Source organism: Pantoea sp. Aalb (assembly GCF_009829985.1).
Lineage (GTDB): Bacteria > Pseudomonadota > Gammaproteobacteria > Enterobacterales > Enterobacteriaceae > SZZU01.
In genome coordinates this window covers 576,716-620,588 of sequence record NZ_SZZU01000001.1, presented here as the reverse complement: position 1 = coordinate 620,588, position 43,873 = coordinate 576,716, and the positions used below count along the sequence as shown (strand labels likewise).

Here is a 43,873-nt window from a genome sequence, read left to right as displayed (position 1 = left end):
CGTTTTATGAAAGTTTCAGCTTATTTTATAAAATACTTCATGCATTTTGTGCATGAATCAACAGAATTCGCCTGGCGGCAATAACGCGGTGGTACCACCTGATACCATGCCGAACTCAGAAGTGAAATGCCGTAGTGCCGATGGTAGTATGGGGATTCCCCATGCAAGAGTAGGGAACTGCCAGGCAACATATATTGAAAATACACTTTCTTTACTAAGTAAGAATGGAGCGGTAGTTCAGTTGGTTAGAATACCTGCCTGTCACGCAGGGGGTCGCGGGTTCAAATCCCGTCCGTTCCGTTATCATTACCCCGTTAATATATAAATATTATTAAAATTTAAAAGATACTTATAATTTATTAAGTATAAAGTTTTATATTGTTTAGTATTTAATACTATATTATTATTGAGTTAGATATATAGGTAATAGCATAAAATTATATAATTTGATATTCTACAGAACAGCCTATTAAGAGCATTTTTCCTAAATAACAAAAAGAACCAAAAGCTACCTTTGAACTAATTTGATTTGTTACTAAAAAATATATTATTTAAGTGTAATAACTTTACTTTTAGTACATCTTGTTATTGGTATTTATTTCTTAAACTAAAACTTTTATTAAGATTAGCAAAATTAGCATTAATTACAGCTGATCCTTTACTTAATCTTGTATTTAATGATTTTTAAATTATGGTAATTAACATGCATATAATAAATTTTATTTTTTAATATTAGTGTTTATAAAAGTATATTAACTAACATATTGTCATTAGATACTAAATTTAAAATTATGGCTAGAAATTTTAATACCTAGAATAGTAAGTATATGAATGTAACTTATTATTTTGTACGTGAAATGGTTTTACATTAAGTTAATTTTCATAATGATTATCGCCGTAAAGCATTTGATCGACCTTTGAATTTTGGTTTTTACCGAAATATGATGGTTAGTTTATCCATGATTACATATGATTACATATGATTACAAAAGATTCATTAGCTAACATTTAAAATTAAAAAATTATATATAATATAGTTAATAACTATGATAATATTATTAAAAAATATATTTAAGATGCTTTTGTATCTATTTTTTTATATGCGTCAGTATAATAGTAAAAAAAATACATTTTAATATTTTTATTAAAATTATAGTATATATTAATGAGTTGGATAAAAAATTTAAAAAATTTAAAAAATATTTTTATTTGTATGTCAGTTGCATATATTTTAAAATCTTTTAATTTTAATCAAAAAACAACTATAAAAAATGAAACCTGCTAAAACACAGCAAATGCTTATTGCACCACGGTCTTGGAGCGATATACCATGGGGTAACCATTTTTGCGAAGCTCTGACACAACAATTAAAGCCATTTCTAGTTAAGTTATATGGATTTCATATGCTTAAAATTGGTTTACTAAGTGCAGAAATAAATACAAGTCAATGTAATATATCGCATCAAATTAATATAGGGAATGAAGGTGATGTATTGCAAGTTATTGCTAACACTACACAATTACCATTCGATTCTAAATCAATTGATGTTTGTCTTTTAGCCCATACTTTAGCTTGGAGTCAAGATCCACATATGGTACTACGTGAAGTAGATCGTGTACTAATCGATGATGGATGGATCATTATAAGTGGATTTAATCCTTTTAGTTTATTAGGACTTAGTAAAGGAATTCCAGGTTTTTATCAACGTATACCATGGAATGGAAGAATGTTTAGTCAATTACGTCTTCTTGACTGGCTTAGTCTTCTTAATTATGAAATAACACACTGTATGTGCTGTCAAGTATTACCATGGTATAAGCAAGAAAGAAGGAAAATAATGAATAAACATTTACTATCAGTTTTCGGTTGTTTAAATATTGTAGTAGGTCGTAAACGTACGTTCCCATTAATACCTCTTAGAAATAAAAAAAATCTAAATACAACAACAAAAATGCATGCACCTATTAATGCTACTAGTCAATGAATATAATCATTAAGACAATGTATAAAAAGACAATGTATAAACTTTAAATAAGTTAAAAAAAATTATCGTTTGCGATATCCTATATCATCTAAAGATGGATTATTTGCAGCACTGCGTGCCATTGCATCGCATCTTTCATTTTCTAAATTACCATCATGACCTTTTATCCATTTCCATTGAATTTTATGAATACCAAGCATAAAATCAAGTCTTTTCCATAAATCAATATTTTTAACTAATTTATTATTAGCTGTCTTCCAGTTATATTTTTTCCAATTTAAAATCCAATGTGTGATTCCTTGACGTAAATATTGGCTATCTGTATTGATAATAATATTACATGGATTTATTAATGATTCTAGTGCTATTATAGCTGCCATTAATTCCATTCTATTGTTAGTAGTGAGATAATAACCAGTACTAAACATTTTTTCATAATGACTATAACGTACAATAGCTCCATAGCCACCAGGACCAGGATTACCAAGACAAGAGCCATCAGTAAATATTAATATGTTTCGTAACATTATTAGTATACTTATTGTTAAATAATTTAATATATAGTTAATCGTATGAAGAAAATAAATAACAGGCAAATTGTTTTAGATACTGAAACTACAGGTCTAAATACTGTAGATTCCGAAGTTCATCATCGTATTATTGAAATTGGTGCTGTTGAAATTATAAATAGGCATCTAACTGGTAATAATTTTCATGTTTATCTCAAACCTAATCGTTTAGTAGATCCAGAAGCTTTCATAATTCATGGTATTTCTGATGAATTTCTTTTTGATAAACCTCAGTTTTTTAACGTGGTCGATGAATTTTTAGATTATATAAGAGGTGCTGAGTTAGTAATGCATAATGCTGCATTTGACATTGATTTTATTAATTATGAAGTTAGTTTATTAAAACGTAATATAAATAAAATAGAAACATTTTGCCAAATTACAGATAGTTTAGCTATAGCTCGAAAAATATTTCCTGGTAAGCGTAATAGTCTTGATGCATTGTGTATTCGTTATGAAATAGATAATAGTAAACGTACTCTTCATGGTGCATTACTTGATGCGGAAATTCTTGCTGAAGTATATCTAGCAATGACAGGTGGTCAAACATTGCTAGCTTTTTCATTAGAAGACGAATCTTTAACTTTTCAAGTAAATAATTATATCAAACCTATTAAGAGACCAAAATCGGATTTATGTATAGTGAATGCTAATAAGCAAGAAATAATTGAACATGAAAATCTATTAGATATAGTACAAAAAAATAACGGTAAATGTATTTGGCGTAATTTTAAATATTAATATATGTAAGGTATAATTATGTTATTTAATATTTATCAGAACATTTTATATTGGTTTCTTCTTTAGTAGCTAACCAATAATAAAATGTTATACTTATTATAACACCGATAAACCAACTAAAATTAGCTACTATCTGTAATAATGGGATAAAATTAATTAATAAACAAACACCAACTGATGGGATCAATGTAGCAATTGCTTTTAAATTAAAACCTTCATAATACCAATATTGTCCTTTAGGAGTAGCATTAAATAGATCATCTATAATAACTTTACCGTGTTTAATAAAATAAAAATCAGCAACTAAAATACCAAATAATGGACCAATAAAAGAACTAAGTATATCTAATGTATAATGAATTAATTCTGCTGACTGGAATAAATTCCAAGGTGTTAGTATTACAGAACCTACAGCAGAAATCATACCACCAGTACGAAAACTAATTTTTTGTGGAAAACAATTAGAAAAATCAAATGCTGAAGATACAAAATTTGCCACAATATTAATTCCAATAGTTGCAGTAATTATTGTTAATAGGGCAAGTGTTATTGTTAGATCATTACCTATTAAGCTTACTGTTTCAATTGGATCCGTAATCATACGACCAAATAATGACTGTGTACCTGATACTATAATTACTGTAATAATGGAAAAAAAAAGAAAATTAAATGGTAGGCCCCAGTAATTACCACGATTAATTTCACGCATACTTTTCCCATAACGGGAAAAGTCACCAAAATTAAGTATTGGTCCAGAAAAATATGAAACAATTAATGCTATTGCAGTAATCATTTGCCAAAATTGTTCATAAATACTTAAGTTCTTACTAGCAAGAAAAAAAGATATTCTATTAAAGCCAGTTTTATATAAAATCCAGCATGCTAATATTAGCATTACTAAATAAACTGCAGGACCAGACACGTCAATAAAATTTTTAATAACATTTATACCATGCCAAAAAACTATAAATTGTAAAAACCAAATTATACCAAAACAAAACCAACCAAATATTGATAAACCTAACCAACTACTTTGTGTCATGCTATTAAATGAAGGAAAAAACTTTAATAAAACTAACATAAGAGCATTAGATGCTAAATATGTTTGAATTCCATACCAAGTAAAAGCAATTAAACCACGAATTATTGCAGGGATATTTGCACCAAATACACCAAATGCTTGGCGCGAGATTACTGCGTATGGTACTCCCGATATATAACTTGGTTTAGCAATCAGGTTAGCACAGATTTGTACAATATAAATTCCCAATATTAGACAAATAATTACTTGCCAACTAGTTAAACCAAGTGTAAATAAACTGGCAGCTACTACATAACCACCCATACTATGTACATCAGACATCCAAAAAGAAAAAATATTATACCAAGACCAATTTTGCTCACGTGTTGGTGCAAGATCTTTATTATATAAGCGTGGACTATACTTTGATAAGCTATTAGAAGCCTGTTCTGTGGAAGATATTTTAATACTATTTAGCATAAATTCTGCTCTTCTCTATATTATAATCATTAGATTAATACTGCAGGATCTAGGCCAAGGTTATTTTTGTATACATTAAAGCAATGCTAGATATAATAAATAATATTTAAATAGATTTAATCAAAAGTATTAATTCATTGATATTAATATGAATTAATTTTATAAAAATAGATAACATATATCAGCATAAAAATATTTGATTTAAATTATTATAAATTAATACATTGAATCCATATTTGTTAATTTCGTCAATATTTAATATTGAAATTAAATTTCATATAATATTGTATGATTATAGTGCATATTCTGCACTTATTTTTCAATAATAGTGCAATTATGTTAAATATTACATAAAAATAATTAATACTTTTTTCCTATTTTAGAACATTTAATTTTTAATTAAGAAGAAACAATATAATTTTATTATGTAAATATTATAAATGTTTTATTACTATATTAAAGATTTAGTCTATATCTTTAATAATTTATTTATTCCTTATGACTAGACTACTTATTAGTGTACATAATTATTACTATAAATATTATTCAATCTATTTATAAATAGAAAATTCTTCAATACTAATAAAAGATTTATAATCTGATTTTTATCATATTTTGAAATTCAATTATAAAAATAAATATTCTTAATTCTTCTTGTCTTTTATTAAAGGAATTATACTATTATGAAGATAATTCAAGTAATAAACCCTAATACTAACTTAGAAATGACATCAACTATAAGACAAGTAGTATCATCGATTGTAGAACCGAATACTAAAGTGTTAGTAGTATGTTCAGAGTATGGTGTTGCCTCAATAGAAGGTCACTTTGATGAAGCTATAGCTACGTTTGGTATTTTAGAACAAGTAAAAATTGGAATAAAACAAGGAGTGCAAGGTCATATTATAGCTTGCTTTGGTGATCCTGGATTATTAGCAGCCCGTGAAATAGCAAAAGGCCCTGTTATTGGGATTGCTGAAGCAGCAATGCACATTGCTACTATTATAGCAACACGATTTTCAATCGTTACTACTTTGCCTCGTACTTTCATTATTATTCGTCATCTTTTACAGCAGTATGGTTTCACACAGCATTGTGCAAGATTGCATTCTATAGACCTGCCTGTTTTAGACTTACAAAATGGTAATGGACTAGCACAAGAACAAGTACGTCGTTGTTGTATTAAAGCAAAGCGTAAAGATGGTATTGGTGCAATTATTTTAGGGTGTAGTGGCATGGCTCCGTTATCTCAAACTCTAACTAAAGAATTAGATATTCCAGTTATCGATGGCATAAGTACAGCGGTAAAAATATTAGAAGGATTAATAACATTAGGTTTGGGTACTAGCAAATATGGTGATCTAAACTTTCCTTTAAAAAAAACAATTACAGGAATCTTTCATCATTTTAATTAATTATTCAATAATTTTTCATTAGGTAATTATAATGAATCTTTTTATTAAAAATAAAGAATTTTTTAATAAAAAATATCCTCGAGATCTTATAGGATATTCAGATTATCCTCCTCATGCGCAATGGCCAAATAATGCACAAATAGCGATACAATTTGTTCTTAACTACGAAGAAGGAGCAGAAAGTAATGTATTGCATGGAGATATTAAATCTGAAAAATTTCTTTCCGATATAATTAATGCTAATAGCTACGCTAATAGTCGTCATATGTCAATGGATTCATTATATGAATATGGTGCGCGAGCAGGTTTTTGGCGTATTCATAAAGAGTTTAAAATACGAAAATTACCATTAACTATATTTGGTGTAGGAATGGCATTAGTTCGTAATCCTGAAATTGTTGAGACAATTAAGTCAGCTGATTATGATATAGTCAGTCATGGTTGGCGTTGGCTCGATTACCAAAATGTAAATGTAAATATTGAACGTCAACATATACAACAAGCTGTCAATACTTTACTTAGCTTGTTTGGCAAAAAACCTACTGGTTGGTATACTGGACGAGATAGTCCAAATACACGTCGATTAGTAGTAGAACATGGAGGTTTTATTTATGATAGTGATTATTATGGAGACGATCTACCATTTTGGACAAAGGTAGTATGCGAAGATAGTACACTAAAAACACATTTAATTATTCCTTATACGTTGGAATGTAATGATATGAGATTCGTTATGTTTCAAGGTTTTAATACTGCAAATCAATTTTATAATTATTTATGTGATACATTCGATGTTTTATATAAAGAAGGAGAAATTGCACCTAAAATGATGTCGATTGGTATGCATTGTCGAATATTAGGTCGACCAGGTAGATTTATTGCTTTACAGCGTTTTTTAGATTATATCCAAAAATATGATAAGGTATGGATCTGTACGAGACAACAGATAGCTGAACACTGGATGAAAAAATTTCCTATTCTAAATAAAAAATAATATCATCTTTTTATTATTGCAGTTATATCAAGAAAATAAATCTTTTAGATCACTTATAATGTTATTTCATAAAACTTATTTGAGCAGCTACAATACGCCAACCACATAGCATTCTAACCCAAGTTTGTTGTTGCCTGCCTATTTTACCAATTCCCTTACGTGTAAACTCTGTACTACAAACTGCGTAATTATCACCAAAAGTATTAATAATAGTATTGTGTAAAGTACGTTCTAATTCTTTTAAAGATCGCCTCTTACGAAAAGTTCTTATTTGTTGAATTCCATATAAATTCTCTGTTAAACCTAGCCGTACAGTACGTTTATCGTGCCAAAATAATTCGTCTAGTACTTTAATATTATTATTTTTTAATGCCTGCTCGTAACGATAGAAAACATCAGTTACTTCAGCGATAATCGTTGGATTATTAATTTGTTCAAATGTAATTTGAAGCATTATATTAATATACTTTATGAAAAGTAAGATTACTTTTTTCTAATATATATGCAGCACGTAATACTACATCTTCTCTAAAAGGAGCTCCAATTAATTGTAAACCAATAGGTAAACCACTATTTGTTAGTATAGGAACAGTACATACAGGTAGTCCTATTAAAGATATCGGTTGTGTTAACATACCCATGTTGATACGTATAGATAAATCTTGACCATTAATATGAATGTTTTTTTGTCCAATAAAAGGGGCACAACATGGTGTAGCCGGAGCAATTAATAAATCAAAATTCTTAAATAAGGATAGAGCTCGCTGATGAAAATAACGACGGAAACGTTGTGCTTGTATGTACCAAGTAGATGGAATCATAGCACCTGCTAGCAATCGTTCACGAGCATGTGGCTCGAAACGAGTTGAAGGTGTATTCTGTAATGCTGGTAAATATTGATTACCACTTTCTGCTGCCGTAATAATAAAGGCTGCTGTACGCGCTAATTCAGCATCATCTAATATTGTTTCTTCTTTTATATCTAATACTTTTGATGCTGTAGATACAGCAGAATACGTTTCATTTGTACACCAAGTAGAAAAAAAACCCCCCAGTATAGTACTACGTATTGCTTTAAGCTTGATCTTTAATAAATTACTTATAAAAGAAGGGTTTTTAGCTATTTGAAATGGATCATTAACATCCGTACCTTGTAATCTGTCATATACTAGTGTTAAATCTTCTACTGAACGAGCAAATATGCCAATGTGATCAAGACTAGAAACAAATGGATGAGTTCCACTACGTGATAAGCGACCAAAAGTTGGTTTTAAACCGAAAATGCCACATAATGATGCAGGTACTCGAATTGAACCATTGGTATCAGTACCCAATGAAAAATGTACTAGCCCAGATGCTACTGCAGCAGCTGATCCACCAGATGATCCTCCAGTAATTCGTGATAGATCACATGGATTACATGTTGCACCATAATAACTGTTTTCATTTGTAAATCCATAAGCATAGGCATCCATATTCAACATACCTGTAAGTAATGCTCCAGATTTATTTAATTTATTAACTACCCAAGCATCTTTACATGCCTCTGGACGATCGCTAAATAAATGTGAACCAACTAATGTGGTATACCCTATTACATCAAAAAGGTTTTTGACAGCGTAAGGGATAGCAGCTAATGGAGGTAATTTATCACCTATTTGAATTTGTCGATCAATTATTTTTGCTTCGTTTAACATCCGTTGATGAGTTATTTCTGTCCAAGCATTAATTGATGGATTATATTTTTCAATACTTAATAAAGTATGTTGTGCTATTTCATATGCACTAATTTCTTTTATTGCTAATAATTTTTGTAAGTCGTTAATAGATAAGGTTGTAAGTTTCATGGATGAAAAACTCCTGCTACTTCAATTCGCTCATCTAACTTCATAGACATGAGTGGTTCTACTATAGAAGCAATATAATTAAATTGAATCAACAACTCAGCACGTTGTATATCATCTAACTTTAACATTAGAATCTTTTCCATTTGATTAATATAAATCATCCAATCAATTTGTGAATGCATGAAATTCTCCGATTAAAAACCAACGGCACTACCATTACTACGTACATCAAAAGCTCCTTCTAACATACCATTTTTATGTCTTATGATTGCACCTGCATGTCCAACTATTTCACTAAAATTTTTAAGTAATTCAATTTTATGTCCACAATTACATAAATGTTGTATTGTTTTTAATGTAATACGATCTTCTACTTTAAGGGAATCTGATGATTGTCCCCAATGACGCCCTAATAACCAACGAGGAGCACTTATTGTTTGTTGAAGTGGTAAACTTTGAATAATATGCCTAGTAAAGATTGCTGCTTGTGTTTGTGGCTGTCCATCTCCTCCCATTGCTCCATATATCATAGTACGACCATCTTTAAGTCTAGCACCAGCTGCATTAAGTGTATGAAATGGTTGTTTTCTTGGTTCAAGTGCTAACAAATCTCCTTCTTGTAATGTAAATGTAGCACCACGATTTTGCCAAGTTATGCCAATATTAGGTAATACAATACCACTACCAAATTCATGATAAAGACTTTGAATAAAAGAAACCGCTAAATTGCTATTATCTATTATTCCCATCCATACTGTATCTCCTCCTGGTCTAGATATCGCTTTCCAAGGTTCTGCATTCGTATCATTGATCTCTGATGCTAGTACATCAAGTTCGGATTTATTAAGTAAAGATTGGATATTAATATCAATATGATGGGGATCAGTTATATATACATCACGTAATAAAAAAGCTTTTTTCGTTGCTTCAACTATACGATGGATCGTTTCAGCTTCATTTGCATCCTGCATATTAAGGCGATCAGTAATACCTAAAATCGCTAAAGATACCAATCCTTGAGTTGGAAGATTCATGTTCCAAATATCACCTTTGCTATGTAATAGATGTAGTGGCTTACAGCGACTAGCACGTTGACTTTGTAAATCTTCTAATATAATCGGCATACCTAGTACTTTCATCTCATTAGCTATACTATTTGCTAGTTTACCTCGATAAAAACTATCTAAACCGTGTTTAGTAAGCAAGTATAGTGTATTTGCTAGCATTGGTTGAACAAAACAACTACCAGTTTTAGGTATATAACCATTTGGCAAAAAAGTTGAAGCAAAGCCAGGTTGATATTGTAACTGATGTATTTTCATAGCAGTTGCAGCCTCTTGGGATGCAGTAACTGGCATACCATGTGCAGCATAACGAATCGCATCTCTTAGTAAACGTGATATTGATAATGGTGGTGTATTGTTTATTTCATATGATAACGTTAATGCTTCATGCCAACTACTTACAGTACCAGCTACAGTAAGAGCAGCTTTTGGTCCATAATATGGAATATGTCTTTCATCTTTATAAAAATTACGATCTGCTAATGAACCTGCTGCACCAGTACCGTGAATTGATATAGGATCATCATGAGGCGGTATTATGAGCCAAAATCCATCACCACCTAATCCGTTCATATGTGGATAAACTACAGCGATAGTAGCTGCTGCAGCAACCATTGCTTCAATTGCATTTCCACCTTCACGTAGTACTGTAAGAGCACTTTCACTAGCAAGATGATGTGGAGTAACTACCATAGCTAATGGAGCCATATTACTATGTATCATAAATCACTCTTTTTTTTTAAGCATTAATATTACATAAAGAAGAGTCGTTCTATGTAGATAAAAATCTATTTAAATAATTTTAATTAAATTACTCATCTAATAAAAATAAAAATAAAAATAAAAATAAAAATAAAAATAAAAATAAGTAAGTTACTTAATATAAAAAATATTAATTTTTAACTTAATAAGATTAATATTATAGTTAAAAAATATTTTAGTTTTCATTTACTATTCAATAATAAATTGCAGTAATAATAATAAATTATTAACTTATATTAACAACTATTCTTATTATTTATATATAATATTTGATTAATTAATATTATATATATTTCTAATAAAAAGCGTATATTAATGACCCTATATAATAGGATAATAGTCTTATCTAAATATTTAAAAATAATTAATAATACAATATATATTTTTTATTATTATATAATAAATTCTTGAATATAAATATTGTTTTTATATTTCATTATGTAATTTACAAACTAGTATAATTAAATACATTGATACTTATTATACTAATATTATTTTTAGTATCTTATTAAAATAATAATGGGATATTTAAATTCAATAGTATATTTGAGGAAGAAATAAATTCTAATTTTATACCTGTACCAGGTACTAGAGTTAAGGTATTTTTCTTTCATAAAGATTGTATTAATTGATTAAATAAAAAATATAAAATTCAATTATGAGATTTAATCAATTAAAATCATTAAAAATAAAATTTTTCATCTAAAAATAAATAGTAGTTACTCAAATATTTTAATTTTTTACTATGCATAACATTATTCTGTATAAGATTTTATCTTTAGTACTGCTCTATATATTAAAGTCTATTAAAGATAAATATTATAATTCTATAAAGTTTAATTTATTTAAAATACAATAACTTAAAAAATAAAATAGATAAAAAGTAAATATATACTGCTATTCATTAGTATGTTTCATAGTATTGTGTACCTCATCATATGTAGTAATTATCAAATTATTATAGATAATAGTTTTATAATCAAAATATTTCTTTAATAAAACAAAAATCTACAGATTTAGTATTTAACTTATTAAAGTAAATCATAGTAGTAACTAGAGTAATTATTTCGATTTAAATAGTATTAATTCTTGTTGCTCATGAAATTCATTTCCTTTATCTAAGGTAATATATACTTTTAAAGTGTATATAGTGAATTCCTATACGAATAAAATGATATTAATTTTTTAATTGCATATTATTAATAGAAAAATTTATTTTAATGATTTATGTCTAATAAATGGTCTATAAGGAATAATTATGGAGATTAGGAATTTTTTCCAAATAAATCCACCGCAGCGTTTACTAATGGGTCCAGGTCCTATTAATGCAGATCCACGAGTATTACGAGCTATGTCAACTCAACTTATTGGACAATATGATCCGGCTATGACTAATTATATGCATGAAGTAATGGAATTATTTCGTACTGTATTTTGTACAAAAAATCGCTGGACTATATTAATTAATGGCACTTCTCGTGCAGGAATTGAAGCTATACTTTTATCATCTATACGTCCAGGTAATAAGGTATTAGTTCCGATATTTGGACGATTTGGTCATTTATTGTGTGAAATTGCTCGTCGTTGTCGTGCAAAGGTATATACTATTGAAGTACCATGGGGTGAGGTATTTACTCCAGATCAAATTGAAGATTCTATTAAGCGCATAAAACCAAATATGCTATTAACAGTACAAGGTGATACCTCAACTACTATGTTACAACCATTAGCTGATTTGGGTGCAATATGCCAAAAATATGGAGTTCTTTTTTATACTGATGCTACTGCATCTATAGGTGGAAATATTTTAGAAACTGATATCTGGAAGCTTGATGCAGTTTCAGCTGGTATGCAAAAATGTCTTGGTGGTCCTTCTGGTACATCTCCTATTACTATTAGCTCTCAAATGGAATCTATAATTCGTAAACGGACTTGTGTAGAAGCTGGTATTCGTACTGATAAACATATAGATGGTAAGGATGAAATAATTTATTCTAATTACTTTGATCTTAATATGATTATGGATTATTGGGGACCCGAACGGCTTAATCATCATACAGAAGCTACTACTGCATTATTTGGTGCTCGTGAGTGCGCTCGTATACTTATTCAAGAAGGATTAGATGAAAGTATTACACGACATAAATTAAATGGAGATGCACTAATGGAAGGTATTAAACATATGAATCTTAGTATTTTTGGTGATTTATCTCATAAAATGAATAATATTATTGGTGTTATTATTCCCAATGGTATTAATGGGGATAAAGTGCGTCAATTAATGTTAGAAGATTTCGGGATTGAAATTGGTACTTCTTTTGGATCATTACACGGTAAAGTATGGCGTATTGGTACTATGGGTTATAATGCTCGTAAGGAATGTGTAATGCAAACTCTTTCTGCTTTAGAAGCAGTGCTAAATTACTTAGGGTTTCATACAACTCAAGGTGCAGCTTTACAAGCAGCTTGGAATCATTATGAAAAGAGAAGCTACATATGCAACATCTAATGTTTATGAGCAATAAAGAAGCTTATTCTTCTGCTGTACGTACCATATCTCGTTGTAATTATTTAGCTAAAATTAGTGAAAGTGATACAGATGGATTAACTAGACTTTATTTATCGCAAGAACATCTACTTGTTAATAAATGTGTTGGAAAGTGGATGCAAGAAGCAGGTATGAAAGTATGGCAAGATGCAGTAGGTAATATTTGTGGACGTTATGAATCAGTAAAATCAGGTGCTCCTATATTATTGCTTGGATCGCATTTAGATACAGTACGTAATGCTGGCCGTTACGATGGTGTATTGGGTGTTATAAGTGCTATCGAGATTATACAATGGTTACAAGATCATAAACAACGTTTACCATTAGCTATTGAAGTTATTGGTTTTGGTGATGAAGAAGGTACTCGTTTTGGTATTACATTGCTTGGTAGTAAAGCTCTAACTGGAAAATGGTCAGAAAAATGGATTCATTGTTCCGATATGAATGGTATTACTTTAATGGATGCAATGAAAAACTTTGGATTAAATATACAAAATATTGATAAAGCAAAGCGTAATACAAACGATATTATTGCTTACCTAGAGTTACACATTGAACAAGGACCTTGCCTAGAGCAAGAAGAACTAGCACTTGGAGTAGTTACAGCGATAAACGGTGCACGTCGATTGAATTGCTATTTCATAGGAGAATCTGGTCATGCAGGTACTGTTCCAATGCTTCATCGTAAAGATGCTTTAGTAGCAGCTGCTGAATGGATCTCTTATATAGAGAAGTGTACAAAAGAAATAGATTCACATTTAGTAGCTACTGTAGGTATGCTTGACTGTTTACCCGGGGCAGTAAACGTTATTCCTGGAAAAATAACATTAAAACTTGATATACGTGGTCCACAAGATAATAAAATTGAACAATTATTATCTATGATTTTAAATCAGGCTCAAGCAATTGCTTTATATCGTAGTTTACAGTTTAATTTTACTGAATATTATCGTATAGATTCAACTAAGTGTGATGCTAGGTTAACACAAACTTTAATTAAGTCAGTAGAAAGTATTCAAGGTCGTAGTATACAACTACCAAGTGGTGCAGGTCATGATGCGATTGCTATTGCTGAACAATGGCCAGTTGGTATGTTATTTATAAGAAATTATAAAGGTATTAGTCATCATCCAAAAGAATCGGTAAAAATTGAAGATATTGCACTTGGATTACAAGCATATTTACTAGCAATAGATCAAGTCTCTAGATCTTTATCTTAAGGTAATAAGAATTAAATTTACTTTATTAAAAATAATATTAAACGTATATTTGATTTTATTAATATAAAAATAACTCAATAATCAATTGATAATTATAAAATATTTTTATTTTAAACTAAAATTAATTAATACTTAGTTTTATATTAGAAAATATCTAAGAAAATCAACCAATAAAATTTAGAAAAAATATTTAAAAAATAATTACTGATTTTTTTTGAATGAATGACATTCATATCATATATAATAAATGTTTAATATGTTAATTATTATATATATTATAATAATAATTTAAAATAAGATATTTTATTGAAGAAGGTTCTTGGATTATGTATTAAATATAGAGTATTAATGTAATTTATTTATATTTTGATTATATCAAAAATATCTTATTAAGAAAACTATAGATAAAGTAATAAATTATTATTTTCCCTTAATTATTAACTTATCGTACTTTAATATATAATATATATAAATTATTTAATTTTAGTATCATTTATATAACTAATTCTTTTATAAAAAATATAATTTTTACTTTTTTTATAGGATTTATTTATGTATCACGATATTATCAGTTCAGAATTAAATGAAGCAGCTGATCTTTTAAATACTTTTCTCAGCAATGAATTATATATTGATAATATTAATCGTGCAGCAATTGTATTAGCAAATAGCTTCAAAGTAGGAGCTAAAGTATTTTCTTGTGGTAATGGCGGTTCACACTGTGATGCCATACACTTCGCAGAAGAATTGACTGGGCGTTATCGTAAAAATCGTCCTGGATATCCAGCAATTGCTATATCTGATGTATGTCATTTGTCTTGTGTCAGCAATGATTTTGGTTATGATTATATCTTTTCACGTTATATTGAAGCATTAGGATGTAAAGGTGATGTACTTTTAGGTCTATCAACTTCAGGAAATTCAAATAATATTATTGAAGCAATTAAAGCAGCTCGTTTAAAAGATATGAAAGTGATTATTCTTAGTGGAAAAAATGGAGGTAAGATTGCAGGTAGTGCAGATATTGAAATTTGTGTTCCTTATTTTGGTTATGCAGATCGTATTCAAGAAATTCATATTAAAATCATCCATATTTTAATACTATTAATTGAGAAACAAATGGAAAGATATAAAGTAATTTAATTATTGGTTAATAAATTTAATTTATTAATTAAAATAAATTAAATTTAAAATCAAATATTAAATTTTAAATCAAATAAAGAAACCAAAATATTTGTCGATTAAATTAAACTAATTTAAAAGTGTATTTTAATGTTGATCACATTCCGATACGTATAATATAAATTAAATTTACATAAATGAACAATATCTTTATTATGCGTTTAAAATTATCAACGCATAAAGTAAATTAAAATTACTTAAAATAATCTAATTTTTTTATTAAATTAAAATATTTTATAATTGTTAATTAATATAAATATTCATAATTTATTATATAAATAATATTATATTTAAATAAAATAAATAAATATCTGTAGCTAAAGACGTCCATCGATCTATGGTAAAGGAAATTTATATGATATTATCAAATGATCACTTTCGTAGTTATCTGCTGAAACGGTTGATTGAATTAGGACCATATCTACGTGAAGGAAAATGTGCTGAAAGTTTATTTTTCTTTGACTGTTTAGCTGCTTGTGTTAATGTAAAACCGAAACCAGAAAGACGTGAGTTTTGGGGTTGGTGGATGGAATTAAAAACACATAAAGATTATTGTACTTATGAGTATCATTTAGGTTTATTTAATAAAGATGGTGAATGGAATGTTGTTGACATTAAAGGAAAAGACAATCATGAAAATGTTAAAAGAACTTTAAATAATTTTCATGAACGTTTAAAGGATACATTACAAGAATTAAAACTAGATCTTAAACCTATCAAAAATAAATAAATAGATAATATACTAATCATTTCTTTCTTTATGAAAGAAATGATGAATGCTTATATGTAACATGAGATATTTATCTCATAAATATCTTCTATAATAATAAAAATTATTTTTTTATCTAATTTTGACGATTATAAATTATATTTATTATTAATAATAATTTTTATTATATAACTTAATTTTATTAATAATCATTAATAAAAATTAAATCAATTTGTTTTTAAGTTTAATCAAAAAATTTATTGATCATTTAATATGAATTTAATTGATTTTAATTGTTAATTATAAATTAATTAAATTATAAAGCCGGTATAGCTTAGTTGGTAAAGCAACGTATTCGTAATGCGAAGATCATAGGTTCGATTCCTATTACCGGCATTTATTTATTATCTTTTAGTTGTTTAATTAACTTTAAAAATATTTGAACTATTTAATATACTTTTAATTTAATAACATATTAATTAATTTTATTAAATTATTAAATTTTACTTAAATCAATAGTTAAAATAATAAATAAATAGTTCATATTATAAAAATACTGTTAGTATTAAGCACTTATTAAATAAGTGTATATAGAATAATATAGAAAGCAACATTAAAAAATATTAGTTTCTTAATGAACATACTGGGCATTCATAATAGTAAATATAAAAGAAGTACGAGAATATAAATGAATGGTTTTTTAATATTTAAAGTAAATACACTTGTAATAAAAATTCACAAAACAATACTTCCTTCAATAACAATATTGACAAAGTTTCAGAGATAAATAGAAAAGATATGAAGAGATAATGATGATATATGTTTTTAACTAACTAAATTTACATTTTTTAAAAAATAATTTTTATTACTATTAATATAAATAATTAAATTTATTTTAAGTATAAATATCCTATGATAATATCATCTTTGATTCCACAAAAATATTAACTAATAAATTTTTATTTAGTACTTTATAGTGTATTAATAATATATTTTATATTTTATATTTTTAAAAATATAAAATATAAAATATACCAATATAGAATAACGTTAATCTAAAGTTATTTTAATAAATAAACATAAATTTAATTAATCAAAATATATATATTATAAATAACTATAGTAGTTTTAGTTGATTCACTTACAATATAATCATATTTTTTAATTTATAATTATAAAAATTTGATTTACTGTTATTATCTAAAAGGATATAAGATAAATAAAATATGTAGTTATAACTTCTAATTATTAATGGAAATTAAAATATTTGTACTATTTATTTAAAATATTTCTATTTTTATATTAAATTATCTGATGAAAAATTATAACATAATATAGAATAATTGCTAAATTTAATTATTAATATGTACTATAGATTATGATGAATATATTTAATTAAAATTAAATTAATTTATTTTTTATTTTCATTTTCATATTGTTCTTTTGCATTTTTTGCTTCATTTTCAGTTTTATGTTCACTAATCAATGTATTAGGATGTGGATAATCACTTCTTAATTGATACCAAATAAAAGTATTTACACTTCCTATTGGTCCTTTTTTCAAAGCAACAATTCTCGCTTCTCTAGGATAAGGTGGTCTATTTGCCATAATACTTAATTCCTTAAATTACATTGAATAATAACTTTATATATATAAGTATATATATAAATATATTTTTCTTTTATTTTTAATTTATTACTTGTGATTAAATTTTTTTTCTTTTAAATTCCATTAATAATGTAAATTATTAATGGATAAAATTAACTATGTTCAAAAAAAAAGTTGGATTTCTTGGTTGTGGAAATATAGCACAAGCTATAATTAATGGATTGATAAATAGTAAATATATTCATCCAACTAACTTATTAGTTTATGATCATAAAATAAATATAAATCAAGAAATATCACAAAAATATGGTTTAAAAACAATAAATAATGTAGAAAATTTATTAAGTGAAATTGATGTTCTATTTATAGCAATAAAACCAAATATATTTTTAAAAGTATTAAAAAACTTAGTTGATTACATAAAAAAAGATACAATGATAATATCAGTTGCAGCTGGCATAACACTTAATGCTTTATCTGAAGTATTAGGTAATAATCGTAAAATTATTCGTGTAATGCCTAATATATCATCATTAGTTAATGAAGGTATGACTTCGATAACACCTAACTCTTTCATAAAAAATGAAGAATTATTTGAAATAATAGAACTTTTAAAAAGTTTTAGTAAAATTGAAATTGTAACTGAAAACCTTATTCATTCGGTGATTAGTGTAAGTAGTTCATCAATGGCATATGTATTTATGTTAATTGAAGCTATGGCTGATGGTGCAGTACTTGGTGGAATGCCACGTGCTCAAGCTTATCAATTTGCTGCCCAAGCTGTAAAGGGCGCAGCACATATGGTACTAAAAACTGGTAAGCATCCAGGAGAACTAAAAGATATGGTATGTTCACCTGGAGGTACAACTATTGAAGCGGTAAAAGAATTAGAAGAGAGAGGTTTTCGATCTTCAGTAATAAAAGCAGTTCAGCAATGTATGCTTAAATCTAAAAGACTAAGTGGTGAATAAATATATAATAAATAAATTTATATCTTAGTTTTGAGATTTTATTTTTATTTTGTTTTTATATAATAAACATTATTAGCTTCTAATATATTAGAATCAATTACTATAATTGAAAAATTATTTATTTTATTATTTTTACTTAAAAATTCACAATTAACTTATATACATTAATATTTAAGATTTAAAAGAAAATTTCTTAATGTAAGATTATTTACTGTATAAAATAACTAGATATATAATATTACTAGTTAGTATAATAATTAAATTATTTAATACTTTTTTTAGTTAGTAAAAATTAAATAATTGATTTTATTTTATTTTTAATATTTAAGATATTAACTATTATATAGTTTTATTATATAAAAAATTTTAACTTAATAAAAATTAATAATTTGTATTATTGATGAATATTTGGTATAAACAATTAAATAATTTTATAAGTTATAATTTTTATATAATAAATAATTATAATTAATATTATATTTAATACTGCATTATTCTTTAAATAAACATATAAAATTAAATAAAAAATTAATGATAATAATTATTATTAAAAACAGTGCATGTTCAAAAAAAGCTTGATATTGCATAATTGGTTATATTGTTTACTACTAAATTAATAATCTAAATTTAATTTTCATCTGTATATAACTCATTAATAACATTTAGCTATAGGCATTATAAAAATTTATGATATATCGTCGGTTACCTTTCAAAGATATTCTTGCACTAGGATTTATGACATTTGCTCTATTTGTTGGTGCAGGTAATATTATTTTTCCACCTATGGTTGGTATTCAATCTGGCGAACATGTTTGGATGGCTGCATTTGGCTTTTTAGTCAGCGCTGTCGGTTTACCAGTTATTACAGTTATAGCTTTAGCACGTGTAGGTGGAGGGATCGATGCATTGAGTTTACCTATTGGTAAATTTGCAGGATTAGTACTCGCAACAGTATGTTATATAGCAGTAGGTCCATTATTTGCAATTCCGCGTACTGCTACAGTATCTTTTGAAGTAGGTACAGCTCCATTAATAGGTAATGGCATATTACAGCTTTTTATATATAGCTTTATTTATTTTGTATTAGTAACTATAATATCTCTTCATCCTGGTAAATTACTAGATACTATTGGACACGTTTTAGCTCCACTAAAAATTATAGCATTAACTATTTTAGGGAGTGCAGTATTTTTATTCCCTGTTGAAAGTATTGCTCCAGCAACAAATCACTATCCTCAATCTGCTTTTTCTAATGGATTCATCAATGGCTACTTAACTATGGATACGCTTGGTGCATTAGTATTTGGGATAGTTATTGTTAATGCAGCTCGTTCTCGTGGTGTAAGAGAAACTAATTTATTAATGCGCTATACTATTTTATCTGGAGTAATTACTGGCATCGGATTAACTTTAGTATATCTTAGCTTATTTAAGCTTGGTGCTGATAGTAGGATGATAATAAATCAAAATGCTAATGGTGCAGAAATTTTACATGCTTATGTACAACAGACTTTTGGAAGTATGGGTAGTTTTTTCTTAGCAGCATTAATCTTTATAGCTTGTATAGTTACTGCTGTAGGTTTAACTTGTGCATGTGCTGAGTTCTTTGCCCATCAATTATCGGTTTCTTATAACATTATGGTTTTTATTTTAACTTTATTCTCTATGATTGTATCAAATTTAGGTTTAAGCCACTTAATTAAACTTTCGATACCTGTGCTAACAGCTATATATCCACCATGTATAGTATTAGTCATTTTAAGTTTTACTATAAATTGGTGGAATAATAGTAAACATATTATAGTTCCCACCATGATTGTCAGTTTAATATTTGGTATTTTTGATTCTATTAAAGCTACAGAGTTTAAAAATGTATTTCAATATTTTTTTTCATTATTTAATAAATATATCCCATTATCTGACCAAGGACTCTGTTGGTTGTTACCTTCATTAAGTATGTTACTTATAGTTATAATAATAGATCGACTTAAAGTAATTAAGTCAACAATAAATATAGAATAAGAGTTATTACGTTTCATTAAAATTAAAACATAAATTAATATTATTTAAGTAAGTCATTTACTTCTATATATTTTATATGTTCCTAGTCCACCTGAATGATGAATTATTTTTCATTTAATTAACTAGGAAGGTAGTATATAATGATATTTTTACTACTTTTTATACTTTTTACTAATTAATTAAAGATGATTAATTTAAAGTTTTTTATATATTATATAAATAAATGATGCGTGTAATAGATTATTCATTTGAATTGCCCAAACATTTAATTGCTCAATATCCTCCTAGGAAACGTAGTTATTGTCGATTATTATCATTAGATGGTCCTAGCGGTAAATTAAGTCATAATATGTTTACTGATGTATTGCATAAACTTAATTCAGGTGATTTATTAGTTTTAAATAATACACGTGTTATCCCTGCTCGTATTTATGGACGTAAACCTAGTGGTGGAAAAGTAGAGATACTAATAGAACGCATGCTAGATGATAGTAGAGTATTAGCACATGTAAGATCCTCTAAGGTTTTGCAAGCTGGTACGAAACTATTACTTGGTGATGATAAAAATGAAAAAAAAGTAAAATCAACTATAATAACTAGTTACAATAATTTATTTGAAATAATATTTGAAGATGATCGTACTCTACTAAACATTTTAGACAGTATAGGTCATATACCATTACCTCCATATATACGTCGTTTAGAAGAAAAAATAGATTACAAGTTATATCAAACTGTATATGGGACTCACCTTGGATCTATAGCAGCTCCTACTGCTGGTCTTCATTTTGATAGGTGGCTCTTAGATGCATTAAAAGCAAAAGGTGTAAATATTGTATTTATTACATTACATATAGGTGCAGGAACTTTTTATCCAGTACGTGTACAAACTATTGAAGAACATATAATGCATTCTGAATATGCCGAAGTATCGCAAGAGGTAGTAGATGCTATTATCTCATGTAAAGAACGTGGTAATAAAGTTGTTGCTGTAGGAACAACATCAGTTCGTTCATTAGAAAGTGCTGCTAATGCATGTAAAAATACTCTTATTGCACCATTTTTTGATAATACTCAAATTTTTATTTATTTGGGATATAAATATCGTATAGTTGATGCACTTATTACTAATTTTCATTTACCGAAATCAACTTTGCTCATGTTAGTATCAGCTTTTGCTGGTTATAAACATACTATGGAAGCATATCATAGTGCAATTTTAGAACAATATCGTTTTTTTAGTTATGGAGATGCAATGTATATAACCCATAATCCTAAAGCATCTAATTAAAAATATTGGAATCTCAGTAAGTAATTTTTATTTATCTATCTACTAAATGAGACAAATGTGAATTTTGAATTATATACTATCGACGGTCATGCACGTCGTGGGCGTTTAGTGTTTGATTGTGGAATTGTAGAAACCCCCACATTTATGCCGGTAGGAACATATGGTGTAGTTAAAAGTATGAGCCCTGAAGAAATATTAAATACTGGCACACAAATTATTTTAGGTAATGCTTTTCATTTATGGTTGCGTCCTGGTGAAAAAATCATTAAATTACACGGTGGATTGCATAATTTTATGCAATGGAAAAAACCTATTCTTACTGATTCAGGTGGTTTTCAGGTTTTTAGCTTAAGTAAAATTCGTAATATTACAGAAGCTGGAGTACATTTTCGTAATCCAATTAATGGAGATTCTATTTTTCTTAATCCAGAAAAATCAATGGCCATTCAATATGATCTTGATGCTAATATAGTAATGAGTTTTGATGAATGTACGCCATATCCTATTAATTGGTCTTTAGCTAAAAATTCTATGGAAATGTCACTACGTTGGGCAAAACGTAGTCGTGATTATTTTAATTTTTTAGGTAATAAAAATGCTTTATTTGGTATTATTCAAGGTAGTTTTTTTAAAGACTTACGAGATTTATCATTAAAAGGTTTAATAGAAATTGGTTTTGATGGATATGCCATAGGTGGTTTATCAGTTGGCGAACCAAAAGAAGTAATGTACCGCATACTAGATCAAATATGTCCTCAACTTCCATATAATAAACCTCGTTATGTTATGGGAGTAGGGAAAGCAGAAGATCTTGTAGAGGGTGTACGTCGTGGCATTGATATGTTTGACTGTGTTATCCCGACACGTAATGCACGTAATGGACAGCTTTTTATTAATGATGGTATTTTAAAAATTCGTAATTCTAGATATAAAAGTGATACTTTACCTATTGAATACGGATGTAATTGTTATACTTGTCGTCATTATAGCCGTGCTTATTTACATCATCTTGATCATTGTAATGAAATACTAGGTGCACGTTTAAATACTATTCATAACTTACATTATTATCAAAATTTAATGACTAGATTACGCAATGCTATTGAAGAAAAAAAATTAGAGCATTTTGTTTCCAATTTTTATCAACGTATTGATAAAGCTATGCCGCCGTTAAGCAGCATATAATCTAGCTCATTTACTTACTGATGTGTCAATAATTATTATATAAATGATAATGATAATGAAGGAAATTTAATGAACTTTTTTATTGGTACCGCCTTAGCATCAGGAACAAATACTCCTTTACAAGAGAATCCCTATTCTTTAATTATGATGCTTGTATTTTTAGGTCTTATTTTTTATTTTATGATTTTACGACCACAACAAAAAAGAGCAAAAGATCATAAAAAATTAATGGATTCTATTTCCAAAGGTGATGAAGTATTGACTACGGGTGGTTTGATTGGTCGTGTTACTAAAATAATTGAAAATTATTATATTATAATAGCTTTAAACGATACTACTGAAGTAATGATTAAAAGAGACTTTGTAGCTTCAATTTTACCAAAAGGTACAATTAAAGCATTATAATTTTTATTCTTAACAGGAACTTTGTGTTTGTGTTAAATCGTTATCCTTTATGGAAGTACATCATGCTGATTATTGTTATTATAGTCGGCTTGCTTTATGCTCTTCCTAATTTTTATGGAGAATATCCAGCTATTCAAATTACTGGAGTGCACGGTGTTAGCGTTAATCAACAAACATTAGATAAAACCAAGAAAATATTGAAAAACAATAATATTGAAGGTAAGTCTATCATTCTAAAAAATAGAATGATAATTATTTGTTTTACTAATACTGATATACAGTTACATGCTCGTGAATTAATAGCTAATATACTTGGTATAAATTACGTAGTAACTCTTAATTTAACTCCAATTACACCTAATTGGTTGAAAATGATATCTGCAGAACCAATGAAACTAGGTCTTGATTTACGTGGTGGAGTTTATTTTTTAATGGCAGTAAATATGAAAGCCGTATTAGAAAAATTGCAGAATCAATATATTGATACTCTTAGTGAAAATTTACGAAATGAAAATATTCATTATACTAAGTTTAAAAAAATCACTAATTATGGTATAGAAATATTCTTCAAAAACGTTGATAGTCGTAATATAGCTATTACATATCTAACGCTACATAATCATAATTTAGATATCTTAAAAAGAGATACGAATAAATTACAAGTTATGCTAACTCATTCATATATCAATCAAGAATATGAATATGCAATACAGCAAAATATTAATATTTTACGTAGTCGTGTAAATCAGTTAGGAATAGCTGAACCATTGGTACAACGTTATGGTTATGACCGTATCATAGTAGAGCTACCTGGAATTCAAGATACTGCACTTGCTAAAGAAATTATTGGAGCGACAGCTACGTTAGAATTTCGTTTATTAAATACTGACATATCATCAATTACATCTGTTAATGGTAATTTACCAATAGATTCTGAAGTGAAGCAGACAAGTGATGGTAAATCAGTTATACTATATAAACGTATTATTTTAAGTGGAAGCCATATTATTGATTCTACATATAGCATGGATGAATATAACCAACCACAAGTAAATATTTCACTAGATAATATTGGTAGTAATATTATGTTCAATTTTACTAAAAACAATATTGGAAAAGTGATGGCTACTTTATTTAAGGAATATAAAGGTAGTGGAAAGAAAGATATAAATAATCGTGAAATTTTAATACAACAAGAAAAAATCATTAATATAGCAAAAATTCAATCTCGTATTAGTAAAAATTTTCGGATAACAGGTATTAATAATATAAATGAAGCTCGTCATTTATCTTTATTATTACGTTTTGGCGCATTAACTGCACCGATTCAAATTTTAGAAGAACGTACTATTGGTCCAACTATGGGGCAACAAAATATTATACAAGGTTTTAAAGCATGTTTATGTGGATTAATTGTATGTATTATTTTTATGATATTTTTTTATAAAAAGTTTGGTTTTATAGCTACTAGTGCACTTCTATGCAATCTAATACTAATTGTTGGTATTATGTCATTATTACCTGGTGCAACTCTTACTATGCCTGGACTTGCTGGTATATTATTAACATTAGCAGTAGCAGTCGATGCTAATGTTCTAATTAATGAACGTATAAAAGAAGAATTACGCAATGGCCGAACTGTCCAACAGGCTATTAATGAGGGTTATAAAGGAGCCTTTTCTAGCATCTTTGATGCTAACATCACTACTTTAATAAAAACTATAATTCTATATACTGTTGGTAATGGTGTAATCAAAGGTTTTGCTATAACTACTGCTATCGGTATTATTACTTCTATGTTTACAGCTATCGTTGGTACTCGTGCTATTGTAAATTTAATATATGGTGGAAAACGTATCGATAAGCTATCTATTTGAGGTTAATATTTATTGTGTTACAAACATATAGTGTTAAAAAACTTAGATATGATAGTAAAATCATAAATTTTATGTCTTGGAATAAGATAGCATTAATCACTTCTATATTATTTCTTTTAATCTCAGGTACTATTATTTGCACAAAAGGATTTAATTGGGGTATTGATTTTACTGGCGGAAAAGTTATTGAGATTAGTTTAGAAAAACCAATTAATTTAGATTTTTTACGTAAAGGTTTGATTGAACTAGGATTTCAAAAGCCAATAGTACAACATTTTGGTAGTAATCTTGATGTAATCATAAGAATCACATCCTATAATAAATTATCGAGTCAAGAAATAAGAAAAAAAGTTATTGTATTTATAAATAATAATTTACATCAAAAAGTTATTATAAAAAGAATAGAAATTGTAGGTCCAAGTGTAGGTAACGATTTAGCACAGACTGGTATTATAGCTATTTCATTAGCGTTTATTGCTATTCTTGTTTATATAGGTTTTCGGTTTGAGTGGCGTTTATCATTAGGTACTATTTTAGCCTTGATTCATGATATTATTATTACATGTGGCATTTTATCATTCTTTTATATTGAACTTGATCTCACAATTATCGCATCGTTAATGTCTGTAATTAGCTATTCATTAAATGATAAAATTGTTGTTTTTGATCGTATCCGTGAAAATTTTCGCAAAATAAATAATAGTTCTTCTTATGAAATAACAAATTTATCATTAAATCAAACAATGAGTCGAACTATAATTACTTCTCTTATTACATTAACTATGATATTAATTTTATTTATATTTGGCGGTTCAATGCTAAAAAGTTTTTCATTAACTATGTTAATTGGTGTCATTATAGGTATTTTTTCATCTATATATATTTCTTCTGCACTTGCTTTAAAACTAGGAATGAAACGTGAACACATGTTAATACATCAAATTGAAAAAGAAGGTGATGATCATTCTTCTATTTTACCATAATGTTTTTGATATCTGGAATACATGCATTATTTTGTCAGTACATTAGGTTATGAATATTTTATATATTATTATTAATAATAATTTTTTTTATTAATAATAATAAGTAAGATAGTTGAAGCTAGTGCTATATCAAAAAATATTAGCCTTTGTATTATAGTTTTATATTATATCTACATTTATTTTAAATATTGAAATACTATAAACATTATTTTGAATTAAATATATCTTTTCTTTTAAACAAAGAAAATCTCTAATCAATTGAAAATTATTTCATTATAAAAATACAATTAAAGTGTAGTATATTTACTATTTTTTGAAAATTTAGCAAAAAAAATTATTTTATAATCTTATAGGATGGATGAATGTTCGATGAACGCTATATGTCATTAGCATTAAAGTTAGCACATCGCGGACAATTTACTACTACACCTAATCCTAATGTGGGCTGTTTAATTGTGCGCGATGGTAATATCATCGGAGAAGGTTGGCACCATCGTGCTGGTGGACCACATGCTGAAATATGTGCGTTACTGATGGCCGGTAGTAGAGCTAAAGGTTCAACTGTATATGTTACACTTGAACCTTGTAATCATTATGGGTATACACCTCCTTGTTGTGATTCATTAATAGCAGCAGGTGTGCGTCGTATCGTGGTAGCCATGCAAGATCCAAATCCATTAGTATCTGGAAGAGGATTACGTCGTTTACAAAATGCAGGCATTGATGTTAACTGCGGTTTAATGATGCAAGAAGCAGAAAAACTTAATCGTGGATTTTTAAAACGTATGCGAACAGGATTGCCTTGGATTCAAGTAAAATTAGCTATATCGCTTGACGGAAAAATCGCAATGGCTAATGGAGAAAGTAAGTGGATTACTTCTCAAGCATCAAGAAGTGATGTACAACGTTTGAGAGCTCAGAGTTCAGCAATTCTTACTTCTAGTAGTACAGTATTAGTTGATAATCCATCTCTTACAGTACGTTGGGAAGAATTAAACATAAATATTCGTCATCAAATAGATAGATATCAACTTCGACAACCAATACGTATAGTAATCGATAATCAACATCGTTTAACAACAAAATATAAGCTCTTTAATCAACCTAATGACATTTGGCTGATACGAAGTCAAATAATAGATTTTAGATGGCCAGAATACGTTAGTCAAATAATAGTATCTCAACTTGGCAAATATTTAAATTTAAAAGAAATGATGTGCTTGCTTGGCCAACGTCAAGTTAACAATCTTTTAGTAGAAGCTGGTCCACAATTAACTAGTGCTTTATTAAAAATAGGATTAGTAGATGAATTAATTATTTATTTGGCACCTAAAATTTTAGGGCATAATGCGCGTAATATGTGTATTTTACCAGACTTAAAAAATTTAGTTGATGCTTATAAATTATATTTTAGTAATGTATATAGAGTAGATAAAGATTTGTGCCTTACTTTGATTCCTTGTAACCATTAATAATAAACCTCAATTTATTAATAAATATATTAAAGAATTATTTAATAATAAAAGTTAAGAATAACTAAAGGATATATATGAATCTTATAGAAGCTGGTGTTGCTGCACCTGATGCAAATATCGCTATTATTGTAACTCGTTTTAATAAATTTATTAACGTTAGTTTGTTAGATGGTGCTTTGGATGTTTTAAAGCGTATAGGACAAGTAAAATCAGAAAATATTACCGTTATTTGGGTTCCTGGTGCATATGAATTACCATTAATAACACGTGCTTTAGTAAAGTCTAGTAAATATGATGCTATTGTAGTAATAGGAACTGTTATTCGTGGTCATACGATGCATTTTAAATATGTTGCTAGTGAAGCAAGTTCTGGTATTTCTAGTATAGCAATAAATAGTGATATTCCTGTAGCTTTTAGTATATTGACAACAAAAAACATTGAACAATCAATTGAACGTGCTGGTACTAAAATAGGTAATAAAGGGGCAGAAGCAGCTTTAACTGCACTTGAAATGATTAATTTATTAAAAATGATTAAAAATCATTGAAAATAGATTTTGTAAGGATAATGTTGTGAATCCTGTTTTTCGTCGTCGTGCTCGTGAATGTGCAGTTCAAGCCTTATATTCTTGGCAATTATCTAATAACAATATTTTTGATGTTGAATGTCAATTTATTAAAGAACAAAATATCAAAAATGTTGACATTAGATACTTTCGAGAGTTATTACTAGGTGTAGTTAATAATAGTATATATCTAGATTATTTAATTAAGCCTTATCTATCACGTACATTAGAATCACTCGATCCAATAGAAAAGGTTATCTTGCGGATTGCAGTATATGAATTAAGTAAACGTTATGATATCCCTTATAAAGTAGCTATAAATGAAAGCATTGAGTTAGCAAAAATTTTTGGTGCAGAAGAGAGTCATAAATTTATTAACGGTGTGCTAGATAAATTAGCTCCAAATATTCGACCTTATAGAAAATAAAGAGACAATAAATGACTAATCAATAGCATTTTAATGAGAGTTTATTCATGTCTTGTAGTGAATTTCAAATTATTGAACGTTATTTTCATCGTACTACTAATACTAATAACAATTTTAAATACAATATAGAAACAGGAATTGGTGATGACTGTGCTTTATTGAATATACCAGAAAACAACACTCTTGTTATTAGCACTGATACTATGGTAGAAGGAACTCACTTTTTTCAGGATATTAATCCTGCTGATTTAAGCTATAAAGCATTAGCAGTGAACTTAAGTGATTTAGCAGCAATGGGAGCTGAGCCAGTATGGATAACATTATCGCTTACTTTGCCTGAAGTTAATGAACATTGGTTAGCATCTTTTAGCAATAGTTTATTTAATTTACTTGATTATTATAAAATTCAATTGATTGGTGGTGATACTACATGTGGTCCGCTCAGTATAACTATTAGTATATATGGTCTTATCCCAGTTGGCCATGCTATTAAACGTTCTGGTGCTAAGTTAGGAGATTGGATTTTTGTTACCGGAACACTTGGTGATAGTGCAGCTGGCTTATCACTCTTACAACAAAAAAATAATTTTAAAAATCAATCTATACGTAAAATATTAATTAATCGCCATTTACGGCCTACGCCACGTATTTTACAAGGTCAAGCTTTACGTAATATAGCAAATTCCGCTATTGATATATCAGATGGTTTACTTTCTAATATTAGGCATATTCTAAATGCTAGTCATGTTGGTGCACGTATTAATTTAGAATCACTACCACTTTCATCAATTTTACAAAATAATTTTGATTTACAACATATATTAAATTGGGCACTGAGCGGAGGAGAAGATTACGAGTTATGTTTTACTGTACCGAAAATTAATCGTAAAAAATTAGATCTATCTATGAGTAATTTTACAATTCCTTATACTTGTATTGGATATATTACATCTAAATCGAATGGATTGACAATTTTTAATAATGGTAAATTAGTTAATTCTAACTATAAGGAATTTGATCACTTTTATAGCAAATAGATCAATTTTCACTAAATAAACTTGTTTATGTTAATTTTTAATTAATTTTTTAATTTATTAAGATTATATTTATTATGATAGCCAATCAATTATTTGTTGTTCAATACCAATAGCATCAAGCTTATAGTCATGTCGTATTTCTTCTTGTGTACCTTGAGGAATAAATTCGTCTGGTAGACCAAGATTAAGTACTGATATACGTAAACGTTTAGACATAATAAATTCATTAACACCACTTCCAGCACCACCTTTAATAGCTCCTTCTTCTATAGTAATTAATTCATTATGACTATTAGATATTTGTGTAATCAGTATTTCATCTAATGGTTTAACAAAACGCATATCTACTAATGTAGCATTAAGTATTTCTGCTACTATAGACGCTTCAGACAACAGTGTTCCAAAGTTAAGAATTGCTAATTTTTTACCATAACGTTTTATAATACCTTTACCAATTGGCAATTTTTTTAAAGGTTCCTGTACTACTCCAGTACCACAACCACGTGGATAACGTACTGCACTTGGTCCATCTTGATAATGATATCCTGTATATAGCATTTGACGAAGTTCATTTTCATTACTTGGACTCATAATCACCATACCTGGTATACATCGTAGATAAACAAGGTCAAATACTCCTTGATGTGTTGGTCCATCTGCTCCAACTATGCCACATCTATCAATAGCAAATAATACTGATAGTTTCTGCATTGCTACATCGTGAATAACTTGATCATATGCACGTTGTAAGAAAGTAGAATAGATAGCTACAATTGGTTTATATCCACCAATTACCATTCCAGCAGCAAATGTTACAGCATGTTGTTCGGCAATTGCTACATCGAAGTATTGTGTCGGATAAGAACGGGAAAAAGTTAACATGCCAGATCCTTCACGCATTGCTGGAGTTATTGCTATTAAATATGGATCTTTAGCAGCCATCTCACTCAACCAGTTTCCAAAAATTTGTGAATAACTAGATATTTCTGGTGTATTTATTGGGAATATACCACTAGCTGGATCAAATTTTGGTACTGAATGCCAAGTTATTGGATCTTTTTCTGCTGGAGCATAACCTTTACCTTTTTTAGTTATTATATGTAAAAATTGTGGACCTTTTAAATTACGCATATTCTTTAAAGTACTTACTAATGATAGTACATCATGTCCATCAATTGGACCAATATAATTAAAACCAAGCTCTTCAAATAATTTACATGGTACTACAATTCCTTTTAAATGTTCTTTAGTTCTTTTAAGGAGCTTTTTAATAGGTGGAATTCCATTTAAAACTCTCTTACTACTTTCTCGTAAAAAAGAATAAGTTTTTCCAGAAAGGATTTGAGCTAATCTATTATTTAATGCACCAACATTTTCGGATATAGACATTTCATTGTCATTCAGTATAACCAAAAGATCAGTTCTAATATCACCTGCATGATTCATTGCCTCAAATGCCATCCCAGCTGTGATTGCACCATCTCCAATAATACAAGCTATTCGACGTTTTTTTCCTTCTCTTTCAGCGGCAACGGCCATACCTAGTCCTGCACTTATAGAAGTTGAAGAGTGGCCAACACTCAATACGTCATATTCACTTTCATCTCGCCATGGAAATGGATGCAATCCGTTCTTTTTACGTATAGTATCAATATAGTCTCGACGTCCTGTAAGAATTTTATGTGGATAAGCTTGATGACCTACATCCCATATTATGTAGTCAAATGGAGTGTTATATACATAATGTAGAGCTACTGTTAATTCTACTACACCAAGACCTGAAGCAAAGTGACCTGAAGATTTACTGACACTATCTAACAAATATTGACGTAAATCATCACATAATAATGTGAGTTTTCTTTTTGGCAATAAACGTAATTCTTGAACTGTACCTGCTAACGCTAGCATAGGATATTTTGAAATATCAAAACTCATCAAAAACTCATTATCAAATTATTTATCGCGTTTAATTATAAAGCTAGTTAAAGCTTGCAATGCATTGGTGTTATAAGATTGTAATTCTAAAGTTTTTAGAGCTTTTATTGCTTCATCATATAAGCTACAAACTTTACCATATGCTCTCTCTAAGCCCATTAATGTTGGGTATGTATTTTTTTCTAGTATTCTATCTGTTCCTTGAGTTTTTCCTAATATAGTAGTATTACCTATAACATTGAGAATATCATCTTGAACTTGAAATGCCAATCCAATAGCATTAGCGTATATGTCTAGTACTGGTAATACAGCGTGGCTACGATTACCAGCGGCTAATGCTCCTAATCGTACCGAAGCACGAATTAAAGCTCCTGTCTTATGATTATGAATTTGTTCTAATTGTATTAAATCAATACTTTGTCCTTCTGTTATCAAATCTAATGCCTGTCCCCCACACATACCGCTTATTCCACTAGCATGTGCTAATTCAGAAATCATTGCAACACGTGTATTTACACTTACATTCAACATTGGTTTATCAGCCAAAACAGAAAATGCTAGCGTTTGTAATGCATCACCTGCAAGAATTGCCATATCTTCTCCATATTTAACATGACATGTTGGTTGACCTCGTCTTAAAGTATCATTATCCATTGCTGGTAGATCATCATGAATTAACGAATAGGCATGAATACATTCAACTGCTGCAGCTGGCGCATCTAAACTTATTAAGTCAACATGAAACATTTCACCAGTAGCATAAACTAAAAATGGACGTAGACGTTTACCTCCTAGTATTGTTCCATATCGCATAACATTAATAAGAGAAGAATTTTGAAAAGGAAGTGAATCTATTAATTGCTTCAATACTAGATTTATATGCTCATAGTAATCGCTTAGGGATTTATCGAAATTCATTAGTTATTTTCCGATAAAGAAAAAACATTAAATATTGATTCTCATTTAAGAAACAAAGTTCATATAATACTTTATTTACTATAAAGTAAATAGTACTAACCATTATTTACTTTCAATCTTGAATGTAGAATATGTTTTTTATATTTAATTATAAAAAATATAATTTAGATATTATCTATAATTTATTTTAAAAGATTTTTTTATATAAATTTTAAGTTATAAAATTTAATTGAATTACTATTCATCAGCGCTATTGAACTATAAAATAAAAATATTTTTAAAATAAACTTAAATAATATTAATTAATATTGATATGATAGTATCATTTAATAATAAATTAAATAACATTTGAATAAAGTAAATATAATTTACTATATATTTATACATAAAATATGTTTATTTTGATATATGATATTCAACTAATGATATAATATATTTTATTATTTTAATAAAAATTAATTATGGACTTTAATTTTTTTAAAAAAAAGAATAAAAAAATAATTTTTTATCTTCAATATATAAATTATATTGCTATAATTTACAATTATTTCACATAAAGTTTTTAGCTTATTTTAAATAATATGATTTACTATCTATATAGTGTTAAATTATATATTTTAAATATTAATACTATTAAATGAATATAATTATTTTTTTATATATAATACATACTATCTTTATAATATATTTTAATATTAATATATATCAGTTTACTTTATTAAGTATAAAAGGTAGAATACCTTATATTAGTTAAAAGAATAAGTATTATAAATACTACTAAATATAAAAAAATTTTATTAATTTAATTGATTTAAATGTTTAGTGTTTAAAACAAATATAATTGAAATTAATTTATTTTCTTACTATAAGAGCCATAAAATAAAAAAAATTATATTTTTAACTCCATGTTTTAGGTAGATTATAATCTATAATTTGATAGTAATTATATTGTAGTTCTTTCTGTTTAATAAGATCATATAAACGACTATTCGCTGGTAATTTGATTCCATGGGCACGTGCTCGGCGTAGTAAATAGCCGGTAATATAATCAATTTCTGTCTGACGTTGTTCACGAACTTCTTGTAGCATTAATGATATATTAGTCGCTGTTTTCTCTAGTATGTCATAGACTATATCATGTAAATTATCGATTGCAATATGTTGTCCTTCTCTTTCCATAACACGAACAATTTCTTCGCAAAGATTAATAATCTGTGTAGAATAAGTGCGTAATTCACCATTTTTACAATTATATTGTACAGTAAGAGGATTAATTATACAGTTTATTGCTAAATTACGCCAACAAGTAGAAGTGATATTATCATGCCAAGCAACATCAGATAGTGATTGATGTAAAATATCAGCAATATTACTCATTGATGCACTTTTTCGATTCGTAGGACCAATATGGGTTATTCCTTTCACTGTATGTTTAATCAATCTTCCATCATGTATCGCTGTATGTGTTGTTATACCACATAAAATAGGATGTGGTAAATCTTTAAGTTCTTCTAGTATTCCCATTCCATTATTTAATAATAAAATTGGAACATAGGTTGGTAGAAAATTTGTTAAATTTTTTACTGCAAGAAAAACTTGTTGTGCTTTAAGCGTAACCAAAAGTAATTGGCTATCTGCCAAGAATATTGGATCGTTAGCAATAAAATTATAATTGTTCATGCATCCTTGTATATCAATTACATTTACTGAACAGTATTGTTGTGGTACACGTAACCATCCTTGTACTTCATGTCCTTGGCGTGCAAGAGAAGATAGCCAAATTTGACCTATAGCACCACAACCTAAAACGGTGACTTTCATTTTACCTCCACCGATTTTTTTTAAAAATAATATAGGTTGATATATATAATTTTTTTTAAAAAAATAAAATTTTAATTATGTATATAATCTTAGTATCAAGAAAATTTAAAAATATTTTTAAGATCATTTTTTAAAATATAATTATAATGAATAAGCAATATACAATTAACTTGATAATATATTTCATATACAGCATGAATTTTAGTATTTATTTTGAAATAATTAGAAAATTATTTAATTTTGAATAAAAAGAAAATAATTAATATGAGTGTGAAATATAAAGATAATATTAATTAAACAATTAATAATACTTAGTGTTATTAAAATTTAATATTAGTATTTATAAAATTTTATGCAATCTAAAATAAAAAATAATTATTAAATTTAATAAAATAGTCATATATTTTTTACATTAAAATTTATTCATTAATGTTTCTAGTTCAACACGATTCGTTATTTTTGTATCTATTTTTAGATAAATACTTTTTTCTTCAGGTACAATAAGAATAGAAAATATACCTGGATGTTCTTTTAAGCATTTTTCTAAATTTAAAATATCTATATTTTTATTATTTAAAGCGAGACGTAAACTACTAAGATAAAGAGGTTCTTTTATTGAGAAACTAATAAATAGCCAGGATAATGTAATTAATATTCCAAATAAAAACACATTTTTTGCATTATATATTTCATAAATCCATCCTCCTATACTTCCTCCTATAGCTACTCCAAGAAATTGGCTAGTAGAGTAAAGAGCTATAGCAGTGCCTTTATAACCAATCGGTGATTCTTTACTAATTAATGATGGTAATATAGCTTCTATAAAGTTAAACGCAATAAAAAAAAGTTGTATACCAACTACTATTGACCAAAAATAATTACTTGCATGCCATAATATACTTTCTGCAATAAGTATAAGAATTATACAACTAATAAATACACGTTTAATACAGCGTTTGACTTCAGCATAAATAATTAATGGCATTACAATGATAAAAGAAATTAGCATGGTTATTAAATATAATTTCCAGTGTTCAGCAGTTGAAAAACCAACCTTTGTAAATTGGGATGGTAATACTACAAAACATGACATTAAAAGAATATGTAAGTAAAAAATACTTATATTTATTTTTAGGAGTTTTAGATTAGTTAATATATTAAGTATGCTACCTTTTACCATGTTCGATTCACGGTTTAATATATGATTTTTAGCATTAGGTACAATTACTAAAGTAATTATAATACTGAATCCAGCAAGAACTGCAGTTATCCAAAATAATACATGTAAATCAAATATATGAGTTATTATTGGTCCAATAATCATAGCTATAGCAAAAGTAATTCCAAAGCTAATGCCAATAAAAGACATAGCTTTGATACGGTTCTGTTCTCTAGTTAAATCTGATAACAATGCTATTACTGCAGCAGTAATAGCACCAGATCCTTGTAATGCTCTGCCTAAAATAATGCCCCAAATAGAAGTAGTATTTGCGGCAATTACACTACCAATAATAAAAAGTATTAATCCACTAATAATTATTGGTTTTCGACCAATATAATCAGAAAGTAGACCAAAAGGAATTTGAAATAATGCTTGAGTTAAACCATAAATACCAATTGCTAGACCAATCAAAACTTCAGAAGCATCATGTAGTGTCATACCATACGTCGTTAGTACTGGTAAAACCATGAACATTCCCAACATACGTAGAGAAAAGATTATACCTAACCCCCATGTAGCACGACGTTCTACTGGAGTCATTTTATTATCGTTCATTTTAACTCCTATAAATTCAAAATAATATTTTATAAAGTTTAAATTACTAGATATTAGTCAATACTTTTTTAGACATAGGAGTTACGAAATCTATCGACATCATTACACTTAATGAGATGATAGTGATAATTGAAAATATAAATATTTTACGTGCCCAAATTGTATTATTTGAAGTTTTTTTACCTAAAAACGCCATTCTAAGCCACCATATACTTAATACTGTAGCAATTATTAGATAATTATATCCAGTGTATCCGTTAAACGATAACATAAAAGTCGAAATCATAAATGCTAAAATATAAAGTATAATATGTATTTTAGCTATACGGATACCTTTAATTAATGGGAGTACAGGAATATTTGCTGCTTCGTAGTCTTTCAAACAAAAAATAGAAATTGCGTAAGAATGTGGTATTTGCCATAGACTGAAAATAGTCAATAAAATAAATGCTCCATCGTTAAATTTATTAGTAACAGCACAGTAACCAATTACTGGTGGTGTAGCTCCAGCAATACTACCAACTAATGTACCATAGATTGACTTTCTCTTCATATAAAGGCTATAAATCACTACATATACTACAAATCCTATTATAGCTAACCACATTGATAAAATATTTACTTCAATGTATATTAATATTAAACCTGTAAGACCTAATATTGTTGCATAAATAAGACTTAATTTTTTAGAAATTAAACCTTTCACTAGAACTCGATTTTTAGTTCTAGTCATTTTCATATCAATATCTCGATCAATAACATTATTAAAGATACAACTTGAGGCAATAACTAATGACATTCCAACTAAAGAACTAAAAAGCAAAAAATAATTTATATTGCCTTTTGCTGCTAATAAAAATCCACCAATTAAAGAAATTAAATTAGCAAAAATAATTCCTGGTTTTGTGACTTGTAGGCATTGTTTATTCATTACTAATGATATGCCATTGTATTATAATTAAGATGAGACATAATCCATATTGATCCAATTACAATAATTAATATAATAATTGCTGCAAATATTATGGATATAATGTTCCATCCATCTTCAGATTTTCTATCTAAATGTAAAAAATACTTTAAATGTACTTGTATTTGAATAATTGCACATACTAGCACTACAGTCATAGTAGTTATGTAGGGAGCTACTTTATTTATTAGTATCCAAAATGGTATTATTGTTAGAATAATAGAATATATAAATCCTTTAATATAAGACTTTACATTAATATCCAATAAATGTTTTTTTTTAATAAAATAAATCATTAAATAGATCCTATTAGATATACCACGGTGAATACACAAATCCAAATGATATCTAGAAAGTGCCAAAATAAACTAAGACACATCATACGAGTTTGATTAGTTATAGTTAGGCCACGTTGATAAATTTGAAAAATTAATACTAGCATCCAAATTAAACCAGAGAATACATGTAGACCATGAGTACCAATTAAAGTAAAAAATCCTGATAAGAAACCACTACGACTAGGACCGAATCCTTCAATTATTAATTTATGAAATTCATATAATTCCATTCCAATAAAAGTGCTTCCTAAAATAAATGTCAATGCCATCCAATTGATAACATGGTTTTTTTTTTGATATGGTATCTCAGCCATAGCTATACCATAGCTAATTGAACTGATTAACAATATCATTGTTTCTATTAGGATAAATGGTAACTTAAAAATATTTTTACCAACAGGGCCATCTGCAGTGTTATTGACCATTACTGCATAAGTTGCAAACAAAGTAGCAAAAATAATACAATCACTCATTAAATAGATCCAAAAACCAAAAATTTTATTTTTTTGAGTACTATCATGAGAGTTTTTTGTAAAATATTCAGTTGACATTATTTAAACCTGCTTTACTGATTTCATCAAAGTGTTTTTTTTCTATCTGTTCAATTTGAATAATTGGCACATAGTAATCCACATCTTCATCAAAGCTTTTTACAATCCAAGTTACAATCATGCCTAAAAAAGCAAAAATTGCCATCCACCAAATATACCAAACCATTGCAAAACCGAAAACGGTACCAAATGCAGCAATAATAATAGCTGTAGCTGTATTTTTTGGCATATGAATTTTTTCATATTTTTTTGGTTTCTGATAAGCTTTTCCTTTATCTTTCATTTCCCAAAATGCATCTCGTTCATTGATATGAGGTATAACAGCAAAATTATAAAAAGGAGGAGGTGAAGAAGTAGACCATTCTAAAGTACGACCTCCCCATGGGTCACCAATTAAATCACGGGTTTGGTTACGATTAATGATAGAGATATAGAACATAATAAACTGACAAATAATGCCACAAGCAATAATGATTGCACCTATTGCTGCAACTACTAACAAAGGATGAAATTCTGGATCAATATTCTGGCTTAGACGACGTGTCATACCCATAAATCCTAATACGTATAAAGGCATAAAAGCAACAAATAGACCTGTAATCCAAAACCAAAAAGCACGTTTTCCCCACGTTTCATTTAAAGTAAAACCAAATGCTTTTGGAAACCAATACGTTATTCCAGCCATACAACCAAAAACGACACCACCTAAGATAACATTATGAAAATGTGCTACTAAAAAAAGACTATTATGTAAAACGAAATCAGCACCCGGAACTGATAATAAAACACCAGCCATACCACCAATAGAAAATGTTACTAAAAATCCAAGAGTCCATAACATCGCTGAATTAAATTCAATTTTTCCTTGATATAAAGTAAATAACCAATTAAAAATTTTAACTCCGGTAGGAATTGCAATGATCATGGTCATTATACCAAAAAAAGCATTGACATTTGCTCCAGCACCCATAGTAAAAAAATGATGTAACCAAACAATAAACGACAATACAGTAATCGCAATAGTCGCCCACACTAGAGAAGTGTAACCAAACAACCTTTTTTTGGAAAAAGTAGCTGTAATTTCAGAAAATATACCAAAAATTGGTAAAACTAAAATATATACTTCTGGATGTCCCCAAATCCAGATCAAGTTGACGTACATCATCATATTACCTCCCATATTATTAGTAAAAAAATGGAAGTCTAAATAACGATCAAGTGTCAATAATGTTAATGTAACAGTTAATACTGGAAATGCTGCAATAATTAAAACATTAGTGCACAGTACAGCCCAAGTAAATATTGGCATTTTAAATAAATTCATACCAGGAGCACGCATTTTAAGAATAGTGACAAAAAAGTTAATACCAGTTAATGTTGTACCTATCCCAGACAATTGAAGACTCCAAATCCAATAATCTACACCAACTCCTGGACTGTATTCTATACTTGAAAGTGGAGGATAAGATAACCAACCTGTTTGAGCAAATTCACCTATACCTAACGATATATTAACTAAGATTACACCAATTATTGTGAACCAAAAGCTTAAGTTATTTAAAAAAGGAAATGCAACATCACGTGCACCAATTTGTAATGGTATAATAAGATTCATTAAACCTACTACAAATGGCATAGCTACAAAAAAAATCATAATTACACCGTGAGCAGTAAAAATCTGATTATAGTGATGTGGCGGTAAAATAGTACCATCTCCAGTCGAAGCTATCATTTGTTGCAATCGCATCATTATTGCGTCAGCAAAGCCTCTAAAAAGCATGATAAATGCTACAATAATATACATTATACCTAATTTTTTATGATCTACAGAAGTTAACCATTGAGACCATAGATATTGCCATTTGTTGAAATATGTAATAGTTGCAACAATCAACATACTTGTAAGGATTATACCAGTAACTGTAACCATGATAATTGGGTCATGATATGGCACTGCATCCAATGTTAATTTTCCAAACATCTTAACTATTCCTCATCGAGGCCTATAAAAAGTACTTCAATATTATCTATATTATCTATTTTAATATTAGTGCATATCCATTTTCTCATGGTTCATCATGAATGTATTAATAACTTTATTAAAAAGTATAGGATTCACTTTAGAGAAGTATTCTACCGGATTATTTTCGCTTGGTATTGCTAATTTCTTAAAATCTTTCATCGTTATCAGAATATTACTTGACGTTTTAACCTTAGTAATCCACTTTTGAAATTCTTCATTGTTTTTAGTTGCAATAGCTTTAAATTTCATTCCAGAAAAACCGTGACCACTAAAATTTGCAGAAATACCATTAAAAATCCCAGATTTATTAGCCATTAAGTTTAGTTTAGTTTGCATACCAGCCATAGCATAAATCTGACTACCTAATGTAGGAATAAAAAATGAATTCATAACTGAATTAGATGTAATTCTGAAGTAAACTGGAGTATTTATTGGAAAAGCGATCTGATTAATAGTTGCAATAGCTTGTTTTGGATAAATAAAAAGCCATTTCCAATCTAAAGCTATAACATCTATTTCAATAGGCTTTAATTTAGATATTAAAGGTTTACTTGGCTCTAATTCATGAGTTGATTTCCAAGTTAAGATTCCTAAAAAGAGGATGATAAAAAGTGGAATACTCCAAACTACAATTTCTACTTTATTTGAATGTGACCAATTAGGAGTATATTTTGAGTTATTATTAGTTGAACGGTATTTCCAAGAAAATATAATAGTCATTAATATTGCAGGAATAACAACGATTAACATTAATCCAAATGATGTTATAATTAACCAATGTTGTTTTATTGCAATTTGTCCTTTCGGATCTAATAGTGCACTATTACAACTGGTTAATAATGAATTCATTATTATTAATAATAAGATTTCATATTTTTTTTCGTATTTTTTAAGTTGCATTTAACAACCTCAATTGCAAGTATCTACTATTGTTATTTAAATATCTGTGCATTTTATAAAAAGGTTGATTTACTATAAATGAAATAATTTTTTTATATAGTTATAATTGATTTATTAATCATTATTCTCCTACTTCTAAAAAAAGGTATGAATTAAATTCAATACAAGTAGTAAAGTGTTTAATACAATAATTATATCGCTGATTAATAATAATTAAATAATAAGTGATAGGTACATATAATCATGACATATAATAGTACATGATTATGTATTTTAAATACAATTTATATAATTAAAAATTAATTTTTAATTATATAAAAATAACTATTTTGAATAAATTTTATTTTTAATTATTAGAACTCTAAATAATTAATTATTTAGAGTTCTGTTTAATAAAATTATGTATACTCAAATCTTGTGCCATGTTAGAAATAATATCGTTAATTGTAGAATTAAGCACATTAGCAATTTTTTGATTAGTTGCGATAAAAACACCTTCGGTGCTATGTGTTTGGCAATATTTTTTCAATAATTTATTTCCATTTTTGGCTGTAGAAATGATAGATAAATCTACCTTTGTCGTGATAGTGTAAAGCATGTTACCTTGTGTAATTTGCGTATGCAAAGTATTAATTATTATTTGTATTTCAATTGGACTAGTACCAATCATGTAACCACGTGCTATCATTTGTTTTTCTAAAACTTCTTGTAATAAAAAACATAGATCACGGGAAGGTTTCAAGATTACTAGCTTACCTCTACGATTAATTTTAGCCAATATGTTATTAGTTCGTTTATCTATACTATGTATATTAACAGTTAAACTCATAAGACTAGGATCTTGTTTAGGTAATTGAATATTTGGTTGAATATTTATCGTGTTATTATTGCTCGCACAACCAAATAAAATAAAACAAGAAAAAATAAATAATAGAATTCATATATTTTTTAACATATTTGTATGCATAATTTTTGTTTATAGAATCAATTTAATAAAATATTGATATCAAAATTTCAAATGTATTATAGTAATTAATAGGATAATATCAAAAATATTAAAGAAAGATTATTTTAACGAAAATATTCTGGTAATTTTTAATTATAAATAAAACTTTCTCATCACTTCTTTATGTAAGAAGTTAGTTATTATAAAATAATTTATTTTATTTTTTATTTAGTTAGCAAATATTTCTAGATAAAGTCTATATTTTTTTAGAAAAAATTTTTATCTTTCCTAAGTCGAATAGGACTTCAGTATAATACTGCCTAATTTAATTAATAAAAATATATATTATAGATATTAAAAATATTAAATTTATATTATAGATTCATCCTAATCATAACACTATATACTGAAGATTGATGTAATTTAAAAAACTTTTTTAATAGATTAAATTCTATGTATAGTATTTTAACATAGATTTTTAAAGATATATTATCAGATGAGATCTGAAGTTAACTGATTACGTTGTTTTTAAGGTGACAAAATGACATTTTTAGTGGAAAACACTCAAGGTTTAGACCGTCGCATTACGATTACTGTTGCTTCAGATATTATAGAAAGCGCATTTAAAAAAGAATTATCAAAAATGATAAGAAAAGTTCGGGTCGACGGATTTCGTAAAGGTAAAGTGCCAGAGAAGATTATCATTCAGCGCTATGGTACTTCTATACGCCAACAAGTTATAACTGAAATAATGTCGAATAATTTTGTTGATATTATTTTAAAAGAAAAAATGAATCCTGTGAGCACGCCTAATTATATAATGGGAGAATATAAAGAAGGTGAAGATTTAATCTATACAGTTGAATTTGAAGTATATCCAGAGTTCCAACTAAAAGGTCTAGATAATATAAAAATTGAAAATCCAATAGTTGATATAACAGATCAAGATATTGATCTTATGTTAAAAAAAATGCAGATACAACAAGCAAGTTGGAAAGTAACTGATGCTGCTGCAAACTTAGGTAATCGTGTAACAGTAGATTTTGTTGGTTTACTAAATAATATTGAATTTGAAGGTAGTAAAGTTTCTAATTTTATATTTTGTATAGGGCAAAATAAAATTATATATGGTTTCGAAGAAAATATTGTTGGCTATAAAGCTGGTGAAAATTTTACTATTAATGTTAATTTACCAAATAATTTCCATATAGAAAATTTAAGAAATCAAGAGGTAAAATTTAATATTTCAATTACAAAAGTTGAAATACTTGACATCCCAGAATTGACTGAAGATTTCATTAAACACTTT

General features: G+C 27.6%; 37 protein-coding genes, 2 tRNA genes and 1 rRNA gene (1 of these 40 only partly in view). 23 read left to right on the top strand and 17 right to left on the bottom strand.

Annotation, left to right across the window (positions count from 1 at the left end):
• The first annotated feature begins 70 nt into the window (after positions 1-70).
• The 3 genes from rrf (at position 71) to FD728_RS02485 (ending at position 1,985) form a co-directional block, all read left to right on the top strand.
• A 5S ribosomal RNA gene (gene rrf, locus FD728_RS02495) occupies positions 71-186 on the top strand.
• Between the two features lie 40 nt (positions 187-226).
• Positions 227-300 (top strand) — tRNA-Asp (locus tag FD728_RS02490).
• 971 nt (positions 301-1,271) lie between these two features.
• Positions 1,272-1,985 (top strand): class I SAM-dependent methyltransferase, encoded by a 714-nt coding sequence (locus FD728_RS02485; RefSeq protein ID WP_159934432.1) that lies wholly within the window; start codon positions 1,272-1,274, stop codon positions 1,983-1,985.
• Positions 1,986-2,047: 62 nt separating this feature from the next.
• Here the strand turns inward: FD728_RS02485 and rnhA are convergent, their stop codons facing one another.
• Positions 2,048-2,512 (bottom strand): ribonuclease HI, encoded by a 465-nt coding sequence (rnhA, locus tag FD728_RS02480; RefSeq protein WP_159934430.1) that lies wholly within the window; start codon positions 2,510-2,512, stop codon positions 2,048-2,050.
• Between the two features lie 45 nt (positions 2,513-2,557).
• On the opposite strand from rnhA, the gene dnaQ reads away from it, so the two are divergent.
• A complete protein-coding gene (dnaQ, locus tag FD728_RS02475) occupies positions 2,558-3,295 on the top strand; it encodes a DNA polymerase III subunit epsilon (protein WP_159934428.1) in 738 nt (245 codons plus the stop codon).
• Between the two features lie 25 nt (positions 3,296-3,320).
• Here dnaQ and FD728_RS02470 read toward each other — a convergent pair whose 3' ends face one another.
• On the bottom strand, positions 3,321-4,796 hold the full coding sequence (locus FD728_RS02470; protein ID WP_159934426.1) for an NCS1 family nucleobase:cation symporter-1: 1,476 nt from the start codon (positions 4,794-4,796) through the stop codon (positions 3,321-3,323).
• A gap of 683 nt (positions 4,797-5,479) precedes the next feature.
• On the opposite strand from FD728_RS02470, the gene FD728_RS02465 reads away from it, so the two are divergent.
• Complete coding sequence (locus FD728_RS02465; protein ID WP_159934424.1) at positions 5,480-6,211, top strand: aspartate/glutamate racemase family protein; 732 nt, start codon at positions 5,480-5,482, stop codon at positions 6,209-6,211.
• A gap of 31 nt (positions 6,212-6,242) precedes the next feature.
• On the top strand, positions 6,243-7,205 hold the full coding sequence (puuE, locus tag FD728_RS02460) for an allantoinase PuuE (RefSeq protein WP_159934422.1): 963 nt from the start codon (positions 6,243-6,245) through the stop codon (positions 7,203-7,205).
• A 61-nt stretch (positions 7,206-7,266) separates the two neighbouring features.
• On the opposite strand, the gene hpxZ is transcribed toward puuE, so the two are convergent.
• Genes hpxZ through FD728_RS02440 form a run of 4 tightly spaced genes read right to left on the bottom strand, consistent with a single transcriptional unit; the run spans position 7,267 to position 10,839 of the window.
• Positions 7,267-7,659 (bottom strand): oxalurate catabolism protein HpxZ, encoded by a 393-nt coding sequence (gene hpxZ, locus FD728_RS02455; RefSeq protein WP_370516244.1) that lies wholly within the window; start codon positions 7,657-7,659, stop codon positions 7,267-7,269.
• A gap of 4 nt (positions 7,660-7,663) precedes the next feature.
• Entirely contained in the window at positions 7,664-9,052 is a 1,389-nt protein-coding gene (locus FD728_RS02450) for an AtzE family amidohydrolase (RefSeq protein ID WP_159934420.1), read from the bottom strand.
• Positions 9,049-9,234, bottom strand: a complete 186-nt coding sequence (gene hpxX / locus FD728_RS02445) for an oxalurate catabolism protein HpxX (RefSeq protein WP_159934418.1) — start codon at positions 9,232-9,234, stop codon at positions 9,049-9,051. Before hpxX ends, FD728_RS02450 begins: the two co-directional genes overlap by 4 nt.
• A gap of 12 nt (positions 9,235-9,246) precedes the next feature.
• Positions 9,247-10,839: a gamma-glutamyltransferase family protein gene (locus FD728_RS02440; protein WP_159934416.1), complete on the bottom strand. Its 1,593-nt coding sequence runs from the start codon at positions 10,837-10,839 to the stop codon at positions 9,247-9,249.
• A 1,297-nt stretch (positions 10,840-12,136) separates the two neighbouring features.
• Between FD728_RS02440 and FD728_RS02435 the strand changes: the two genes are divergently transcribed.
• The 5 genes from FD728_RS02435 (at position 12,137) to FD728_RS02415 (ending at position 16,933) form a co-directional block, all read left to right on the top strand.
• Positions 12,137-13,387 (top strand): alanine--glyoxylate aminotransferase family protein, encoded by a 1,251-nt coding sequence (locus FD728_RS02435; protein WP_159934414.1) that lies wholly within the window; start codon positions 12,137-12,139, stop codon positions 13,385-13,387.
• Entirely contained in the window at positions 13,387-14,646 is a 1,260-nt protein-coding gene (gene hpxK / locus FD728_RS02430; protein WP_159934507.1) for an allantoate amidohydrolase, read from the top strand. Before FD728_RS02435 ends, hpxK begins: the two co-directional genes overlap by 1 nt.
• Before the next feature lie 552 nt (positions 14,647-15,198).
• Positions 15,199-15,789, top strand: coding sequence for a D-sedoheptulose 7-phosphate isomerase (gene lpcA, locus FD728_RS02425; RefSeq protein WP_159934412.1), 591 nt, complete (start codon positions 15,199-15,201; stop codon positions 15,787-15,789).
• A 394-nt stretch (positions 15,790-16,183) separates the two neighbouring features.
• Entirely contained in the window at positions 16,184-16,558 is a 375-nt protein-coding gene (gene crl / locus FD728_RS02420) for a sigma factor-binding protein Crl (protein ID WP_159934410.1), read from the top strand.
• 302 nt (positions 16,559-16,860) lie between these two features.
• Positions 16,861-16,933, top strand: a tRNA-Thr gene (locus FD728_RS02415).
• A 1,015-nt stretch (positions 16,934-17,948) separates the two neighbouring features.
• Here the strand turns inward: FD728_RS02415 and FD728_RS02410 are convergent.
• A complete protein-coding gene (locus FD728_RS02410; protein ID WP_159934408.1) occupies positions 17,949-18,146 on the bottom strand; it encodes a YaiA family protein in 198 nt (65 codons plus the stop codon).
• A gap of 158 nt (positions 18,147-18,304) precedes the next feature.
• Between FD728_RS02410 and proC the strand changes: the two genes are divergently transcribed.
• The 11 genes from proC (at position 18,305) to thiL (ending at position 30,385) form a co-directional block, all read left to right on the top strand.
• Positions 18,305-19,117 (top strand): pyrroline-5-carboxylate reductase, encoded by an 813-nt coding sequence (gene proC / locus FD728_RS02405; RefSeq protein WP_159934406.1) that lies wholly within the window; start codon positions 18,305-18,307, stop codon positions 19,115-19,117.
• A gap of 690 nt (positions 19,118-19,807) precedes the next feature.
• Complete coding sequence (gene brnQ / locus FD728_RS02400) at positions 19,808-21,139, top strand: branched-chain amino acid transport system II carrier protein (protein ID WP_370516247.1); 1,332 nt, start codon at positions 19,808-19,810, stop codon at positions 21,137-21,139.
• 226 nt (positions 21,140-21,365) lie between these two features.
• Positions 21,366-22,430 carry a tRNA preQ1(34) S-adenosylmethionine ribosyltransferase-isomerase QueA gene (gene queA, locus FD728_RS02395; RefSeq protein WP_159934505.1) on the top strand — a complete coding sequence of 355 codons (1,065 nt, stop codon included), beginning with the start codon at positions 21,366-21,368 and terminating at the stop codon, positions 22,428-22,430.
• A gap of 57 nt (positions 22,431-22,487) precedes the next feature.
• Complete coding sequence (tgt, locus tag FD728_RS02390; protein WP_159934402.1) at positions 22,488-23,615, top strand: tRNA guanosine(34) transglycosylase Tgt; 1,128 nt, start codon at positions 22,488-22,490, stop codon at positions 23,613-23,615.
• A gap of 69 nt (positions 23,616-23,684) precedes the next feature.
• Positions 23,685-24,020: a preprotein translocase subunit YajC gene (yajC, locus tag FD728_RS02385; RefSeq protein WP_159934400.1), complete on the top strand. Its 336-nt coding sequence runs from the start codon at positions 23,685-23,687 to the stop codon at positions 24,018-24,020.
• A 29-nt stretch (positions 24,021-24,049) separates the two neighbouring features.
• Positions 24,050-25,897: a protein translocase subunit SecD gene (gene secD, locus FD728_RS02380; RefSeq protein ID WP_159934398.1), complete on the top strand. Its 1,848-nt coding sequence runs from the start codon at positions 24,050-24,052 to the stop codon at positions 25,895-25,897.
• Positions 25,898-25,911: 14 nt separating this feature from the next.
• Positions 25,912-26,880 carry a protein translocase subunit SecF gene (secF, locus tag FD728_RS02375; protein ID WP_159934396.1) on the top strand — a complete coding sequence of 323 codons (969 nt, stop codon included), beginning with the start codon at positions 25,912-25,914 and terminating at the stop codon, positions 26,878-26,880.
• A 362-nt stretch (positions 26,881-27,242) separates the two neighbouring features.
• Positions 27,243-28,352, top strand: a complete 1,110-nt coding sequence (gene ribD / locus FD728_RS02370) for a bifunctional diaminohydroxyphosphoribosylaminopyrimidine deaminase/5-amino-6-(5-phosphoribosylamino)uracil reductase RibD (protein WP_159934394.1) — start codon at positions 27,243-27,245, stop codon at positions 28,350-28,352.
• Between the two features lie 77 nt (positions 28,353-28,429).
• Complete coding sequence (ribE, locus tag FD728_RS02365) at positions 28,430-28,903, top strand: 6,7-dimethyl-8-ribityllumazine synthase (protein ID WP_159934392.1); 474 nt, start codon at positions 28,430-28,432, stop codon at positions 28,901-28,903.
• 25 nt (positions 28,904-28,928) lie between these two features.
• Complete coding sequence (nusB, locus tag FD728_RS02360) at positions 28,929-29,348, top strand: transcription antitermination factor NusB (RefSeq protein ID WP_159934390.1); 420 nt, start codon at positions 28,929-28,931, stop codon at positions 29,346-29,348.
• Between the two features lie 47 nt (positions 29,349-29,395).
• Positions 29,396-30,385, top strand: a complete 990-nt coding sequence (thiL, locus tag FD728_RS02355; RefSeq protein ID WP_159934388.1) for a thiamine-phosphate kinase — start codon at positions 29,396-29,398, stop codon at positions 30,383-30,385.
• Between the two features lie 72 nt (positions 30,386-30,457).
• Here the strand turns inward: thiL and dxs are convergent, their stop codons facing one another.
• The 10 genes from dxs to FD728_RS02305 all read right to left on the bottom strand — a co-directional run bounded on the left by dxs (position 30,458) and on the right by FD728_RS02305 (position 42,555).
• Positions 30,458-32,320 (bottom strand): 1-deoxy-D-xylulose-5-phosphate synthase, encoded by a 1,863-nt coding sequence (gene dxs / locus FD728_RS02350; protein ID WP_159934386.1) that lies wholly within the window; start codon positions 32,318-32,320, stop codon positions 30,458-30,460.
• 18 nt (positions 32,321-32,338) lie between these two features.
• Positions 32,339-33,238, bottom strand: coding sequence for a (2E,6E)-farnesyl diphosphate synthase (ispA, locus tag FD728_RS02345; RefSeq protein ID WP_159934384.1), 900 nt, complete (start codon positions 33,236-33,238; stop codon positions 32,339-32,341).
• 897 nt (positions 33,239-34,135) lie between these two features.
• Positions 34,136-35,059, bottom strand: a complete 924-nt coding sequence (panE, locus tag FD728_RS02340; protein ID WP_159934382.1) for a 2-dehydropantoate 2-reductase — start codon at positions 35,057-35,059, stop codon at positions 34,136-34,138.
• A 412-nt stretch (positions 35,060-35,471) separates the two neighbouring features.
• Entirely contained in the window at positions 35,472-36,836 is a 1,365-nt protein-coding gene (locus FD728_RS02335; RefSeq protein ID WP_159934380.1) for an MFS transporter, read from the bottom strand.
• Positions 36,837-36,882: 46 nt separating this feature from the next.
• Complete coding sequence (cyoE, locus tag FD728_RS02330) at positions 36,883-37,767, bottom strand: heme o synthase (RefSeq protein ID WP_159934378.1); 885 nt, start codon at positions 37,765-37,767, stop codon at positions 36,883-36,885.
• A gap of 2 nt (positions 37,768-37,769) precedes the next feature.
• Positions 37,770-38,102 (bottom strand): cytochrome o ubiquinol oxidase subunit IV, encoded by a 333-nt coding sequence (cyoD, locus tag FD728_RS02325; RefSeq protein WP_159934376.1) that lies wholly within the window; start codon positions 38,100-38,102, stop codon positions 37,770-37,772.
• On the bottom strand, positions 38,102-38,695 hold the full coding sequence (cyoC, locus tag FD728_RS02320; protein ID WP_159934374.1) for a cytochrome o ubiquinol oxidase subunit III: 594 nt from the start codon (positions 38,693-38,695) through the stop codon (positions 38,102-38,104). The genes cyoD and cyoC overlap by 1 nt, the downstream gene beginning before the upstream one ends.
• On the bottom strand, positions 38,685-40,676 hold the full coding sequence (gene cyoB, locus FD728_RS02315; RefSeq protein ID WP_159934372.1) for a cytochrome o ubiquinol oxidase subunit I: 1,992 nt from the start codon (positions 40,674-40,676) through the stop codon (positions 38,685-38,687). The genes cyoC and cyoB overlap by 11 nt, the downstream gene beginning before the upstream one ends.
• A 66-nt stretch (positions 40,677-40,742) precedes the next feature.
• Positions 40,743-41,618, bottom strand: coding sequence for a ubiquinol oxidase subunit II (cyoA, locus tag FD728_RS02310; RefSeq protein ID WP_159934370.1), 876 nt, complete (start codon positions 41,616-41,618; stop codon positions 40,743-40,745).
• 373 nt (positions 41,619-41,991) lie between these two features.
• Positions 41,992-42,555 (bottom strand): YajG family lipoprotein, encoded by a 564-nt coding sequence (locus tag FD728_RS02305; protein WP_236261820.1) that lies wholly within the window; start codon positions 42,553-42,555, stop codon positions 41,992-41,994.
• 550 nt (positions 42,556-43,105) lie between these two features.
• Here FD728_RS02305 and tig point away from each other — a divergent pair.
• On the top strand, positions 43,106-43,873 hold the 5' portion of the coding sequence (tig, locus tag FD728_RS02300) for a trigger factor (protein WP_159934368.1). The gene runs 534 nt beyond the window's last position; only the first 768 of its 1,302 coding nucleotides appear in the window; its start codon is at positions 43,106-43,108; the stop codon falls past the right edge of the window.

Bases quoted from the DNA above. Each gene is read 5' to 3' on its own strand.
- puuE (WP_159934422.1), top strand. From the start codon at position 6,243: ATGAATCTTTTTATTAAAAATAAAGAATTTTTTAATAAAAAATATCCT.
- cyoA (WP_159934370.1), bottom strand. From the start codon at position 41,618: ATGCAACTTAAAAAATACGAAAAAAAATATGAAATCTTATTATTAATA.
- FD728_RS02435 (WP_159934414.1), top strand. From the start codon at position 12,137: ATGGAGATTAGGAATTTTTTCCAAATAAATCCACCGCAGCGTTTACTA.
- yajC (WP_159934400.1), top strand. From the start codon at position 23,685: ATGAACTTTTTTATTGGTACCGCCTTAGCATCAGGAACAAATACTCCT.
- dnaQ (WP_159934428.1), top strand. From the start codon at position 2,558: ATGAAGAAAATAAATAACAGGCAAATTGTTTTAGATACTGAAACTACA.
- queA (WP_159934505.1), top strand. From the start codon at position 21,366: ATGCGTGTAATAGATTATTCATTTGAATTGCCCAAACATTTAATTGCT.
- FD728_RS02335 (WP_159934380.1), bottom strand. From the start codon at position 36,836: ATGAACGATAATAAAATGACTCCAGTAGAACGTCGTGCTACATGGGGG.
- FD728_RS02465 (WP_159934424.1), top strand. From the start codon at position 5,480: ATGAAGATAATTCAAGTAATAAACCCTAATACTAACTTAGAAATGACA.
- cyoE (WP_159934378.1), bottom strand. From the start codon at position 37,767: ATGAATAAACAATGCCTACAAGTCACAAAACCAGGAATTATTTTTGCT.
- hpxX (WP_159934418.1), bottom strand. From the start codon at position 9,234: ATGCATTCACAAATTGATTGGATGATTTATATTAATCAAATGGAAAAG.
- FD728_RS02440 (WP_159934416.1), bottom strand. From the start codon at position 10,839: ATGATACATAGTAATATGGCTCCATTAGCTATGGTAGTTACTCCACAT.
- crl (WP_159934410.1), top strand. From the start codon at position 16,184: ATGATATTATCAAATGATCACTTTCGTAGTTATCTGCTGAAACGGTTG.
- ribD (WP_159934394.1), top strand. From the start codon at position 27,243: ATGTTCGATGAACGCTATATGTCATTAGCATTAAAGTTAGCACATCGC.
- cyoD (WP_159934376.1), bottom strand. From the start codon at position 38,102: ATGATTTATTTTATTAAAAAAAAACATTTATTGGATATTAATGTAAAG.
- FD728_RS02470 (WP_159934426.1), bottom strand. From the start codon at position 4,796: ATGCTAAATAGTATTAAAATATCTTCCACAGAACAGGCTTCTAATAGC.
- ispA (WP_159934384.1), bottom strand. From the start codon at position 33,238: ATGAATTTCGATAAATCCCTAAGCGATTACTATGAGCATATAAATCTA.
- hpxK (WP_159934507.1), top strand. From the start codon at position 13,387: ATGTTTATGAGCAATAAAGAAGCTTATTCTTCTGCTGTACGTACCATA.
- proC (WP_159934406.1), top strand. From the start codon at position 18,305: ATGTTCAAAAAAAAAGTTGGATTTCTTGGTTGTGGAAATATAGCACAA.
- panE (WP_159934382.1), bottom strand. From the start codon at position 35,059: ATGAAAGTCACCGTTTTAGGTTGTGGTGCTATAGGTCAAATTTGGCTA.
- hpxZ (WP_370516244.1), bottom strand. From the start codon at position 7,659: ATGCTTCAAATTACATTTGAACAAATTAATAATCCAACGATTATCGCT.
- FD728_RS02450 (WP_159934420.1), bottom strand. From the start codon at position 9,052: ATGAAACTTACAACCTTATCTATTAACGACTTACAAAAATTATTAGCA.
- thiL (WP_159934388.1), top strand. From the start codon at position 29,396: ATGTCTTGTAGTGAATTTCAAATTATTGAACGTTATTTTCATCGTACT.
- FD728_RS02485 (WP_159934432.1), top strand. From the start codon at position 1,272: ATGAAACCTGCTAAAACACAGCAAATGCTTATTGCACCACGGTCTTGG.
- rnhA (WP_159934430.1), bottom strand. From the start codon at position 2,512: ATGTTACGAAACATATTAATATTTACTGATGGCTCTTGTCTTGGTAAT.
- lpcA (WP_159934412.1), top strand. From the start codon at position 15,199: ATGTATCACGATATTATCAGTTCAGAATTAAATGAAGCAGCTGATCTT.
- FD728_RS02410 (WP_159934408.1), bottom strand. From the start codon at position 18,146: ATGGCAAATAGACCACCTTATCCTAGAGAAGCGAGAATTGTTGCTTTG.
- ribE (WP_159934392.1), top strand. From the start codon at position 28,430: ATGAATCTTATAGAAGCTGGTGTTGCTGCACCTGATGCAAATATCGCT.
- cyoC (WP_159934374.1), bottom strand. From the start codon at position 38,695: ATGTCAACTGAATATTTTACAAAAAACTCTCATGATAGTACTCAAAAA.
- dxs (WP_159934386.1), bottom strand. From the start codon at position 32,320: ATGAGTTTTGATATTTCAAAATATCCTATGCTAGCGTTAGCAGGTACA.
- cyoB (WP_159934372.1), bottom strand. From the start codon at position 40,676: ATGTTTGGAAAATTAACATTGGATGCAGTGCCATATCATGACCCAATT.